We start from the raw sequence: 57,671 nt of genomic DNA on the forward strand, positions 1-57,671 counted from the left end.
CCTAAACCCTTTGCTTTTTTACCCGATTTAGTCGTGATAATCAAAGCACCATTAGCAGCACGATTTCCATAAAGTGCTGTTGCTCCAGCTCCTTTTAAAACCGTTACACTTTCTATGTCATCTAAGTTTAAATCTGAAATTCCATTTCCGTAGTCAATTGGGGAATCCTGTCCCATATAAGCACTTGTTGAACCAGCAGAAGTCATTTCAGTATTCATGGGCACACCATCAACAACAATAAGTGCATAATTCCCTTTTGGGTCTAATGAATTATTTCCTCTCAAAGTAATTTGTTGCGAATTTAAAGGTCCTGAACCCGTAGAAATTATATTTAATCCCGCTACTTTTCCTTTTAATCCCGAAGACCAATTATTAGGTGTAGTTTGTGCTAAACTTTCGGATTTTATAGTCTCTTGCTTAAAACCTAAACGTTTTTCTTCTCGCTTAATTCCTAGCGCGGTAACAACAACTTCATTGAGTTCTTTAGAATCCATTTTTAAGGTTACTTTCACCACTGCTAATCCAGCTGTTTTAATTTCCTTTGTTTCAAATCCAATGAAAGAAATCTCTAAAATTGCATTTGGATTAATAACAGATAAATTAAAATTTCCATCAATATCTGTTATACCACTATTTTTAGTGCCTTTCTCTATAATAGAAACTCCTGGCAAAGGCATTCCTTGCTCATCTACAACAGTTCCTTTAATTGTTTTTTGTTGCTGATTAGGCTTAATAACACTTATTGTATTGTTTATTTTTTTGAACTTGAATCCCGTTTTATTCGAGATTAATTTTAGCACATTATCAACAGTTTCTTCTTGTGTTTTAATCGAAATATGTTGAGAAGTATGTGTTATTTGCTCGTCAAAAACAAATGTCAATGTGCTTCTTTGTTCAATAGCATCGAAAACTTCTTTAATTGTGGCATTTTTAATGTCTAACGAAATTTTTATTTCCTTTAGAGAAGATATTGCTGTTGAAGCAAATAGAGGAGTTAAGATAAAGAAAGTGAAAAATAAATGGAAACACTTTTTCTTTAATAACTGATTTAAAAATTGTAATATTGTTATCATTAGTATGGGCTATAATTTTTTTGTAGTCATTTAATTAAAACCTGTTTCTGTTGCAACCAGAAACGGGTTTGTTTTTTTAATAATTCGTTGTATCTCTTCTTATAATAATTTGATTTTTAGTTAAATAATCGATTTTTAATTTCTTAACAAAAGCAATACTTGCTAATATATTTTCTAATTTTTCTTCGTTAAATTTTCCAGATATAATTAATTTTTCTAATTCATTATCTTCAAAATCAATCGTAACATTATAGCTGTTTTCTAAAATTTTTGCAATTTCGCCTAATGTTGTCTGCTCTAAAACTATATTATTTTTTGTCCAAGCTATTTTCTCTACGCTTTTTGCCTTTGTGACATGAAAAGCTGAATTAACAAAATCGGCATGTTGATTTTTAGTCAGCATTACACTTTTCCCTGAATTAGATTTAAGATTCACTATTCCTGTGAGCACACTTACTTTTGTTGGACTTTTAGCATACGAATTGATATTGAAAGAAGTCCCTAATACCTCTAAAGTCATATCCTGCATTGTCACGATAAATGGCTTTTTAGGATTCCTTTTGACTTTAAAATATGCTTCGCCAGTAAGTTTAATGCTTCTCGTATTTCCAAATTTTTCAGGATAAGAAAGAGTACTATTTCTATTTAAAACCACAATACTTCCATCTTGTAAAATGATTTCTTTCTTCTCTACACTATTTGTTATTTGGATAATTTCTTTTGGTGTAGCGAATTGTTTTATTAGAAAACTAATTCCTAAAAAAAGAACGGCAATAGCGGCAACTTGCAGTATTCTTAATCTAAAAGTTTTTTTAGTAGATTTAATTGTTTGAGCATCTATTGCACGGGATATTCTCTCCCTTTTCTTATTGGAAAGCAACACTACATCTGCACTTTGGCTTTTTTGCATTTCATTAAAAAATGCTTCTACAATACTTCTCTCCTGATCATTACACTGATTTTCGGAGTATTTCTTTGCAATGATTTTAAATTGTTCTTTGTTCAAAATAATATGATTTTAACTATAAGTCACATTTTATAGAACAAACAAGTAGTGGATTTTCTAGTCTTAACTTTTTCTTAAAACAAGAACTAATCTGATTACATTAAAGAAACATTTGGTGCAAATGAGAAGCAATTGTCGAACGAAGACTCTTTAAAGCATTACTAATATGCTTTTCGACAGTATGGATGGAAAGGTTCAGTTTTGTTGCAATTTCCTGATTGGAAAAATCTTCAAACCTACTCATCATAAATACTTCTTTGCATTTAGGAGAAAGTTCGTTTACGTGAGTCATGATTTCTTTTTCGAAATCTTTATACTCGATATCATTAACTGTAGTGGCGGAAGAACCTATATTATCTAAAACATCAATATGTTCTTTTGTAAATTTTAAATCTCGAATATGATTGGCTATTTTGTATTTAACGGCTCTAAAAAGGTAGGATTCTAAATTTAATATTGTTGCTGTTGCTATATTTTTCCATAAACTGATAAAGATTTCCTGAACTATATCTTCACAAACTTCCTCTTCTTTAAAAATATTATAGGCATAAGTATATAATCTTTTCCAATACCTATCAAAAATCACTTCAAAAGCAAATCTATTTCCCTTTTGAAGCAAGTTTTGTAGCTCTCCATCTGACATTGATTTAAAATCCATTTTCATAGCAACAAATGAAAACAATCTTTTGTGATGCCTCTAATTATTGATTTTAAGTTTCTGTTAACTCTGAATCATCTTATTACAGAAAAGTAATACGCATAATTAGTAAAGTAATTAATAGATTATTAAATTAAACCAAACTCCTCCTTATCGTTTCTTTATTTAAAATTCTCTAATTAATAAATTACAAAATCAAATGATATATTGAAAAATTAAGTGTCTCTAATATACTCTTTTCAACAGGAATAATATCTTCATTTGTAATTAGATAATCATACAAAACCATAAACAACTATAAAACAATTAATACCAAACCTAAATACAACATAGTTTAAACGGTAAATTTTAAATTTTATAGTCTTTTTCTTTTAATATTACCAATCATTTATTTTGAATTCGATCTTTTTTATTAAAATAATTTTAACTCTTCATACTAAATCCTTTAAATTATTTTTATTTAGAATAAGTAAAAATAATTTGTTTAAGAAAAAATTAGCATTTACATTTGTAAAATAATTCTAAATAAGGAAAAATGAAGATAATTTACCAACAGAAAATTTTATTAGCACTACTTTTTTTGGTTTCAATAAATATGATGAGCCAAGGTTTGGGAAAGATTAATGGAAAAATCACACTTAGTGATAATAGTCCTGCAGAGAGCATTGCCGTAGCTCTAAAAAACACAAAGTACAATACCATTACCAATTTTAGTGGTCAATATGAATTCAAAAATCTTAAACCTGGAAACTATATTTTAAGCATCAATGGTTTAGGGATTAAAGCAATTACAGAGACTATTACTGTAAGCAGTAATCAAACTCTTACTAGAAATTTCAGGCTTAAAGAGAATAAACAGGAATTGAATGAAGTTATTATAAAGAAAAGCAAATACAAACAAAACAATCCTTCGTTATCCTTGCGTTTGAATACTCCGGTATTAGAAATTCCACAAAACATTCAGATTATTAGTGGTCAAACATTAAAAGACCAACAAATTACCAGTATGAGTGATGGTGTAATTAGAAATGTGAGTGGCGCTGTGCGTTTAGAACACTGGGGCGATTTGTATACCAATATTACTATGAGAGGTTCCCAAATACAAGCTTTTCGTAATGGTTTTAATGTAGTGTCTTCTTTCTGGGGACCACTCACCGAAGATATGAGTTTTGTAGATCATATAGAATTTGTAAAAGGACCAGCTGGATTTATGCTTTCTAGTGGAGATCCAAGCGGACTTTACAATGTGGTAACTAAAAAACCAACGGGTATTACAAAAGGTGAAGTGAATGTAATAGGCGGAAGTTATGACTTTTACAGAGCCAGTATCGACTTAGACGGAAAACTGGATAAAAAAGGAAAATTATTGTATCGTTTTAATGCAATGGGACAAAACAAAGGTTCGCATCGTCATTTTGAACATAACGATCGTTACGTAATTGCACCTGTCATCTCCTATCAACTGGATGATAAAACAAAAATTACGGCTGAATACAACTATCAAAGAGCGAATATGACTGAAGTAGGTTCGTATTATATATTTGGTCCCGATAATCAAGGTTATGGTACTATGCCTATTGATTTTACGATGACTCAACCGGGTTTACCAGATACTAAAATCAATGATCACAGTGGGTATTTCTTGTTTGAACATAATTTTAATGACAATTGGAAACTGACAGCCCAAACTTCTTATTTTAATTATTTACAAGAAGGTTATAGTTCTTGGCCAACAGCGGTAGGACCAACAGCAGATTTAGCAACTGGCGAAATTATTCGAAATGTTGCTATTTGGGATGCTGAAAGCAATATGTATTTAGGACAACTATTTGTTAATGGAAAATTCAATACAGGAACAGTTTCTCATAAATTATTGGGAGGAATCGATTTAGGAAATAAAGATTATATGGCCGATTGGGGACAATCACATAATCTGGATACTTTTGATAATCCATTTAATATTTTCGCACCTAATTATGGAACTCCTGCTAACGGAATGCCTAATTTTGATCGTGAAACTCCACTAAAAGAAAGAGCCGGAGGATTAATGAGTTCAAAATATGCCGCGGGTTATATTCAGGATGAATTAGGATTTTTTGAAAATAAACTTAGAGTAACAGTTGCCGCTAGATATACTTGGTTAAGCCAGACAAATTGGGGACAAACCATAGAAGACAGTCATATTACACCTCGTGCGGGTGTAAGTTTTTCAATTACTCCAAGTACGGCTATTTATGGTTTATATGACCAGGCTTTTTCTCCTCAATCAGGAATTATTAAAAATGGAGATAAAGTAAAACCTTTAACGGGTAACAATGTTGAATTCGGAATCAAAAAAGACTGGTTTGACGGAGCATGGAGTACAACTGTATCTGTTTATAGCATCTTGAAGAAAAATGAACTAACATCAGACCCAACCAATACTGCAGGACAAAATTTCAGTGTAGTTCTAGGCGAAAAAAGAGCTCGCGGAACTGAGTTTGATATAAGAGGAAAAATTACTGAAGGTTTAAATCTTATCGCGAACTATGCTTTTACAGAAGCTATTGTAAATCAATCAAATGTACCTGTTATTATTGTGGGATCAACTGTCCCTGGTTTTGCTAAACACACTTCTAACGCTTGGTTAAATTATACTTTGACAAACGGAAAACTAAAAGGATTAGGAGCTTCTATTGGTGGAACGTATCTTGTTGGTCGTTTAACCGATAACTGGGGAACAGGTCTTGAAAAATTACCCAATTATTTCAAAATGGATGGTGGTGTATCGTATGAAACAGGAAATTTAAAATTCACTGCTAATATGTTTAATATCCTGAACGAATACTTATACAATGGTTCTTTCTATTCGTCTGGGAATGGCAACATCAATGCTTATTACTGGCAAACTGAAGCTCCTAGAAATGTAAGACTGGGTGTTACATATAAATTTTAAACCATTACGCTTAATGCTAAAAGGGCTTGTAAATCTTCTGATTACAAGCCTTTTTTTATAAATAATTTCTAAGCTATACGACTTCGCAAATTGGAAAATGCAAAATTGGGAAGTTACATGAATTCGCTATAAAACAAAGTTCGTTTGCTTTTGTGTGCAAATGTATAGCTTCCTCAATTTTTTCTTTCTCTTTGATGATTATCTTAGGATTTAATCGTATTTCTATAAAGCGTCCCGAACCATTTTCTAAAACTTCCAGAGTTCCTTCTGCATTATCTTGATAAGAAACTACCGTGATATCGTTTTGTAAGCAAACATACAAATACGACATCATGTGGCAAGAAACCACACTACTCAACAACAAATCTTCTGGATTGTACAAACCTGGATCACCTTTGAAAGCTTTAGCTGCCGAAACATTTAATATTGCTTTTCCATCAATAACAATTTGATGTGTTTTAGCGTAGCTTTTTGAATCCGTAGTTACTTCTTTAGAAATGGAATCCCAGTTTAATTTGGCTTTAAATAAATGCTTCATCCTTATTTTTACTTATTTATCAAGAATCAAATATAGGCAAATAACAGCAATCAATTAATTAGGAAAAATTGGGAAATTATAAACAACGAATGTGTAAATGCTTTTTTATCTTTGTAAAAGCAGTAAAGATTGGGAATTCTATTTTCAACTCCTACTACTAAAATTATTCCCAAATGTAATCTCCTATTAAATTCAAAAATGAAACACTTTCTCACTACAATTAGTTTGTTTTTTTTATCACTACTATTTATTTCTTGTTGCACCAGTAAAAAAACGACTTCAGAAAACACCATTTTTCCTAAAGAATCTACGCAAATAGTAGAAAAATATTGGAAATTAATCGAAATTAATGGTCAAAAAGTAACTGCTGAAAATTTTGCTTCTAAAGAACCGCATCTCATTTTAAAATCAGAAGAGAATAGAGTAACAGGAAATGGCGGCTGTAATTCTTTTTTTGGAACCTACAGTTTACAAACCGATGTCAACCGTATTTCTTTCTCTAAAATTGGGGCTACCAGAATGGCATGTTTACAACCAACTGTAGAATCTGATTTTTTTAATATTTTAGAAACAGTAGATAATTACACAGTAAAAAACGATACTTTACAATTAAACAAAGCCCGAATGGCGCCACTGGCAAAATTTGTAGCAGTCTATCTTAAATAAAATACTATGCTAAACTGGAACGACCTTATAAAATATGCCACACATGGCAATCCTACTCCTCCAAAACGAGTTGAAAAAACAGCTGCAGAATGGAAAGCTGAATTAACAGATGAAGAATTTTATGTAACTCGCCAAAAAGGTACTGAAAGAGCACACAGTTCCGAATTATGCAGTCTTTTTGAACCAGGAAAATATGCTTGCAAATGTTGTAAAACTCCTCTTTTCGACGCTACAACTAAATTTGAAAGCGGAACAGGTTGGCCGTCCTTTACGCAACCCTTAGTTATTGAAAATGTAGCTTACAATAAAGATGTTAGTTTTGGAATGATTCGTATCGAATGTGTTTGCAATATTTGCGATGCGCATTTAGGTCACACATTTCCTGATGGACCAGAACCAAGCGGTTTGCGCTATTGCATCAACGCAGTTTCTTTAGAAAAAATAAAAGAATAAAAAAAATTAAACCATTAAGAAATTTAGAAAAATTAAGAGTTAAAATTTCGAACATTAAAAAACAAAGCCGACAGTCTTTAAAAAACTTGTCGGCTTATTTATTTTTAAAGTAAGTTTAAAATAAAACTTAAATTACCTTAATTTCTTAATGGTTTCAACAAACAATTATTCCATCAAAAAAACGGTCAATCCTCTGGCACCATGCGCTCCAAGAACTAATGATTGCTCAATATCGGCAGTTTTAGAAGGTCCTGCTATAAAAGTTCCAAAACCATAATCTAGATTTCCAATGTGTTCATAGGCTTGCTGCATCGTAGCTACAATATCTTTTTTATTGACAATGATAGCCAAATATTGCGGAATAAATGGAGAAACTCTTTGTCCTAAAATAGCATCTGTTACCCAAAGTGCTGAATTTTCAGCAACACCAAAATGGGCTTTTATAACGGCTAACTCTACATTTTGCAAACTATGTGGATCATCATTTGTCCATTCAGTTTCAGCAATATCAGCTAATTCCGGAATGGTAGTAATCTTCCTTTTATCTGCTGGATAATGCGTAGCAATGTAGGCTTTTACATCGTCTAAACTACTCACTTCTTCACAAAATCCACCAATACCTTTTAGTACTGTTTTATAGGTTTCAATTGCATCAATTTTGTCTAATCCTAAAAAACTAAGACCAGGCAATTCGTTTACTGATGTAGGTTGGTTGTTTTTGATTTTGTTTAAAATACTATCTCTACTACTCATTATTTTTTGTCTTTAGATTCTTTTGCTTTTTTAGCATACCATTCTCTAAATGATTCTTCTGGAGGTGCTGGCATTTCTCTTTGATTATACCATGCGTTAAGATTATTGTTGACCATAAAAGGCAAATTCTTCATTACAAATCTTCCTGCTTTTCCAGCAATTTTAAATACCGTAGGATTTGCTAAAACAGCCGACATTCCTTTCATGGCAATCGTTTTAGAACTTGGCGTATAACCTTCCTTAACTAAAACCTGACGCCATTTATACAATTGGTCATGGATATCAATTTTTACCGGACATACATTAGTACAAGAACCACATAAGGTACTTGCAAAAGGTAAATCGGCATTCTTTTTCATGTCTAAATTAGGTGCTAAAATAGAACCGATAGGCCCAGCTACTGCATTGTGGTAACTGTGTCCACCACTTCTTCTGTACACTGGACACGTATTCATACAAGCACCACAACGAATACATTTTAGAGAATTTCTAAACTCTTCACGTCCTAATTGTGTGCTTCTACCATTATCCACAATAACAATGTGCATTTCCTGCCCTTCTCTAGGTTTTTTAAAATGACTAGAAAAAGTAGTAATGGGTTGTCCTGTAGCACTTCTGGCTAAAAGTCTCAGAAATACTCCAAGATGTTTACGCTGTGGAATTAATTTCTCAAATCCCATACAGGCAATGTGAACATCAGCGAGATGCGCTCCCATATCGGCATTTCCTTCATTGGTACAAACCACAAATTCACCTGTTTCAGCAACTGCAAAATTTACTCCGGTAAGTGCTACTTTTCGAGTTAAGAACGTATCTCTTAATTCTTTTCGAGCTGCTTCGGTTAAATATTGCGGATTGTTATTTCCTTTTTCTGTTCCAAGGTGTTCGTGAAAAGTATCACTTACATCTTCTTTTTTAAGGTGAATAGCAGGCAATACGATATGACTTGGCGGCTCTTTTCTTAATTGAACAATAAACTCCCCTAAATCGGAATCAATTACTTCAATTCCATTATCTGCTAGATATTCATTCAAATGGCATTCTTCTGTAAGCATTGATTTTGATTTTACCATTTGGGTAACACCATGCTTAGCAATAATTGAATGTACTATTTTATTGTGTTCGTCTCCATCAGCAGCCCAGTGCACAATAATTCCGTTTTCTTTAGCTTTAGCCTCAAACTCCTGCAAATAATGATGCATATTAGAAAGCACATTATTTTTAATATTCGAAGCAGTCTCACGAAGCGCTTCCCATTCTGGGATAGCATGAGCTGATTTATCTCTTTTTGAACGAACAAACCAAAGCGTTTGATCATGCCAGTTTACACGTTCTACATCTTTATTAAAAATAGCCGCTGCGTGACTATGATCTATTGAATTTTCTTTCATATTGAGTTTAAAATTTCTGCAATGTGAATTACTTTAATATTGCTTTTTTGCCTTCTTAGAATTCCTTCTAAATGCATTAAGCATGACATATCTCCTCCTGTAATATAATCTACGTTGTGTTCCTTATGATCTTCAATACGGTCTTGTCCCATTTTTACTGAAACTGCTTCTTCGGTAACACAAAAAGTACCTCCAAAACCACAACACTCATCTTTTCTGCTTAAAGAAACTAATTCTAAACCTTTAATAGAACTCAAAAGTTGATTGGGTTTAGAAAAAGGAGCGGCATTCAATTCACTCATTTGCGAAAGCTTCAATCCGCGTTGACCGTGACAACTTTGGTGCATTCCTACTTTATAAGGAAAATTTCCTTCTATCGTTTCTACTTTTAATATATCCGTTAGAAATTCTGTTAGTTCGTACACATTGTTTCTAATATGAGTAGCAGCAGCTTCATTCTCTTTAGAATGAAGGTGTTCCTTCACATGCATGGTACAACTTCCAGAAGGACAAACGACATAATCAAATTCAGAAAAATTATTCACAAAATTAGTATCACATCCTTTAGTCAAATGGGAGTAACCACTATTAGCCATTGGTTGGCCACAGCAAGTTTGATCCATTGGAAAACTTACTTCACATCCAAATTTTTCTAATAACTCTAAGCTTGCAATACCTATTTGTGGATAAAATTGATCCACATAACAAGGTATAAAAAGTCCAACTTTCATATGCTGATTTTTATTTTTTTTCAAAGGTCATATGTAATTTGCATAATAACTATTGGAACTTGCATCCAATTTAAGTTCATGCTCATTTCATAGGGTTTTATTTATTATTAAACACTTTAAGTAAAATTGCCTATCAATATTCTTTTTAAGTGGAATGGTGATAGGCATATTTTATATTAATGTTTGTAAAATTTTAAATCAATTAAATCATTTTGAATTGGTTTTGTATTCCAATTCTTATGAATGGCTAAGGCGGCTCCTAATGAACTGGCTTGTGCCATGGATGCCGCATAAACTTCCATTGTTGGGAAAGCTTCGGCTAATAAATTCATGTAAATTGAATTTTTACTAAAACCTCCGTCAACAAAGACTTTTTTTACTGGACTGTTGTGAATCACTAAATTAGTCGAAACAATTTGTTGTGCAATCAAATCTAACATTAACTGGTGGTAGGCTTCATCATAATTTTCAAAATTAGATAAATCTCTTTTATTAAAAGGACAATCTTTTAGAATTTTATGATCTCCTTTAGTATGTTGTTGAAATTTAGCTCTCAATTCAGTAATAATAGCTTTGTCATAAAGCACCTGTTTGTATGAATCAACAGCTACATCAAAATGTTTTGCCAATTTTAACGATTGAATTTCATGCTCATTTCCTGCAAATAAACGGGAAGCCTTAACGGGTTTTCCTTTGTATTGCAAGAAACACAAACAGTCATTTTGCAATTCCTCAAAATTAAGCTTTTTATCATTAAAAGGGTTCATTGTAATCACCCAAGTTCCTGTTGATAACAACACGAAAGGATCTTCAAAATTGATAATATAAGGAATCAAAGCGGATGAACTATCGTGTAAACCAATTCCAACTGCAATATCATTTTCGATAATAACAGCATCTTCAGAACTATGAATTGGAGCTAACTTCTCGGTTATGTTTTGCTTTCTAATCCATTTGTGGTATTTCATTTTATTGAAATTCCAAAGATTAGTATGACATCCAATACTTGTAATATCAGTAAAACCTTCTTTAGTTAAAAGAAAACTCATGTATTGTGGCAAATGCAAACAGTATTTTACCTTATCAAAAACCTCAGGATTTTCTTTTTTCAAGCGGTAAATTTGCATTCCAGAATTTAAACTCCCTAAAACCGGAGAAGCCGTTTTTACTGCAAAAACTTCTTCTCCCTGGTATTTAGTATAAAATTTATTTTTAAGCTTTTCAGGATAAGGTCTTAGATAATTGTACAAAGGCGTTAAAGGATTTCCATCTTCGTCAATGTAAACAAAACTAGCACCATAAGTACTAAAATTTACTGCTTTTAGATTGAATTGAGTTTGCGATTTCATTTGTTCCCAACAACTCAAAAACCAATCTTTTAGTGCTACAATATCTTCGCATGGAAATCCATCTTCATCAACTGTTTCTTCAAGATTTACTGAGTTTTCCCAGACAATTTGATAACTTTCATTAAATAAAAAGGCTTTTTTATTCGTTTTTCCAATATCGAAAATGGCTACTGCATTCATTAATTATGTGTTATGAGTTAGGCGTTATGAGTTAGGGGTTATTAGATAAGGGTAATGAATTCTTAGTTTTGGGTTATGAAGTATATTATTTGCATGAATAGTTCAATGGCTATAGGCTAAAATCTTTTTTACTTCAAACAGTCAACTTTATAACCCATAACTCACAACTTATAATTAAACTACAATCCTGTTGCTACAGTTTTCAATCCTCTTTCTCCAATTAAAGCATCACGTACTGCTAATTCGCGGTATAATCCAACCGGGTTAAGAGCAGCACCTGAACGTAAACGAGCTTCAGCTACTAAGGCACGAACATCTGTACGGAAAGCGTTTTGTAAAATTTCCTGAGCTTTAACAACGTCATTTTCATTTTGAGCAATTTCTAATGCTTTTCTATCAACAGAAAGTGCCTGTGCATAAGCGATCATGATAGCCTCAACAGATTGTAATAAATCTTCCATTGGATCTTTTACGTTGTGAGAAGCATCGATCATCCAACCTAAGTCAGTTGCATGGTTCATTCCTCTAGCATCCATTCCTTCAACTAATTCGTTGAAGATTAAGAATAATTGGTAAGGTTTCAATGCACCTGCAGTTAAATCGTCATCTCCGTATTTAGAATCATTGAAGTGGAAACCTCCTAATTTATCTTCCATTAATAATAAAGAAACAATTTGCTCGATATTAGCATTTGGAAGGTGGTGCCCTAAATCAACTAAAGTTTTTGCTTTGTCTCCTAATTTTTTCACATAAGAATATGATTGTCCCCAGTCAGCAACTGTAGTAGAATAGAAATTAGGCTCAGCACATTTGTACTCTAAGAATAATTTCCAGTTAGAAGGCAATGCTTCGTAAATTTCTTGCAAACTCTCTAATGTATTTTCGTAAGCTTTACGGAAATTTAATTGTCCAGGAAAACAAGATCCATCAGCTAACCAAACTGTTAATGACTCCGAACCTAAGGCAACACCTTGTTGAATTACGTCAATATTGTGTTGAACCGCTTGTTTACGGATAGCTTTGTTTACATTTTGTAATGAACCAAATTTATAAGAGTACTCACTATTCGCTTGGTCTTGGAATGTATTAGAGTTAACAGCATCAAATTTCAAATTGTGTTGTGCTGCTAAAGCTTTAATAGCATTGTGATCTGTTGCTGTATCCCATGGAATGTGTAATGATATCGCTCCAGAAGCATTGTTTAAAGCGTGTAACAAACCTACATCTTCGATTTTTTCTTCTAATGAACGAGGCTCTCCACCACCTGGAAAACGTCCAAAACGAGTTCCTCCCGTTCCCAATGCCCAAGATGGGATTGCAATTTGGAAATCGATTAATTTTTTAATAATATTTTCTGTTTCAGCAATTTCAGAAGCAGAGAAAACTAATTTATTTTTATGAGAAGTAAAAAGCCCATCATTGTGAGCTGCAATTTTATTAGAATCTAATATCATGATAATTGTAAATTTTTAAGGTAAATAAAAAACTTCTTTGAGTGAAACACTCACTGGAGAATTGTCTGGATTTGCATCCATAATATCGCCCATATATTTCCACCATTTTTGCATAACAGCATGTTTAGGGAGTTCGTCTAATCGACTAGGATCTTCAATTTTTAAAACACCAAAAAGGGCATGTGTATCTTCATCTAAAAAAATAGAGTAATCTTCTACTCCTACACTTTTTAATAAATCGGCTAATTCTGGCCACAGTTCATCATGTCTTTTTTGGTATTCTTGAACCTGACCTTGATGCAACTGCATTTTAAATGCTACTTTTTTCATAAAAAAAATGGAATTATAAGGTTTACTTAAACAATTCAAAACCCTAAACTGTTATGGATATTTTTATATAAAGAAGTGATAAAAAATAAATGAAGAATAGACTGATTAAGAAAAATCTAACGTCCGAAATGAATCGGACGTTAGATAAATCAATCTAAAAACTAACATCTAAAAACTATCTGTAAAAGCCCATAGATACTCCACCGTCAACATTCAAAGCATTTCCTGTAGATTTTCCTAGCAAACCTCCAACAAAAGCAAAACATGCGTTAGCAATATCATCTGGCAATATAATTTCGTTTAATAAAGTACGTTTAGCGTAGTAAGCTGGCAATTCAGCAACTGTAATACCATACGCTTTTGCACGTCCTTCAGCCCATCCACCTGACCAAATATTTGAATCAGAGATTACAGCATCAGGGTTAACTGTGTTCACACGGATTTTATCCGCTCCTACTTCAGCAGCCATCAAACGTGTTAAATGCGCTTGAGCCGCTTTAGCAGATCCATAACCAGGGTTGTTTGGTCCTGCAACAACTGCATTTTTAGATACGATATTAACGATATCTCCACCAAAACCTTGTTTACGCATTACTTCGATTCCAGCTTTAGAAACAATAAATTGTCCTTTAACTAAGATATCGTATAATCTATCCCACTCTTCTAATGAATGCTCAGCAATAGATTTAGAAATACTAATTCCAGCGTTGTTTACAATAATATCAGCTCCACCAAATGCTAAACAAGCAGCATCCAAAGCTAGAGCAGTACTCTTTTCGTCTGTAACATTTAATAAAGTACTAGAAACAGCATCTTTACCAAAAGTTTTGATAAAATCAGCAGTTGCACCTTCTAAACGCTCTTCGTTGATATCGTTTATTACAACACAAGCACCTTCTTCAGCAAATTTCTTAGCGATAGCCTTACCAATTCCACCAGCAGAACCGGTAATTACAGCAATTCTTCCAGATAATGCTTTTGGTTTTGGCATACGTGACAATTTAGCTTCTTCTAACAACCAATATTCGATATCAAAAGCTTCCTGACGTGGCAATGAAGTATATTCTGAAACTGCTTCAGCACCTTTCATTACGTTTACAGCATTGGTATAATATTCCGATGCCAAACGAGCCATAGTTTTGTCTTTTGCAAAAGTAAACATACCAACTCCCGGGTATAAAATAACCACTGGGTTTGGATCACGCATTGCTGGTGAGTTTGATTTTTTACAAGTATTATAATACTCAGAGTACATTTGACGGTATGCTTCAAAAGCTGGAGCTAACTTCGCTTTGATAGCATCAACATCTGATAAATCTTCGTTTGGAGCCAATTCAATTACCAAAGGACTAATTTTAGTTCTCAAGAAGTGATCCGGACAAGAAGTTCCAAGAGGAGCTAATTTTTCTAAATCATTAGAGTTGATGAATTCTAAAACTCTGGCATCATCAGTATAGTGACCAATCATTTTACGTTCTGAAGAACAGAAACCTCTCAAGATTGGAGCCAATTTAGCAGCTTGTACTTTACGAGCTTCAACAGCTACACTTTCAATTTTTTGACCTCCAAAAACGGGACGCGTTTTTCCGTAGTTAGACTCTAAATACTCCGCACATTTTTCAATTACTTCAAGCGTATTGATATAACTTTCGTATGAAGTATCTCCCCAAGTAAACAAACCGTGAGAGCCTAACATTACTCCTTTTAGTTTTTTCCCTTTAGCAGCAGCTTCTTCAAGGCATGCACGCATTTGCAAACCTAAATCGAAACCTGGACGTTGCCATCCAACCCATCCAATCTCTCCGTTGAATAATTCTTCAGTAATTTTTGCACCATCTTTTGCAGCAGCAATTGCAATAGCAGCATCTGGGTGCAAGTGATCGATATGAGCAAATGGTAAGAAACCGTGTAAAGGTGTATCAATTGAAGGTGCTTTTGAAGCTAAATCAAAAATACAGTGGTTGAATAATTCCACCATTTCGTCTTCATGCTCAATTCCTCTGTATACATTTTCTAAGTTACGAAGTCTTTCTAAGTAAAGAGCAGCACAACCTGATTTTGTTAATGTTCCAATATCTCCACCAGAACCTTTAATCCACATTACCTCAGTTGCAGCTCCTGTCAAAGGATCTTTATCCGTAATTTTAACAGAAGTATTTCCTCCTCCGTAGTTCGTTAATCTTAAATCCGCTCCCAATAAATTAGAACGGTAAATAAATAGTGCTACTTCATCTCCTGCTAATTCAGCAGCTTTAGCCTCATCCCAAAGGTAACTTACGTGTTTAAAAGTCATTGTATTTGTATTTGACATTGTTTATTAAATTTAAATTGTTATTCTATTATTAAATATATTATAATGAATTCCCTATTCCTACTAGAACAATTGACAATAGCATCAAAGAAATACCAAAAAGGAATACGTTGAATGTCTTTTTAGACACTCCAGACCATTCTTTTAAGTAAAATCCCCAAAAATTAGCCGTCAAAATAATTGTAGCCATGTGTAAAATCCAAGAACTTGCACCATTACCTAACTTACTTTCTCCCATTCCATAGAAAAAGAATTGTAAAAACCATACTGTTCCTGCAAGACCAGCAAACAAAACATTCTTAGTAATTGGAGTACTTTTATTAGTATAATCTCCAAAAGTTTTATTTTTAAAATTAAGGTACATACACCAAAGGAAATTAGTAGTCATCCCTCCCCAAAGCAATACTACATAAGTAACATTGTTTTGAAACAAAAATTCGCCTTGATTAGGATGCACTGCCTTCCAAGCTTCATTGGCCACATCAGCCATTGGTTTTCCAGCTTCGATTCCGAAATTAAAGAAAGAGCTTAAAATCCCTGAAATCACAGCAATGATAAGACCTTTTATCAAATTAAAATCTTTATCCTTATTTTCATGACCTACAGCAAAATCTTTTTCTTTAAGCAAACCTGCTTTTCCTAAAAATACAATTCCTAAAATACAAACTAATACTCCTAGCAAAACCATTTGTCCTCCAGAACTAGCAGCCATTTCACTAAACGATTCTTTACCTTCTGTAGGATTGAAATTATAATAAATAGGTGGTACTAATGCTCCAAAAGCAGAACAAAATCCTAGGGTAATTGAATTTCCTAATGACATTCCTAAATAACGTACACCTAAACCGTAAGTCAATCCTCCAATTCCCCAAATCAATCCCATGGAATACGTAAAAGCTTTTATCGTTGGAGTTGCTGCGCTAATAATACCAGCAAAATCAGGAATGGTTAAATAGGCCGCAATTGGCGGTACAATCAACCAAGAGAAAAAACCTCCCACAATCCAATAGCTTTCCCAAGCCCAACCTTTAACCTTTTTAAAAGGCATGTAAAAACTTCCAGAGGCGAAACCTCCTATTGAGTGAAAAAGAAGACCGAAAATTGATTCCATAAAATGATTTTAAGTTAAAGGTTAATTAAATAGAAATGTAAAATAAAAAAAAACAAAAATTAAAACTGTCCTGTACAATCCTTGTATTGGTCATATTTATAAGTATTTTAATTATTTACGACAGATTTTGTACTAATTGATAGGGAAAAATAAAATTTATCGCACAAAAAACAGCCAAAAATATCTATCTTAAAACTTTTAAATAACACTAAATAATAGCTATAATTGAATGTCGTTTTAATAAATCCGTAATTTCATTGACACAGATTTCACAAATTAGCACAGATTAATTTGTCCTCTTTCCATAGAAATCTTTTTGATCCTTCTAATCTATGGCTAAAACGTTTTTTTAATAATTTAGGAAAATACACTTCTTGCCATTTACATAATTGTCCGCGAAGCAGAATAAATACATAAACAGATACTGACCTGTCTGCCGACAGGCTGGTGACACTGTTGAGACCGATAAAAAGAGTTTTTTATAGCTTTTGTAAATCACATTCGGGAAAAATCCATTACAATCTGTTTTCCTGTGTCCCATTCTCAACGATTGGTATAAAAAAGGGATAGCTATATAATACTACAAAGATCCCCTAAGGATTAATTTAAAAGGATTTTCAAAATGGGTTTTGGCATTTTTCAACACTAAATTAGCTGCTGTAATTCCCATCGTTTTAAAATCGGTTGAAATGGTAGTTAATCCATTCATGATATAATTTTTAAGCGGAGTTTCATTATAAGAAATCAAACCTACCTGCTTTCCTACGGTTAGATTTAAGCTTATAATTTTGTCTAAAATTTTAACCAAATCTTCTTCCATCAAATTAATATATACTTCTCCTTCGCTTACTTTTTCATCATCAAGATTGTTGACTATTTTAAAATTAAACGCATAATTGTAGCAAAAATTCTCAAACCCTTTTACAATTTCTTTTGGAAAATAACTATTAACTGGAAAAATCAATTTTAAAGTATGGTATTTACTCAAGGGTTCTAAAGCCTCCGTTAAAGCATTGTAAATATCCTGCTCAAAATTTTCATAAACGGCAGCATAATCTCCTGTAATACCTTTTATTTTTTTTCCCACTAGAACCAATTTATCTTTAGGAAGTTCTTCTATCAACAACTGATACCCATCTGATTTTTCAATAAAATGGGGAATAATTACATAATGAGTATAATCAGTTTTTTGTTGATTTAATAGCTTTTTAAACAAAGCGTAGTCGTTATTGTAGATATAAAAATCAATCGCTGCTTTGTCTCCCAGTGTTTCCACAAAGGCATCATAAATTATTTTTTTGTGTGCACTTAGTTTATTGAACATCAAAAATATTTTGATATCCTGCGACACATCAGTATTAGCAATAAAATAGCCTTTGCCATGAAAAGCTTCTAGAATCCCCATTTTTCGAAGAATATTATATCCTTTTTCTATGGTAACTCTCGATATTTCATATTGAAAACTAAGTTCGTTTATAGAAGGCATGGCATCTCCTTTCTTCAAAACTCCTTTCTTAATGGCATTTAATATCGCATTCACCAACTGCCGGTATTTTGGCGTAGCCGAAAATTCATCAATAGTAAGGCTAGCTATTTTTGAAGTTTTTTTCATTTTTTGTGCTGAAATTATAATTAAACAAATCTAATACTTTGATTATAGAATTATTCATATAATCAAATCAAAACATAGATTTTTAAATAAAAACACTATTTTCTACCTTCCTAAAATTCATAGAAATTTTGTTTTTAACACCCCTGTTTATTTACCTATCTTTCTTAACTCTAAATTCAAAATTATCAAATCCCAACAGACCCTCTCCACTCACACTTTCAATATTCCCTAAAAACAAGGAATTAATATCAGAGCAATAAAATTCTATATTAGCTTCACCATTAGTATCTGTTATAATATCGGGTTTCCAGAATAAAGTATTGCGATAATCTGGAGTGGAATCAGTTATTGTCACTTCATCATACATTGCTTCATAAAATACTTTTTTGCCATAATATCCTTCAATCATGGCAATATTAAACATTTCTAAAAGTTGCGTTTCCGTTAGCTTAGGATAATGATAAGTAATTTCATTACAATGTCCACATATAAAACAACCTCCACATGGACCACTACCTTTAAGCCATTTACAACCATCACATGTTGTGTATTTCTCCCCTTCAATTGGTCTTTTACGATCCCCTGGACAACCTTGATGAAGTTCACAGTTTAAAATGTTTTCATGACATAAAAAATCAGCTGTAGGATTTTGTGCTTTATACAAACTATCTAATTTCCCAATATACTTGTCTCTAAATAGTATTCCTTTCTTTTTAGAGATAATTGTAACTTCTTTTAATTTGTTGATGGATTCCCGTCCTATAAAAGGAGAAACCACTTTAGTATTACTTTTTTCTATCTCCGCCAAAGGATATAGTAAAGTTTTAGTAATGCGCTTATTATCAATAGTTTCAAACGAAAATTCTTTGATGTTCATAGTATATTTTGGCTTTGGCGGAGTCATTAATTTGATATAGGTATAACCTCCTTCTCCTTTTTTCAAATCATTGGGAATAATAGTAAAAACACCCGTTGTATCAGTCAGCATAAAATCACTTCCTTTGCTTTCGTCAGCTGAAAAAACTGTAATTCCTTTTTCCTTAATGACTGTTGTTACTTTTTTATCAGGATTTTGTAAACGAACTTTTCCTTTGATTTCTTCCAAAATAATCGGTTTGAAAGCAGTTCCTAACTCTTTTAAATTAGCTTCATTCCAAACATAGGAGCGCCATCCTTGAGTTAGCATCAATAAATCTAATGCTTGATTGCGATTTTTATTTTGTTCATTAAAATAATAAACAGGATTGTAGATGTTCCCTTTTAATTGAGTGGATAGTAAATAGTGTGTTTGTATGTTTTTTACGTCTTGCTTGTTTTGATAAATTCCGTCATAGATGCTTAATCCCAAATGCGCTACAATGGGATGTCCGTTTTGGTCGGTTACTTTTATTTTTAACTTGGCTTTTTCCCTAGTGGTGTAACTGCTTTTGTCCAATTCAGTTTGAATCGTTAATTGCTGTTCCTGATTTACATACACCAATCGCTCGGCAATTGGCAACGCATTTTCATTAAACAAAGTGACTTCGGCAATACCTTGAGGCACTTCTTTTAATGGAATTTTAATTGTCAATTCTTTTTTTAAAAGTCCTGTTGCAATACTATACACAATACCTCGTATTTGTAATCGCAGATATACTCTTTCTTCCTTAAGTCCGTCACTTTGTGTAATTTTAAAAGTCAATATTTCTTTAGTGTTGCTTAGCAAGCGTAATACTTTACCACTGGAAGCTACAGGGGCAATAGCATAAATTTTATCTGATGTTGGTTCACTAAGTTGAATGTGGTATTTTTTGCTGTTATCGGGAGTAAAAGTAAGTAATCCCATACCTGCATGACTGCTTTTAAAATGAATCAAAGGAGTAGTATTTTCAAATAAAGTACCTGAAACAGTTACAGGCAATCCTTTTGAATTTACCGCTTTAAAAGCTAAATTACTATTGATTCCTGAAACAAGTTGACCACCTTCGGGGAAACTTGTGAAATGGATAATACTATCTTTTTCAACAGAAACTACAGTCGGATTTTGATTAATCGTTTGTACAACTTTTATTTTTTTTAGTGCATAAAATTCTCTAGGCTCTTTAGTAAAGGAATAAGAACTGTAGGCTGATAAAGTATAGTTTCCTTCTATCAGTGTACTCTCTAAAAAAAGATGTCCGTTTACAAAACCATTTTCAATCTCGTATTTTTTTTGCCATACCACTTTATCACTTGCATCTTCTACTAACTGAACAAATAGTGTCTTACTTCGATTAGAAGGAATAAAACTTTGCGCATCTAATACATAGCCTTTAAACCAAAGGTCTTCCTCAGTTTCATAAATACTTTTGTTGGTTTGTAAGTACACTAAATCAGCAGCATTGTTTTTGGAAACACTATGTATTTGCTCAGCTAATTGGTCTGTAACGACACTATTATTTTGAGCACCGATAGGGAGTATCAATATCCACGACAAAAGAAATAAATGTAAAAATTTCAAAAAAAAGCATTTTATTTTTCTCATTCTTTTTCAATGTTTATTTACCTATCTTTCTTAACTCTAAATTCAAAATTATCAAATCCCAACAGACCCTCTCCACTCACTCCCTCAATTATTCCTGTAAAATTAGTATTGATATCAGAACAATAAAAATCTACACTAGCTTCACCATTAGTATCTGTTATAATATTGGGTTTCCAAAAAAGGGTATTTCTATAATCAGGCAACGGATCAGTTATGGTTACTTCATCATATACCGCTTGATAAAACTCTCGTTTACCATAGTATCCTTTCATCATTTTTAGATTAAATTTTCTTAGCAGTTCTGCTTCTGTTAAATTTTGATTTGAATCTTTATAAATAATCTCTCTGGTTCCATAATAAGCTTGTTGAGGGTAATCTGTTCCCAATATCTCTTTGTTTTTACCGAGTAAGACAACGACCATCTCTCCATCTTTTGGAGTTCTCGTATTACCATCATGGTGATTTCTCATAAAACAATTCAGAATAGGACGTTTAGGACCTCCTGCCAGACATACAAAATCCATATTACCACTATCCAATCTTGCTAAACTATCCAGAGTACCTAAGTATTTATCTCTAAAAACCTTTTTTTTATTAGATGTAATAACAACTTCGTCTAATTTTTGAATATCATTGAGTCGCATCCATGTTTCTCGCATATTATCAACAGCTTTATCTTGTAATTTTGATAACGGATAGTTTATAGTTACTTCCTTTCTAGCAGAATTGATGTTTGCAAAAGGATTATCTTTAATGTTGATTACATGCTTAGGTTTTTCTGCTGCCATCGGTTTTAGATATAAATATCCTCTTTCACCTATTTTTAAATGAGTGGAATTAATACTAAATACTCCATTAGAATCAGTAGTGAAAATATCTTTTTCTTTTAAAGGATCGGCTGTAAAAACCATTACAACTTTTGATGTTAGTTCGACTGTTTTTTTATTTGGATTCTCTAATCCTAGAAGTCCTACAATACTATCTGATAGAAATGTTTGAAAATGTGCATTGCGTTCTGTTAAATTGTGTTCATTCCAAACATATCGCCTCCAACCTTGGGTAAGTAACAATAAGTCGAGTGCTTGATGTCTGTCAGTATTTTTTTCATTAAAATAATAGCCAGGATCATAAATAGTACCATTTAGCGCTGTAGAAAGATAATAATGAGTTAGGATATTTTTTGAATCCAACTTATTTTGATACAATTGATCAAATACACCCAGACCTAAATGAGCAACAACTGGTTGATTTTTTTGGTCAGTTACCTTAATCTTTAAGCTAACTTTTTCTCTTATTTGATAATCGCTTTTATCAACTATTGCTAATACATTTAACTTTTTTTGTTGATTAACATAAATTAAACGTTCTGCTATGGGTTCTATATTTCCATTAAAAAGGGTGACTTCGGCAATGCCCTGAGGAACATCTTTTAAAGGGATTTTAACAGTTAATTTTTCATCTAAAACCCCCATTGCTATACTATACACTATACCTCTGGATTGTAATCTCAAATAAATATTCTCTTTGTTAATGCTTTTAGTTTTTACTACTTTAAAAGTTGCAAAGTCGTTGTCATTGCTTACTAATTGCAGTACTGTACCCTGAGGATGAATTTGTGGTAATTGATGTTTAACGTTTTTATAATCTGTAAGCTCTATATGGTATTTATGATTGGAATTGGGTTTAAAGATAAGACTACCCATTCCAGCATGCGTACTTTTAAAGTCTAATATGGGTATATCATTTTCATACAGCTTCCCAGTAATAGTTACAGGCAATCCTTTTGCGTTTAAAGCCTTAAAAGCGATTCTATTTTGAATACCCGAAACCATATTTCCTCCTTCAGTAAAGACTTCAAAACTCGCAATGTCCTCTTTTTTAGCAGTTGGAATAACTACCTTAGTGTTATCATCTATATTTTTTAAAATCTGTAATTTACGTAGGGCATTAAAGTTTTTGATTCCTTTATAAAAAGAAGTAGCACTATAGGCTGCTAATGTATAGGAACCCGATTTTAAAGAATCATTCAGATATAGATGACCATCAACAAAACCATTTTCAATCTCGTACTTTTCTTCCCATACCACTTTATCACTTTCATCTTCTATTAACTGAACAAATAATATTTTACTTCGATTAGAAGGAATTAAACTTTGCGCATCTAATACATAGCCCTTAAACCAAAGATCTTCTTTGGTTTCATAAATGCCTTTACTGGTTTGAAGATAAACGTTATCTAAGTTCTGATTTCGGGTTAATACTTGGACTTTTTCTGCTATAGCATCAGCAATACCTTCACTAGTTTGCGAGTAAGTTACAGCTGTAAACAGACAGAACAGTAATTGAATAAACCTTAATACTATTTTTGAAACAGAATGTTTTGATTGCATCTTTAACTATTTTAAATAAATTAAAATTATTTTATATAAAGATTTAGCTTACAATATAGATAAAATTCTTTAATACTAATCATAATCATCAATACTTTCTTTGCAACCATTCTTCTGGTACTGGAATAATACAAATATTCATACTCCGATTATCTTCACTCAACATAGCCGACTGTATTTGAATTTTAGTTCCATCAGGACTCATCGTAGGATGTGGATGATCTGATGCCGTTTGTTTATGACCTGTAGAAAGCAACATCATTTCATTGGTATGGCGATCAATCAGGTAAATGCTACGTGAAAAATCATCACCTACCGCCCAGCGACCATCGGGAGAACCGCTAACATGCCATAAACCACTGCCAGAATCTGTTTGACCTGCTATTTTCATTTCTCTTGTTCTTAAATTAACTATAGCTAATCCCGTGGGTTTTTCTCTAGTTCCCGAAACTCCCCAAGCCGCTTCCTGACCCGGATTTGCTCCGCTTACCGCCGTTCCTGTAGTATCTTGACTCTGAATTTTTCGATGCCCCATAATAGCCATTGCCACTTCGTCTTTACTAATTACCGCTTCATGGGTTACCCATTCGTATTCTGATTCTGGATATAAAGGTCGAAGTCCTGTTCCGTCACTTAGTACTGTCCAGGTTCGTTGCGGTGATTTCCCTCCTGTTTCCCAACAAAAAACAATTTCGCCCGCAACCCAAGGATTCGTTTGGATGTGTCCAATTTGAAAAGGAACTGATATTACATATTTAATTGCTCCAGTATGTACATTCATCGCTGCAATTCCGGATGGTCCTGCTCCCATTTTTCTGGGACCATAATTTTCTTCCAGTTTGGTACCAGAAGGCAAATATTTAGCTGCATATTCTTTTCCTACTCGAAAATAAGCCCAATTTTCATCACCGTCCAAAGCCAAGTCGCCACCAGCTCCCATTTCGGGTTGAGTAAGACCACAAACTCGCTGATAATAATCGGCTTTTTTAAGTTTTCCAATTTTACTATCAGCGAATAATTTTGCCAAATCTACTTCTACAATCTGCATTGAAACAGACTCACGTTTTCTATTTTTTAATTTATCATTTTGCTTAGCAATACTATCCTGTGGTTTTCGCATAAAATAAAGTTTCATACTGTTTCGAGCTACATTTAGCATTCCCACATAACCGCCTTCAGTGACCTGAACCATTTCACCCGTTTTTTCATGTACAGCCATGGCTTCTCCTTCTACTCTATTCGAACGAAAAATAAGCCATTCGCCATCAGAAGTCCACTGATTGTGTGTCTGATAAATTTTATTATCACCCATTGCTGTACTTGTCAAAAAAGTTAACATTGTACCCGTTACAGGATCTTTAACCACTTTTCGTTCTGAAGGAAAGCGTTTGCCAATCTGAGCATTTGTACTTTGTATTAAAAGTAGAAAGCTAACCAAAACGATACTATTAAAAAACTGTTTCATATTTTATTTTTTTTAATTCAGAACCTATTTAAAATTCATCAAAATTAATTTCCCCAACCCTAAAAGGTACAATTTTGATGAATTTTAAAGAAATTTTTCACCCTTTAGGGTTGGGGAAAAGAAAATTTATTTTTGTGATTTTAAACAGAATCTAATAACTCTTTGACTGTATTTTTTTATCATCCTTATCTCTTAAGGGTGCGCTATCTTTTATCGATAATTCGCTCACATCTTTCATTACTAGCGTTCTGGAATCGGCTCCTTTAGCGGTAGTTACATTTCGTAGTTTTATTCCTTTTACATCCGTTAATATCATAGCTGGACGGGTTTCATTGCCTATCAAATGAAGATTAACATTACTCAATTCTATATTTTTTACATGACGAATGAAAAAGCCATAAGCAGGAATTATTCCGAATTTTTGCGGTTCTGGATAATCCTTTTCATATTCTGGAACTTCTTGTTGGATAGTTTTTTTTGAAATTGAATCCAATGGACGATACCAAATGCTAATATTACTTAATCGAATATCTTCAATATCATGCCCAGGAATCCCACTGATGAGTGAAGCAAAACGAGAATCGGCATTGTATACATTGATGTTACTGATATTAATACGTCGCAAAGCACCAACTGCAGTACCTTCTGGCGCACGCATTCGACCTCCAAGACGTAAAAAAATAGGCGAATTAATGATGTCCCGCATTGTAATATTAGTGATAGTCACATCTTCTAATAAACCACCATCAACAGTTTCGAGTGCTAATCCGCGACAATATTCAAAAACACAATTACTGATTGTAATGTTTTTAAAACCACCATTCGATTCTGTTCCAAATTTTATCCTTCCTGTAGGTCCTTCTTTATCAGGCACCAAATGAGCTTCATTACGCAAGTAAGTTCCGTTGTAAAAAGTACCTCGATCAAAACCACTAACACTGCAATTGGTAATAGTTACATTTTCGGTTGGTCGGGCATAACCCAGCGCAAAGGAACTTTTAAGACAAATAGCATCATCCCATGGCGAATTAACGGTACAATTTGAAATTCGAACATTTTTGCAACAGTCGATATCCATTCCATCACGATTAGTATCAATTTTCAAATTATCAATAGTTAAATTGTCTACTCCAGTTGCTAATATTCCAAAATGTCCACCGTATAATATAGTGAAATCTTTTAGCGTTACATTACGACAAAGCTTCAAAGCAATGGCTTTATTTCCAATGGGAGCTCGATAAGGACCGCTTCTGGACAATCCTTTTCCATGAATTATTCCTGGACCAAGAATAGAAATATCCTCTAAATTTTCGCCCCAGATTAGGCTGTTTTGCCAATGGCTATGCCCAAAATCCTGAAAAGTATCATTAATCGCAGTTTCGGGAGCATCATAACCCATTTTATCAGAAGGCGTTGCTGCCAAAATAGTAGCACCCTGATCTAAATAAAGTGAAATATGACTTTTCAATCGGATAGAAAAACTAAGATAAGTTCCCGCTGGAAAATAAACTGTACCACCACCTGCCTTGGCAGCCGCTTCAATAGTATTATTGATGGCCTGTGTGTCTAGTGTACTACTATCTCCTTTAGCACCAAAAGTCTTTACGTTGAAAACGGTATCTGGTGCAGCCTGAATGGTATTTAATCCTAAAAACAAAAAACACCAGCAAAGTGTATGCTGAAATAAAAATGACTTAAAAAAACCAATATATTTTTTCATCTAATGAATATAAATTGAAGTAATGGACTAGCAATTTACAAATAGAGAACGAACACTTCATCCTGTAGCATCCTGCATTTTAAAATTCAAAAATCAAAAACACAAAAAAAACCAGTAAACATCATTGTTTACTGGTTTTGAATTCTATTGGAAAAACTAAATTTTTAAAATTTCACCAACTTCTTTTCTCCATTTGCTAAAGACACATCTACTGTATTTTCTTTCGAAGAAAAACCAATCTTTTTAACTGCTAACAATTCTTTATTACTCCATTTCTCTCCTGATTTTTTCCACAACATTAATGTAGCATAAACAGTGGATTGTTCTTTTTGAGGAACATAATTATTCGAAAGATTAATAACAGAACTTTCTTTGGCTTCAGGATGCAAACCTTTAGCCTGAACTACTTCTGATTTATCCCAACCTAAAAGCGGAATCATTGCTAATTGGTATTTTCCGTTATCAACAATCGTTACTTCGTGGTTTTTTATTTTTCGAACAGTAGTTTTAATTTCACCATCTAATTTTGGTAAGGCATAATGTCCCAATCGCATTTCAAATGCTGTTGCACTATTATTCTTGTCTACTCTTAAAATTCCGTTTGCCAAAGGAATATCAGCCAAATTAAATTTCACATTCGCATCGGTTTCTAAAACTACATCTCGGTAATAAATTCCGTCTTCAAATTTTTTGAAAGTATACAATCGAAAGGCTTCCCATTTATCCGATTTATTTTTGATGACGTAATTCATAGCTACTTCGCCATTTTCGCCATCTGCTTGCCAAGGAAAAGCACTGTTATACGATAATCGATTGTAATTTTCTGTCGATCTGAATTTTTGCCAATCGTCTTTTACTTTGGCATTACACCAGGCTCTCACTTCCGAAGCGCCAATATTAGGATAATCAGTAATTAGAATTTCAGAAACGCCCTGGTATTTATTGTAAACCTTATTTTTCTTGAATTGGGTTTCCCAAGCACCATTATTTTCTTTGGCAGTCCAAAACGGGCTATCATCAGGAACTAATAACCCAAAAAAGATTTTTCCCATCCAATACACACTTCCACGACAACTATAAACTTGCACCGCAGGTTCGAAAGGGCCATAAACGCCAAGCGTAGGAACATTATCTTTCATAAAATCAGGATGAGTGAAAAATTGCTTAATCACTCCCGAAGCGATTCTTCGCATCCATCCATAATTAATTGATGAATCATTTTGAAAACCCATCAGTGGAAACGGAACAACTGCTCCCACTCTATAACTCATGCTTCTGCCCCACACAATCATATCGCCATTTTGACTAAATAAATACGGGTAATTATTATTTAAATCGGCAAAGTTCTTTTCAAACTTTGCAGCATATTCTGGATAATATTTTTTTCCAAAATATTCTGACCACATCATCCCATACATCTGAAAAGCCCACATACTGTAATAATCATAAGCAGGACTGTCATTATACCAGCCATTCCCTCTGTAATCTTTTAGCGATTTATCTAAATATTCGACCAATAATTTTTCATTCACCGCGTATCCTTTATCCTTAAAGAAACTCAATACAAAAATGTTGAAGAATTTCCAGTTCGAATCTACTGTTGGTCCATCCCCATAGCTTAACATACTTTTTGCCAAAGCATCTTTTTGTTCCTGAGTTAAAGGATCCCACAACACCTCAGGATTCACTAATAACGAAATGGACAAAGCGCCAAATTCAACCAAATTCTGACTTGCCCCACCATTTTTAGAACGGGGAACAATATAAGAAGTACTTTTAGGATTGGTTAATTGGGTGATTTGGTATCTGTAATAATCTGCAACGTTGATATTATTGATAACCAAAGAAGGATTTTCTTTTAAAAGCGGAGCAGCCACAAATAAAGTTCTACACAAACCTTCCAGTTTTTCGGTCGGTACTCTGGACTCGTCCTGAGGATAACTTTTTCCTTCTTGTTTGGGGAATTTCATTGGATCATCAAGAGAATGGATGTAACCAAAAGCGCCTTCCAAAAGATACATGGCGGCATCTTTCCAATGTTGTTTGGTCATTCCTGTTTCAGTACTTAGTTTAAAATCAGGATTTTTAATTTCGAAAACCGAATTACTATTTGTTTTTTCAAGTACTTTTTTATTTTCTGATTGTTGCGCCCAAGCGGGTAAACCCAACAGTAATAACAGAACTAGGAATTGGTGGTTTTTCATAATGATTATAAAATTTAAATGTTCTTTCTAAAAGAATATTTATGTTGTGTACAACCCATTAGTGCAACAAACTTAATATTTATGTACACATGGACAGGTCGCTCCTCTGGAGCTTCTTTTTGACAATACTCTTTTTCTATAAACAGAACGTCCCGATGGGACTAAAAACAGCTCCGTTAGGAGCGAAATGTTTGTAGAAAAAATTTTTTTTTTAATAAAGCTCCAGAGGAGCGGGCTATTAATTATTCATCAAATTTAATTGGACAACAATAAATAAATATTTTAAAAATGGTAATTGGTTATAGTTGTTACCAAAGATAAAAAGTCAATCCAATAAATGGAACTACACCCTACCAGTTTGTTGATTCTATAAAAAAAAGGAAAGTCACTTTATTAAATAGTGCTTTCCTTTTTAAGGGCAAAAAATTTATTTTTAATTCTTCTTCAGAGGATGAATCCCTGCATGCGTAGGAACAACTTGTTTGATAGTTCCATCAGCATTGAATTCTAATTTATCAATAGCCACTTCACGGTGAAAACCAGCTGCATCTCCCATACTAATTCCGGTAGGATATGAAAAACGGTGATACACAATATACCATTCGTCTTTTTTAGGTACTTTGACAACTGAATTGTGTCCTGTTGCATAAATTCCTTCTTGCTTGTTTCCCTGAATGACAATATTATCCTTTGGCATTTCAATTGGTCCCAATGGCGAATTTGAAATACCATATCTCACTTTGTAATTTGGACTTCTGGTATCGTCTTCACTCCACATAAAGTAATATTTATCATTTCGATAAAATACATAAGTTCCTTCACGATAACTATCATTTACGGCAATGACCTTTGTAGTTCCTGGTTTTAACGAAACCATATCAGGATTTAACTCAGCCACTCCCATATACATGTTTCCCCAATACAAATAACTTTTACCCGTTTTTGGATCTGTAAAAACGTCCGGGTCAATTTCCTGACCGTCTTTAATCCCTTCAGGTCTGGTGCTTACCAATGCTTTTCCACTATCTTTAAAAGGACCTGTAGGATTGTCTGAAACCGCTACTCCTACTTTTTGTGCTCCTGTATAATAATAGAAATACTGGTATTTTCCTTTTATTTTTTTCTCTACAATACAAGGTGCCCAAGCGTTTCTTCCCGCCCAAGAGACATCTTTTTTAAGATCTAAAATAACTCCTTCTGGTTTCCAATCTACTAGATTATCTGACGAAAAAGCTTTAAAATAATATCCGCCCCAGCCATCAAATCCATCACTGGTTGGATAAATATAATATTTTCCTGTTTTCTCAGCATACAAAACTTCAGGATCAGCATGATAGCCTTCAAGAGCAGGATTATTATTTATTTGAGGATAAGCTGCTGGTTTTCCCCATTTAGCAATCAATCCTTTCAATTCAGAACGTGTAATGGGCAAAATCGTGCCGTGACGCGGATGAAAATCCATTGCAATATCATTATCAATTACTGTAAAGTGTTCTAAATCTTTGGTTTTAGTAAACTGATATTTTCCTTTCATGTACATATCATACATGAGAATATATTCGTCAGTATGATTCAATTTGAAAACACTTGCTCCCTCAACAGCTTCTTTAGTTTGTTGTAAATAATTGTCATTTTCTGTCCAATTCCCAGAGGTCAAATCAGTTGTGGTAGCCACTTTAATTCCTGGAGTTTTGGTTTCAGTTTTGTAAAAAAGATGATAAACACCGTCTTTTTCGATAATATCACCATCAATACAAGCATTTTTTGCCTTTGGAACAAACAACACTTTTGGCTCCGATTCTAAAGCTGTAAAATCCTTATTGGCATAAGCATAATAAATAATATCAGGACCACCAGCGTGTTGCATACTGAAATAAATCATGTATTTACCCGCTTTGGCATCATAGATAGTTTGCGGAGCCCAAACACGTTTTAAGTTTTCGTTTCCGGGAAAAGTGTTTTGGATATTGACTACGTTGCTTTTCCAGTTGACCAAATCGGTGCTTTTTAGTAATACCATCGCACGATTAGAATCCCAACCTTTAGAGGAAGTCATATCAGTCAAAACCATATAAAATGTTTTGCCGTCGTCTCCTCTTAAAATATGGGGATCACGAACGCCACCAGTTGAACTAATTAATTTACTGTCAATAACGGGTTTGTTATCGTTTAAATGATAATAATGGTAGCCATCAGCGCTAATTGCATAACGCACTGCTTCCTCTTCGACTGCATTTCCTGTAAAATAAACAAACAGGTAAGCGGTCAAATCTTTTTCGGCAATAACTGGCGGAACACCTTTTTTATTTTGAGCTTTTGAAAAACTAGTTACTACTAAAAATAGAATTAAACTGAATTGTATTTTGCGCATTATTTTTTTGAATTTAATTTATATAAAACGGAAGCATGTTTTTTTACTTAAACAACAACTTCACCTTTAATCGGACTGCAAATTTCAATCCTATTTTATGAATTTACTCCGATAATGGTTTAAAAACTTTTGCATTTCACGTATGGAAATCTATTCAATACTCGAAAATATCTTCCGTATTAAACCATTACATAACTTGGATTTTATAATTGTAGCCTCCAGATTTATCCTACTCTACAAGCTACTTAATATCTACTACAATGTGTTCCCAACCCGATTTTTTTAAAGAAATTTATGGTAGAAAAGCCGCTTATTTTACATTGATAGTAACTTCCACTGCTTTTAACCATGGACTTGAAAACTGAACTTTAATCGGTTCGTTCGTTCCATTTGCCTGAATATAAGCTAAAATACGTCCGTGGAAAACACGTTGAACATTATCTGTATAATCAGTCATATCCGAATTATTTCCCGCTTCTAATCCTAATAAATTGGCTGAACCACTTAGAATTTTACAAGTAATTTCGTTATCAGCAATTTGTACTGGAATTCCGTTTTCGTCTACAATTTGCAACATAATTTCGGCAACTCCTTTGTCTTTGTTGATAACTGCATCTGCATTTTTAACAACAATAGCATGTGGCTGTTTTGAAGAAGTAATAGCATAACGACTCACTTCTTTATTATTCTTATCCAATCCTACAGCCTCTAGTTTTCCAGATTGAAACGGAATATCCCATGAAATAATTCCGGTTTCCTGATCGTAATCTTTTACTTCACCCACTACTTTTCCGTCTAATTCCAGACGTGCTTTGGCAGCATTGGTATAACAAACTACTTTAATGGTTTGGTTTTCGTTGTAATTCCATAAAGACCAAGCGTCCATTGAAAGATCTTTACGGTTTGAATTTCTCGAAAGATAAGTTCCAATATAAATCATTGGTGTATCTGACCAAAGCGATTGACGGAAGTAACCTCTAGGCTTAATATTTCCAGCAAAATCAACTAATCCTGAATAGAATCCTCTTGATGGCCATCTTCCTGATTCGCCTAAATAATCAATCCCAGTCCATAAGAATTGCCCAAAAATATGCTCGTTATTTTTAACCGCTAACCAGGCTTCATAATCATGACGGTTTTCACTACCAAAAATTACTCGTTTAGGATATTTTTTATGATCGGACTGGTATTTACTTTCAGTGTAATTGTATCCTGTAATATCCAAAGCTCCAGGATATTCGGTTTCATTAGACATTGCTACTCCAGCTAAACCAGCAGTTGTAGGACGCGATTTGTCGTATTTTTTAACTGCAGCAACTAGACGTTTTGCAATTGCTCCCAAACGCATCGCATCTGGAGCATCTTTTTTATAACCTCCGTAAGCTGCTTGTGAGAATCCTGAATCTCCTCCACCATCTAAAACGGGATGAGAATACGGATCATTTGGATAATCTACCTCGTTACCAATGCTCCAAGCAAAAACAGAAAGGTGATTTCTATCACGACGTACAAAATCTTCCAAATCTTTCTCAGCCCAATCCGCAAAAATGTCAAATGAACCTTCAAATCCTGGTGTCCCAACATTCCAGCCTTCTAACCATTTGCGTTTTGGGAATTCCCATTCGTCATAAGCTTCGTTTAAAACTAATAGACCTAACTGATCACAAAGCTCATAAAAATGGGGTGCTTGTGGATTATGACTTGTACGTATCGCGTTTACTCCTATTTCTTTCAATGTTTTCAATCTGCCTTCCCAAACTTCACGAGGAACTGCTGAACCTAAAACTCCCGCATCATGGTGTAAACAAACTCCTTTTATTTTCATCCAATTGCCATTTAAAGTAAATCCTTTATTAGCATCAAAAGTAAAATTTCTAAAACCTGTTTGCGTTGTAGAATGATCAATTACTTGTCCGTCTTTTAACACGGTGGTTTTTAATTGGTACAAATTCGGATGTTGCAAATCCCATAATTTCGGATTATTTACTTCTATTTTTGTTGCAATTTTACCCGATTGATTGGCTGCAATAGCTACTTTATTAGTGCTCTTTGCAACTGTTTTACCATCGTTTGCAATCAATTCGTTTACCACAGTTACCGTGCTTTTTTCTGCCGAACCATTTTCTACACCCACTTCAACATTCAACGTTCCTGTTTTTTTGTTCACTTCTGGGTACGCATAAACGCCCCATTGCTCAATATGTACTGGATTAGCATAAACTACCCAAACATCTCTGTAAATTCCTGAACCGGTATACCAACGAGAATCGGCACTTTTGCTGTGATCTACACGAACTGAGATCGTGTTTTCAGCTCCGTATTTAATATAAGGAGTAGCATCATAAGCAAATGAAATGTAACCATTAGGACGTTTTCCTAAAGAATGTCCGTTGATAAAAACTTCACTTCTGTTATAAACGCCTTCAAAATACAAGTATACTTTTTGACCTTTTTTTGCTGATGGAATATCCATCGTTTTTCTATACCAAGCAATTCCTCCTGGTAAAAATCCTGTAGCACTGGCTAAAGTAGGACTCAATTGTCCTTTGATACTCCAATCATGAGGAAGCGAAACAGCTTGCCATTTGCTGTCATCATAACTTGCTTTTTGGAAATCCTGATTGTCTTGTAGAATAAACTTCCATTGGTTATTAATTTTTTGGGAATCTCCAAATGCAATCTGACTAAAAACAGATACATAAGAAAGCATAAGAAATGCCAGTGCAATTTTTTTTGTTGTTAACATAAATTGTATTTTTTATAAATAAGTGGGCTATCTAATTCAGAAATTCCATAAAGACAGCCATTTATAGAAGCAAAGAAATGATTAAATAACTATAACTAAGAGGGGTAAATTCGCAAATAATGAGGTTAAATTCGTAAAAAAAGCCTGTTTGATAAAAAAGACTCATATAATTTCGTAATACATAAACAATCATTCTTTTTAACCTAGAATGACATGTTCATTACTATTTCAAAATTAATGTAAAACAAAACAACTATTTAATAATATTCAAATCTTTGTTAAATGAATCTTTGTATTTTTTAACATATAAGGAAGGAGTCATCCCAAATAGTTTTACAAATTGTTGCCTGAAATATTTTTGATCTTCAAATCCTACTTCGGCACTAGCCTGAGCAATATTCATGTTTTCGGTAAGTAATAACATGGCAGCTCTTCTTAAACGAATGGAACGCATAAAAGCATTTAAAGTTTCTCCAGAAATGATCTTTATCTTTTTATACAGACTACTGTGACTCATTCCCATTTCGAAAGCAAAATTCTTAATCGAAAAATCCCGATTTCCCAGATTTGCTTCAATAATATCAATACATCTTTTTAAGAAATCCTGATATTCCGTTGGGACTTTTTGTGCGTTTTCTTTTAAGGTAATACTGTCTAAGAAGTATTTTCTCAAATTGCTTCTGTTTTTTAATAAAGTATCTACACGAGCTACAAGAATATCATCATCAAATGGTTTGGTTATATAATCATCGGCACCATCTGTTATTCCTTGTAAATGGGTTTCAGGATTATTTGAAGCCGTCAACAATATCACTGGAATATGAGACAAATCCTCACTTTCTTTGATTTTTTTGCACAATTCCAGTCCGTCCATTACTTCCATGGCAACATCCGAAATTACAATATCAGGCATTTGTTTTTTAGTTAATTTCAAACCTTCAAATCCATTAATTGCACTGTAAACCAAATGCGTTTTAGAAAACAACTGCACTAAATAATTTCGAATTTCAGCATTATCATCGATTATTAAAACTGATTTTCTATCGGTAAGCAATTCTTTATTGAGTTCATCGTCAAAATTATTTGCGTTTGAATCGTTATTTTCATCCAAATCAGCAACCAAAAGTTCTTCTGTTAATTCGCTCATTTTAGGAACATTGGTACTAATTGGTAAATCGGCAAAATGTTCTTGTCCTTTTAAAAATTGCAATGTAAACGCACTTCCTTTTCCTATTTCGCTTTCGCAAGAAACCATTCCTTTGTGTTTGTCTACAAAATATTTCACAATGTAAAGTCCAATACCAAAACCAGTACTAATAGAAACATTCGAATCCAATTGTTTAAATTTTTCAAAAATAGCCTCAATATTTTTTGGAGCAATTCCTGTTCCTGTATCCGAAACCACAACCGAAACTTCTTTTTCAGTTTCGCTTAACTTCACCACAATTTTCCCTCCTGCCACGGTATATTTGAAAGCATTTGAAACCAAATTAAACAACGAAATTTCAATCTTTTCATAATCACCAATTATGGAAACGGATTGCTGAGGAACTTCAATTGTATATGCTATCTTTTTGTCCTTGGCTTGAGTTACAAAACATTGGTACACTTCCTCAGCTAAATGATTCATATTTATTTCGGACAATCTTAATACGTCGGCATCATTTTCAGCTTTTCGAAAAAGTAACAATTGATCCACCAGACTTAAAAGTCGTCTTGCATTTCTATAAGCAATTTGTAAATCGCCTTTGGATGAATCATTTTGAACGGTTTCTTTCTTAATTACTTTTTTCAAAGGATTTATAATTAGCGAAAGCGGCGTGCGGAATTCATGAGAAATATAAGTAAACATCGACGATTGTTTATCGGCAATTTCTTTCTCTTTTTCTCTTTTTAATTCTGCTATTCGAACCTTATACTTTAATCGTTCTTTGTATTTACTGTATCGAATGTAATTGTAAATAATGGTTACAACAATAACAAAATACAAAAGATACGCCCACCAACTGCGATACCAAGGCGGCAAAACCACAATTCGAATCAGTGTTTCTGCTTTGCTGAATTTATCTTGAAAATTGGAATTTTTCACCTTAAAATGATACGTTCCTTCTGAAAGATGTGGATAATTAGCTTGTCGATTTTGCCCCACATTACTCCACTGATTATCCCAACCTTCTAAGAAATAGGCATAATTAATCCTATTTGCATTCGAATAATCTAAAGCGACAAATGTTATTGCCAATGTAGTTTGATTGTATGGCAATCGAATTTCTTTGATTTGATTTTTCTTATTCCATTCCGAAATCAATTCGGGTTTAGTCTCAATGGGTTCATTATTTACAGTTATGCCCGAAAGAAGAATTTTAGTATTCGAAACTGATTCTTTTATCGATTCAGGATAAAACAAATTAAAACCATTGATTCCTCCAAATAAAAATTCACCTGAATCCAATTTCAAAGCGGCATTAAAACTAAATTGATTGCTTTGCAAACCATCATTTACAGAAAAATTCCGAAAGGTTTTTGTTTTTATATTCAGCCTACTTAAACCATTATAAGTACTCATCCATAAATTGCCTTTTTTATCTTCTAATATTCTCAAAATAGTATTAGAAGACAAACCATCAGCAGTCGTAAATCTTTTATAAGTATTTGTTTTTCGATTAAAAAGCAGCAATCCACCTTCTTGTGTAGCCACCCAAAGTTGCTTGTTTTTATCTTCATGTATAGCACGAACTGGATAACCTATATTTATTTCTCCCTTTTTTTTACTGTCTTTATCGATCCAAATAATCGAAGTATAATTTCCACCCCACAGCTTTCCATCGCTGGTTTGAGTTAAACATTGTAGGTTGTTAATGGTTTTATCATAAAGCAAAAACGAATTTTTATTTCGATCAAAAAGATACAAACAACCCTCGTTAGTAGCACTTGCCCAAAGATTTTTCTGAGCATCTTCATAAACCAACCAAATATTTTTCTCTACTTGTTTTGTAAACGGATTGTAACAAGAATAAAGAGTTATCGAATTAGTTTTTGGATTAATTCGATTGACTCCTCCAGCCCAAGTAGATAACCATATTTCATTATTACTATCGGAAATAACATTGGTAATAAAATTACTGGTAATGTAGTTTGACGAATTGGGATTATTATTATAAATAGTATAACTATTATTTTTCCGATTCCAAAAACGCAATCCTGCTCCATCGGTTCCAATCCATAAATTTTGGTTTTCATCTTCACAACCCGACAAAATAAAATTTTGAGCTAAATTATAGTCTTTGGCATTGTATTTTATAGTTCTAAAATTTTTGGGAGCAGCATTTATCATACTAATTCCGCCACGAAGCGTTCCGAACCAAATATTTCCAAAATAATCTTCATACACACTCCAAACCGAACTGCTTTTAATAATTTGCTGTGGATTATCTTTTCGGTACGAAATTGCCACATTATTAATCTTATCTACAGTATACAGCCCACAACCATCGGTAGCAATCCAAAGTTGATTTTTTTTATCGCTAAGAATATTCGAAACAATGCATTTATTAGAAAAATAATTTTTTGAAACGGAAAAAGTAGTTGTGTTAAAAAGAAAAAGTCCTTCATCTGTTCCTATCCAAAGATTTCCGTTGCTATCACTCTCCATGCACTTTACATCCATAAGCAATGGCGCAATCAACTTGATTTTTTTAGAACTATAGTTGTAATTACAAATCCCTAAATTTCTAACATAAACCCAAGAACTAATGCCTTTTTTATCTTTTTGGATTCCCAGAACTTCATAATTATAAGGATTCTTTAATTGGGTTAGCGGAATCGTTTTTCCAATAAAAGAACCTTCTTCAAAAGCTAATAATCCTGAGTTTTGCGAAGCCAATAGTACCAAATCATCAGAAACAGATTTAATTTGATGTACCACATTTTTTAAAGTTTTTGTGGTTCCAGTCGCTCCTTCTTTGTACTTAACGGGATAAAACAAAGCTTTTGACTTATTATAAACACTTGCTCCTTTATTTCCTCCTATCCAAATTTGTCTTTTCGAATCTCCTTCTAAACAATAAACAGTATTATTGGATAATGAATTTTCTTTATTAATCTCATTCCTAAAAACCTTAAAAGTATAGCCATCATATCGATTCAAGCCATCATAAGTACCAAACCACATATAGCCGTCCTTATCCTGATAAATAGTAGTGACCGAATTGTTTGACAATCCATCTAATATGTCCAGAAATCGCACCGAATATTCCTGTGAGAAACTTATAAAAGGTAAAAAGACAAGTGTTAATAATAAGACTAAATGTTTCAAAATGTAGGGTTTAAATATTCGGCGAATGTATTTATATAACAGTACAAGATATAATAAAATTAGTTAATCTAATAAAAACTTCAAAGTGTTGTTTGATAAATTCAGCATAGACTTAGAATAAAAAAAGTGCGAACTAATAAAAATTAATTCGCACTTTTTTAGAAGTATAATTTGCTATTTCTTACCAGAACTTCACATACAAAGCAGCGATAATTAATAATGTAATGATAATTAATACTGTAGTTTGAGGTTTTACCTTAAACATTTCAGTATCCAATTCGAATGCTTTTGGATTTACTTTTGGTCCAGCAAAACTGATTCCAATCATCAATAGCATTGTAAATACAAATGACAATCCCATACAAATGTGGAATGGAATTTCGAAACCACCTTTTCCATTTGGCCAAGCTGTGTACAATAACGTTTCGTTTCCAAACATCGCTGGTGCAAACTCGTTAAATAAAACCGATAATAAGAAACCTGCAATTACACCCACAATAGCAGCTGTTCCAGTAGTTCTTTTCCAGAACATCCCTAAAAAGAACATAGCAAAAACTCCCGGGCTAATAAATCCTGTGTATTTTTGGATATAAGTAAATCCTCCAACGCCACCAATTCCTAGAACATCATTCCATGTAAACAATACAGCAAGAACCATAGAAGCAAAAACCGCATATCTTCCGATATTTACCTGAGCGCTGTCTGAAGCATTTTTTTGAATGTATTTTTTATGAACGTCTAAAGTATAAATTGTAGAAATACTATTTACTTTACCAGCTAACGAAGCCACAATAGCAGCAGTCAAAGCCGCAACTGATAATCCTTTTAATCCTGTTGGCAAGAAAGTCAACATTGCTGAATAAGCGCCGTCTTTTCCTCCTACTAATTGAGGTAAGTGTCCTCCTTCGTATAAAACATAAGCAGCAATACCAGGTAACATTACAATTACAGGCATTAATAATTTCAATATACCTGCAAACAAAATCCCTGTACGAGCCGTTTGTAAATCAGCTCCTAAAGCTCTTTGCGTGATGTATTGGTTACATCCCCAATAGTTCAAATTGATAATCCAGATACCTGCTAAATATGACATCATCCCAGGGAAAGTAAGGTATTTATCAATTTCTAATTGAGTAGAAGTTGCTGTTGGTCTTGGAATAATCATTTTGAAATGCTCTGGTGCTTTTTCCATCAAGACATTAAATCCAGCGATAGCGTCCTTACCTACTCCAAAATATTCTCCCACTGTAGTCAAAGCGATATAAGAAGTTACTAAACCTCCAATAATCAATACCGCCACCTGAATAACATCAGTATAAGCCACAACTTTCATTCCTCCAAGAGAGATAATCAAAGCAAAAACAGCCAATCCTAACATAATAACATGAAGGTATTCTCCTCCTGCTAATCCGTTAATAGCAACTGCTCCTAAATATAAAATGGAAGTTAGGTTTACAAAAACATACAAAAACAACCAGAAAACAGCCATAATCAAAGCCGTTGAATCGTTGTAACGTGTTTTTAAGAACTGAGGCATGGTGTAAATCTTGTTTTTCAAATAAACAGGAATAAACCAAACTGCCACGATAATTAAAGCAATTGCAGCAATCCACTCATAAGCAGCAACCGCAATTCCTAAGAAGAATCCTTCTCCACTCATTCCAATAAACTGCTCAGCAGAAATGTTTGAAGCGATAAGTGAAGCTCCAATAGCCCACCAGGTTAAAGTTCCTTCGGCTAAGAAGTACGCCTTAGCATCGTGTTCGTTTTTTTCGCGTTTGCGATAGATAATATATCCGTAAATGGAAACTACTAAAAAGTAGACAATGAATACTGCATAATCTGCAAATTCGAGACTTGAGCTCATAAGAAAATGGTTGTTTAGTTAATTAATACGTTTTTAGATTTGATAATTTTCTCCAAAATTCAATCATTTAGATACCGTCTTTAATACTCTAAGAATACTCTAAAATTAAGATTTATGGCTTCTGAATTTCGCTAAAATTTTCATGATAAAATAGTACATCCATTTTATTCAGATCAATTTTTTACGAAAAACGAAATCCAAAAGTAAAATAAAAATACTTATTTACATCATTTTTTTAAATGTAAATACAACATTTCTAATAAACAACCGTCATAACAAATTACATAACAATGAATTAAGCACTATTATAGTAGTATATTTTTTTAAAAAAATAGAAAAAAAATGGATAAAAGCTCTAAAATTAAACTTCTATAATTCAAAAATCACTTTTTTTAACGCAAAAAGTGGTTTTCAATACAGCATTAAAATTTCTTTCAAACCATATTGAACAACAGTATCATTTTCTAACAGAAGAATCAGTTTTCCGTTGTTAGAAACTCCTTTTATAATTCCCATGAAAGGTTTACCATTATTAATAGAAAACGGCATTGGAACCTCTTTTTTAAAAAGAAATTCCATGTAATTATCCCATAAAATTTGAGAATTAGAAGCTAGAAGTTCAAAATTCACTTTTAATCTTTCAACAATCAAAAAAACTAATTGGTCTTTATCAAAATTAGAATTTGCAACCACTGCCATCGAAGAAGCTTTAGGCAAATTATCAAAATTAGTTTGGTTTACATTCAAACCAATTCCAATAATTGTTGTAATAGTTCTGTCACTTTTAAAATTGTTTTCAATCAAAATGCCAGCGAGTTTAAAATTAGCTGACATAATGTCGTTAGGCCATTTAATACTTAAATTCTGAATATCAAAAGTTTTTAGCACTTGAATTACAGCTAATGCCGTAGCAACATTCAGTTGGTAAATCTCATCTACACCCACTAACAAATCCTTAACAAAAACACTCATTATTAGATTCTTAGACTTTTCAGAATCCCAAACAGCCCCCATCTGCCCTTTTCCTTTTGTTTGATTTTCAGCAGTTACCACAGTATAGTTTTCTAGCTCCTGAGTATTCGACAGGCCTTTAAGAAAATCATTAGTAGAATCTATGGCATCGAGTTTGATTAGTTTCATTAGCGATTATTTTTGTAACATATTTTAATATTATGTTAAGGTTCAAAAATAATGACAAAAAATGGTAACTTTACACACTTATTATAAAAATAATTCATGGCAAAAAAGACTGTAAATAATGATGACCTATTGGCAAACATTATCAAAGGAATAGAAGAAGTAAAAGGAAATGACATAGATATTCTCGATCTTAGAGAAATTGATACCGCAGTTTGCGACTATTTTGTTATCTGCAACGGAAATTCAAACACCCAGGTTAACGCAATTGTTAACTCCATTCAAAAAATTGTTTCTAAAGAAATCAAAGACAAACCTTGGCATGTTGAGGGAACTGACAACGCCGAATGGGTACTTATGGACTATGTTAATATTGTAGTTCACGTTTTCCAAAAACAAATTAGAGAATATTACAATATTGAAAGTTTGTGGGGAGATGCAAAAATTACTACAATTGCAAACAAATATTAAAGAAAGATAAAAAATAATGGCAAAAGATAACAATTCAAATCCTAATAAATTTAGAGTAAGTCCATGGTTAGTATACACAGCCATATTACTTATTTTCTTGTTTATAAGCTTTGTAACTGGAAGTTCCAGTTTACAAGAACCGGCTCAATTAAAATCGTCAAACATTGACAGTATGTTGACTAAAGGCGAAATTAAAAATGTTATTATTTTTAATAACAAAGATGCTGAAATCTACCTTTCTGATGCAGGATTAAAAGATCCAGCCAATAAAAAAGTAGCAAAAGACATGTTTGACAGACCTAATAAAGGTCCACACTACACTACAAAATTTGGTGATTTAAAATCTTTTCAAGAAAAATTAGACAGTGCTAAAGCAGAAAAAAAATTAGTTGATTATGATTTTAAGGAAGCAAGTAATTGGTCTGACATTATTATTAGTTTACTTCCAATAATCATAATCATTGGAGTATGGATTTTTATCATGCGTAAAATGTCTGGTGGTGGTGCTGGTGGTGGAGGACAAATCTTCAACATTGGAAAATCTAAAGCAAAACTTTTTGATGAAAAAAATGATGTAAAAACTACTTTTAAAGATGTTGCTGGATTAGAAGGTGCTAAAGAAGAAATACAAGAAATTGTAGAATTCTTGAAAAACCCTGAAAAATACACCAATTTAGGTGGTAAAATCCCAAAAGGAGCCTTACTTGTAGGACCTCCGGGAACTGGAAAAACCTTGTTAGCTAAGGCAGTAGCTGGAGAAGCTCAAGTTCCTTTTTTCTCTTTATCAGGTTCTGATTTTGTGGAAATGTTTGTAGGTGTTGGTGCTTCAAGAGTACGTGATTTATTCAAACAAGCCAAAGAAAAATCGCCAGCTATTATTTTTATTGACGAAATTGATGCTGTAGGTAGAGCCAGAGGTAAAAACAATATGTCAGGCGGAAACGACGAACGTGAAAATACTTTAAACCAATTGCTAACAGAAATGGATGGTTTTGGAACAAATACAAATGTAATTGTACTTGCTGCAACAAATAGAGCCGATGTTCTTGACAAAGCTTTAATGCGTGCAGGACGTTTTGACAGACAAATTTTTGTTGACTTACCAGACGTTCGTGAACGTGCTGAAATTTTCAAAGTACACCTTGCTCCTTTGAAAAAAGTAGAAGGTTTAGATTTAGACTTTTTAGCAAAACAAACTCCAGGTTTCTCTGGTGCTGATATTGCCAATGTATGTAACGAAGCGGCGCTAATTGCTGCTAGATATAACAAAACTGCTGTTGACAAACAAGATTTCCTTGATGCTGTTGATAGAATTGTGGGTGGATTAGAAAAGAAGAACAAAATCATTACTCCAGAGGAGAAAAAAGCAATTGCAATTCACGAAGCAGGTCATGCTACAGTGAGCTGGATGCTGGAACATGCTGCACCACTAATTAAAGTAACTATTGTTCCTCGTGGGCAAAGTTTAGGAGCGGCTTGGTATTTACCTGAAGAACGTCAAATTGTACGTCCTGACCAGATGCTAGATGAAATGTGTGCAACTATGGGAGGAAGAGCTGCTGAAAAAGTAACTTTTAACCGTATTTCAACTGGTGCATTAAGCGATTTAGAAAAAGTAACTAAACAAGCCCGTGCTATGGTTACTATCTATGGTTTGAATGATAAAATAGGAAATGTTACTTATTATGATTCATCAGGTCAAAGCGAATATAGTTTTTCTAAACCGTATTCTGATGAGACTGCCAAAGTGATAGACGCTGAAATATCTTCACTTATAGAAAGTCAGTACCAGCGAGCTATTCAAATCTTAGAGGAAAACAAAGACAAATTGAATCAACTTGCTGATATACTTATCGAAAAAGAAGTTATTTTTAAAGACGATTTAGAAACTATTTTTGGAAAAAGAAGCTTTGACAAGAACTTAGAGGAAACAGTCTCTTAATAAGGTATTTAATATAATTTATTTAAAATCTTAATTCAAAACGTCGTTTTGAATTAAGATTTTTTTATCTTTGGACGGTTACATATAATATATCAAGTACCCTACAAAATATGAGTCTTTTTAGAAAACTTTTTGGATCTAGTAATTCGGCATCAGATGAAGAAAAAGAAAGTCAAAACAACAATTTCTTTCCTGAAAACAACATCTCTGTAGACGAACGATTTATCTTCAATTTTAAAAAAAATGGAGGTAAATTTTTATACTGCGAAAATGCTCAAGAAGTAAAAGATCATTTCGAAAATATCTTAGAAGAAAACGACTGGTTTGAAAGCGAAGTGCTTTGCTACGATTCTAATCTTTTTGGACTTTTAGACGAAAACAGGCTGACTTATACCAAAACTTTAAATCCTGTTTTTTTACTATCTAGCTGTGAAAATTTAATTGCCGAAGAAGGTTCAATCCTTTTCTCATCTAAACAAATCAAGCAACTTAAACCAAACGAATTACCAACTAACATTGTAGTTCTAGCAACAACAAGCCAAATTCTTGCTATGAAAAGCGATGGTTTAAGCGCTATAAAAAAGAAATACGAAAGAGATTATCCAACTAATATTACAGCTATAAAATATTTTGAAAAAGCAAAAGAAGAGGATTTTACCCAATACGGAAGTTCTGCTAAAAATCTTTATTTATTGCTTTTAGAAGATCTTTAAAATGAATGAAACTTTAAAAAGATCAATATCAGGTGCTATTTATATCCTTTTATTGTTAACTTCTATATTATTTTCAACCGAAAGTTTTTTTATACTCTTTGGTGTATTTTTAGTCATTGCCATATATGAATTCTGTAATCTAACCCAAGTAACTAAAACAATACCTATAATTGCAGGAACAGTGCTGTATAGCACCATAACACTAATTAGTCATTACAACAAAATAACTACCGATACCATCAATCAATATTTTGATACAAATATTGAAATTACAGTTAATATCCAACAACTGAATATTGTACTATTAGCAATAACCTTAGTCGTCTCATTTAAATGTATTCTTTTTCTTTTTTATGATAACATTCAAAAAATAAGTACTTCGTCCAAATACTTATACTTATTTGGATACATTATACTTCCTTTTGTATTTATCACTAAAATTTCATTTGGTATAAAAGATTACAATCCTAAAATTATAATTGGATTATTTCTTCTTATTTGGACCAATGACACCTTTGCTTATATCGTTGGGAAATCCATTGGAAAACACAAACTTTTTGAACGAATTTCGCCTAAAAAAACAATCGAAGGGTTCGTAGGAGGACTTCTTTTTGCAATTTTAGCAGGTTATTTAATATCTAAATATTACATTAGACCAAAACCTGAGTTCAGCGAACAATCCATTTTAATATGGACGTCAATTGCTGCAATTGTTGGGATTTTTGGTACTATTGGCGATTTAATAGAGTCCAAATTTAAACGAATTGCTGGAGTAAAAGACAGCGGAAATATCATGCCAGGACATGGAGGTGTGTTAGATAGACTAGATAGTGTTATATTTGTAGCACCATTTATATTTTTATTTTACCAAATTTTAAATTATGTTTCATAAAGAAGGAGCTCCATCAATTTCATTAGGTATAGTTTTTACTGTTGCCGTACTATTACTTGCTGACAAATTTATCGATATCAATTGGCTGAGAATGTTGGTTCAAATATTTGCAGTTTTGATATTAATTATCATTTTGCAATTCTTTAGAAATCCTAAAAGAGTAGTAATTATTGATGAAAATCAAATCCTTGCTCCTGTTGATGGGAAAGTTGTAGTTATCGAAGAAGTGTACGAAGGAGAATATTTTAAAGACAAACGTTTACAAGTTTCTATTTTTATGTCGCCCATAAACGTACACGTTACGCGATATGCTATGAATGGAGTAGTAAAATTCAGCAAATACCATCCAGGTAAATTCTTAGTCGCTTGGCACCCAAAAGCCAGTGAAGAAAATGAAAGAACAACAGTTGTACTGGAAAACAACACTTTTGGTGCTATTTTATACCGCCAAATTGCCGGAGCATTGGCACGCCGAATTGTAAATTATGCACAAGAAGGAATGCAAGTCGTTCAAGGAACTGATGCTGGTTTTATCAAATTTGGTTCAAGAGTAGATTTATTTTTACCTTTAGGCACACCAATAAATGTGGTTTTAAACCAAAAAGCAATTGGAGGAAAAACAATCATTGCAACAAAAAAATAATGACTGAAAAAGATTTAGATACTAGGTTTAATGCAGCTGTTGAAAAAGCTGCAAAAATGACTCAAGCATCTTTACCTCAAGATGTTCAACTGAGACTCTACGCTTATTATAAACAAGCAACCATGGGTACTGTGGAAATTAGACAAACTACTAATTTCCATTTAAGAGATGCCTTTAAAACAAATGCTTGGATGCAAATTAGTCACATTTCATCTGATGAAGCTAAAGAAAACTATATTGAAATTATCAATTCGTTATAAAAGTAGAATTACAATGAAAAAGTTTTTTTATACAATTGCAAACTTACTTATTTTTAGTTTTTTAGTTTCCTGCAACGATAAAAAACTAATCGAAGTTGTAGAAGTTCCACTTCCTACGGCTCAAGAAAAAATAACTATTGGATTTCCAGACGATGTAAAAGCCGACCCAGGTTCTTTTTTACTGGAAAAACTGCCTTATCCTTATGATGCTTTAGCACCTACTATTTCACCTCTAACTTTAGAGGTACACTATTCTAAACATTATTTGACCTATACTAACAATTTAAACACAGCAATTGCAGGAACAGAATACGAGAATATGTCTATTGAGAACATTTTGGCTAAACTCGACATTAACGATACAGAATTAAGAAACAATGCCGGTGGATATTACAACCATTCGTTGTATTGGAAATCTATGGGGCCAAATACTGGTGGAACTCCAACAGATACTATTGCCTCAGTTATCGATAGAGACTTCGGTTCTTTTAATGATTTTAAAATTGCCTTTAAGGCTGAAGCTACAAAACAATTTGGTTCTGCTTGGGTTTGGTTAATTGTAGACAAAGCAGGAAAACTTAAAATTACTAGTTCTCAAAACCAAGACAATCCTTTAATGAAAAATGCTGCAATTCCTGGTATTCCTATTTTAGCTTTAGACCTTTGGGAACATGCATATTATCTAGGACATCAATACCGTCGTGCGAGCTATATCGAATCGTTCTTTAATGTAATCAATTGGGGAAAAATCAACGAGAATTATCAAAACACTTTTATAAAGAAATACTAAATTCTTTTTATCAAACTATCAAAAGCTGACGCATTACTACTATGAATGTATCAGCTTTTTTTATTAGAACTAAAAAACACAATTCACAACAAGAATGAACGTTTCTAAATCATAAATAAATAGTAATATTTATCAGGATTGTTTCCTTTTTTATAAATTTGACAAAAATATATACCCTTGAACAAATCGCTATTTTTCATCTGTTTTAGTTTGTTTTTAATTACTTCGATAAAAGTAAGCGCACAAAAAACACCTAAAAAAATAATTGTTGAACATTCTGATTTTGCTGATGTCAATCAGACCGAAATGCCCGATGCATTTTTACTAACGGGAAACGTAGTAGTAAATCATGATGGTGTAGTGCTTACTTGTAACAAAGCCTATTTTTTTCAGAAAGAAAATTACATTAAAGCCTTTGGAAACGTACAATTAGTCCAAGGCGACACCCTTTATTTGAACAGTAAATATGCTGAATACAACGGAAATGTAAAAAAAGCATTTGCAACAGGAGATGCTGTCATGACTTCTCCCGATGCTACTTTAGCAACCGACACAATCAATTTTGACCGAAACGTCCAAGAAGTTTTTTACAATACTAAAGGAACAATCATAAATAAAGAAAATACTTTAGTGAGTAAATCCGGTAGGTATTTTGTAGCTGAAAAAAAATTCAAATTTTTAACCGAAGTTGTTGTAACAAATCCAAAATATGTCATGAAATCCAATCATTTGGATTATTATAGTAATTCTGGACATTCTTATCTTTTTGGTCCATCAACTATAACTAGTGCGACCAACTTTATTTATACCGAAAAAGGATTTTATGACTCCAAGAAAAATCTGGCTCATTTTCTTCGGAAATCATATATAAAATACGACAACCGACTTATAGAAGGAGACAGTTTGTATTATGACAGGAATAAAGAATTTGCTTCGGCAACACGAAATGTAAAAATTACCGATTCCATAAATAGAGGAATTGTAAAAGGGCATTATGCCGAAGTTTTCCAACAAAAAGATTCAATGTTTGTAACCAAAAGAGCTGTCGCTGTCAATTTTGTCGAAAATGATTCGGTTTATATTCATGGGAAAAAAATCATGGTAACAGGTAAAGAAGACAATCGAATTGTTCGAGCATTTAATAATGTACGCTTTTTCAAAATTGATATGAGTGGAAAATGTGATTCGATTCATTCAAGTGCTAAAACTTCCTTGACTAAACTCATTGGCAATCCTATTCTTTGGAATGGTGAAAGCCAAATTACCGGTGATTTAATGCATCTTATTGGGAATAGTAAAACCCAAAAACTAGACTCTCTCAAAGTCCTCAACAACACCTTTATTATTTCCAAAGATACCTTAGGCACGGGTTACAATCAAATAAAAGGATTAAATCTCTATGGAAAATTTGAAGAAGGGAAACTACATGATGTTGATATTGTAAAAAATGCCGAAGTAATTTATTACATGCGAAATGACGAACAAGAACTCATTGGTATCAATAAAAATGTGAGTAGTAAAATCAGTATTCTTTTTGATAAAAACACCATAGAGACCATTACTTTTTTCCAACAAGTAGATGGTGACATTTATCCCGAAGAAGAACTGGAAGAAAATGATCGGAAATTTAGAGGCTTCAAATGGCGAGCAGACGAAAGAATCAAATCCAAAGATGACATTTTTACCGAAGAAGAAAATGAGTACAATGATAAGATGGTAAAAGAAGGAAAAAAAGAAGAAACCAAGGAAAATGTTCCAATGAAAATTAGAAAAGAAACTTTGGATTACGATAAAAAGAAGAAAAAGAAGTAATCAGTGTTCAGTTTATAGTAGACAGTTTTCAGTACGCATTAATAACTAAAAAAACTCCGTGACTTTGCGAAAATCTTTGCGAACTTTGCGGTAAAAAAAACGTGAATAACGATTTTATAAAATACCAAGCACAAACTTCACCTTATCCATTAGGAATGGAAGTTTCGCACGCCATAGGTTCTTATATCTACGACACTAATAATAAAAAATATTTGGATTTTGTTGCAGGAGTTTCGGCCTGTACCTTAGGACATCAACCACCAAGAGTCAATCAAGCAATAAAAGACCAATTGGATAAATATTCGCACGTAATGGTGTATGGCGAATATTCGCAAAGTCCTGCAGTAGCGTATTGCAAACTGATGGCTTCACTCCTACCCGCTCCACTAGATAAAACCTACTTAGTCAATTCGGGCACCGAAGCCATTGAAGGATCTTTAAAACTAGCACGAAGAGTTACCGGCAGAAGCCAATTAATTTCTTGTCATAATGCCTATCACGGAAATACCATGGGTTCTATGAGCGTTATGGGATTTGAAGAACGCAAACAAGCTTTTCGCCCATTGATTCCAGATGTGGAATTCATCACTTTCAACAATGAAGCCGATTTAGAAAAAATAACCACTAAAACTGCCGGAATTTTATTAGAAACCATTCAAGGAGGCGCGGGATTTATACAACCTGAGAATGATTTCTTAAAAAAAGTACGTGCCAGATGTACCGAAATGGGTGCTATGATGATTTTGGACGAAATTCAACCCGGTTTTGGACGAACAGGAACATTATTTGGTTTCCAAAATTATGATGTAGTTCCTGATATTGTTGCCATGGGAAAAGGTATGGGTGGCGGAATGCCTGTAGGCGCCTTCACTGCTTCATCAGCAATGATGGATTTATTAACCGAAAATCCTAAATTAGGTCACATCACTACCTTTGGCGGACATCCTGTCATTGCGGCAGCTTGCTTGGCCACTTTGAAAGAAATAACCGAAACTAACCTCATGAGCGAAGCTTTAGAAAAAGAAAAACTTTTCAGATCGCTTTTGGTACATCCTTTGATTAAAGAAGTTAGAGGAAAAGGATTGATGCTTGCAGCCATGACAGCAAATGCTTCCATTACTAATGAAGTTATTTTAAAATGTCAAGACAAAGGACTCATATTATTCTGGCTACTCTTTGAAGGATGTGCCATCAGAATTACTCCCCCTTTAACCATTTCTAACGAAGAAATACGCGAAGGATGCGCAATAATACTCGAAGTAATGGACGAAATATCGATTTAAGATTTCCGAATACCAATTTTTGATTTCAGATTAATTATTGAAATTGCCATATATTATTGATATTGCCATTTAAAATCTTGTTAATTAAATTGTTCACAATAATTCATTTTTTTCTTCAAAAATAACACTAAGGATGCCTAATTTTAAACTAGGCCAAATTCTAAAAACAGAAAGTATGCAACTAAGCAACGAAGAAGAAGATTATAACTTATCTCTATCCAAATTTGAGTCGATGTTGAAAACCAACAAAGTCCTCTTTTTTGACTCTGAAGAATTTGAAGAAATCATACTTCATTATCTTGATACAGGTAAGGCCGCTTTAGCTAAAAAAGCGCTTAAACTAGCATTAGAACAACACCCTAAGTCTACGGGCTTGAAGCTGGTACAAGTTGAAATGCTGGTTTATGATGACAAATTGGATATAGCCGAGAAATTACTCAACGAGCTGTATGCCATCGAACCCAATAATGAAGAAATTTATATTCAAAAGGCAAACATCTACTCAAAAAGAGACCAACATGAAAAAGCAGTTGAATTACTAAAAATTGCTTTACAATATACCGATGATTATGCTGATGTGTATAATTTAATAGGCATGGAATATCTTTTTATGGACAATTTGGAATTAGCCAAAGAAAGTTTTATAAAATGCCTCGAAGAAGATATCGAAGACCAATCTGCCTTGTACAATGTAGTCTATTGCTTTGAGTTTTTAGATCAAAACGAAGATGCTATCACATACTTAGAAAACTATATTGAGAAAAATCCATATAGCGAAATTGCCTGGCATCAAAAAGGCAGATTGCATTACGGTTTAAAACATTATGAAAAAGCCATACGTGCTTTTGACTATGCGACACTTATAGACGATGAATTTTTAGGTGCTTTTATGGAAAAAGCCAAAGCCCTGGAACGTTTAGGGCAATTTGACGAAGCAATTGAAAGCTACAGCAGAACCATTGAATTAGACGATGCCACTTCGTATGCCTTGCTTCGAATAGGTAAATGCCATGAGAAATTAGGCAATAAAATTTTAGCACTTAAGTTTTATAACGAAACCGTACACGAAGATCCCCTTTTAGACAAAGGATGGATTGCTATTACTGATTTCTATTTACGTGAACAAAACTTTCAAAAAGCTTTGTTTTATGTAAATAAAGCTTTAGCCATTGACAATCAAAATCGTTTGTACTGGAAAAGATACGCTTCTATCAACAAACAAATGAACTTTTTTGAAGAAGCCGAATTTGGTTATAGAAAAGCAGTTGAATTTGGCGATACGGAATTAGACACTTGGTTATTCTGGGTTGATATTTTACAGTTTCTTGGCGAATTTGAAAGTGCTATTCACACTTTATTACAAGCAGCGGATTATTTCCCTGAAGCAAACGAAATAGAATACCGATTAGCGGGTCTTTATTTTATGATTCAAGACAATAGAAAAGCCAAATTTCATTTAAGCAACGGACTTCGATTGAATTTTGACAACTACATCCTGATCGAAGACTTATTTCCTGTAGTTTGGACAAAAAAAATGGTACAAAATTATATTGAAAAACATAAAAAACAATAATGACCCAAAATTCTAAAAAGCGCTTCGGGCTACTGGGGCGCAATATCAGTTATTCCTTCTCTAAAGGACATTTTACAACTAAATTCGAAAAAGAAAAATACCAAGGTTACACTTACGAGAATTTTGACATTCAAGAAATCAATATGTTTCCTGAAATAATTAAAAACACCGAGCATTTAAAAGGATTAAATGTTACTATTCCATACAAAGAAGAAGTCATTCCTTTTTTAGACAAATTATCTAAAAAAGCAACCAAAATTGCTGCTGTAAACACCATTAAAATTACAAAAAAGGGCAAACTAAAAGGTTACAATACCGATTATTTTGGATTTTTAAAATCCTTAAAACCTTTGTTGAAAACCCATCATAAAAAAGCATTAATTCTAGGAACAGGTGGCGCGTCTAAAGGTGTTGCTTTCGCATTACAAGAATTAGGTATTGAATATACATTTGTTTCGAGAAAAGCATCTGAAAACGCTATTGATTACAGTCAAATTAATCCCGAAACATTTCAGGAATATCAAATTATAATCAATTCAACACCTATTGGAACAAGCCCAAATACAGAAGCTTGCCCTGACATTCCTTATGAATGGCTTACTGAGCAACACATCGCTTATGATTTGATTTACAATCCAGCAGAAACACAATTCTTAAAAAACGCAAAAGAACGTGGTGCACAAATAAAAAACGGACTCGATATGCTTATTTTTCAAGCCGAAAAAGCTTGGGAAATTTGGAATAAATAATAGTAAAAACGCATTATTTACTGCACAAAAACATTAAAACTCTCATTTTGAACAACTGTTCGAAATGAGAGTTTTTTTTGCAAAATGAAAAAAGCGATGCAATTACAAGAACTGCACCGCTTTAAATGTTTTCACAACGGAATAATCCTTATTGTGAATTGCTTCAAAATTGTACTGCAATATTACAATAAAAATTTTAATGTTTGAATGTGAAAAACCGTAAAGCAGTTAATTTTATTTTAATTATATTTCCCACAAATTAAAGTTACAAAGAAAAATCATTATAAAATATAGTTTGAAATGAAGAAGATATTAGGGTTGGATTTGGGGACGAATAGTATTGGGTGGGCATTAACAAATAATGACTTTGACAATAAATTGGGTAATATTGAAGGGCTAGGAAGTAGAATAATACCGATGAGTCAAGATGTTTTGGGCAAATTTGACAGTGGAGTTTCTATTTCGCAAACTGCCGAAAGAACAAAATACAGAGGAACAAGAAGATTAGTTCAACGCTTTTTATTAAGAAGAGAACGACTGCACAGAATTTTAAATATTCTTGATTTTTTACCTAAACATTATGCTGATGCAATCGATTTTGATAAAAAGTTTGGGCAATTTAAACCTGGAAGAGAAGAAAAATTATCATTTTATAAAAATGAAAGTGATAAAAATCAATTTTTATTTTTGGATAGCCATCAAGAAATGCTTGGTGAGTTTAAATTAACAAATCCTGATGTAAAACAAGTTCCTTATGATTGGACCATTTACTATTTAAGAAAAAAAGCATTAACCAAAAAAATATCCAAAGAAGAATTGGCTTGGATATTTTTGAATTTTAATCAAAAAAGAGGCTATTATCAATTGCGTGGCGAGGAAGAAGAGGTAAATAAAAATAAATTAGAAGAATTTCACACCCTTGCCGTTGTTGATGTAATTGAAAGAGAAAAAGGAAAATCAGGAATCTGGTATAATGTAATTCTTGAAAACGGTTGGGTTTACAAACGTGAAAGCAAAATTGCATTATTTGACTGGATTGGAAAGCAAAAGAATTTTATCGTAACAACTGAATTAAATGATGATGGAACCGTAAAAATAAACAAAGACAATGAAGAAAAGAGAAGTTTTAGATCTCCAAAAGAAGACGATTGGGGATTAAGAAAAATCAAAAGTGAACAAACAATTAATCAAAGTGGTAAATCAGTTGGTACTTATATTTACGATGAACTTTTGAAAAACCCAAATCAAAAAATAAAAGGCGAGTTGGTAAGAACCATCGAAAGAAAATTTTATAAGGATGAATTATCAAAAATTCTAAAAGCCCAAATTGCATTTCATAATGAAATTTTTGGAGACAGAAATCTTTATAAAAAATGTATTGATGAATTGTACAAACACAACGATTCACATAAAAACAACATCAAAGACAAAAGTTTTGAGTACTTATTTTTAGAAGATATTATTTTTTATCAGCGTCCGCTTAAAAGTAAGACCTCATTGATTAGTGATTGCAGTTTAGAATTTGTTCCTATCAAAGACAAAAATGGTATTTTAGTAAAAGATGACAATGGCAAACAAGTTGTAAAACCTTTGAAATGTATTGCAAAATCAAATCCTATTTTTCAGGAATTTAGATTGTTGCAATTTGTAAAAAACCTTAAAATTTACAAAAAAGAAATTGTAAATGAAGTTGATGTAACCCATGATTTTCTAAAATCCGAAGAAGATTTAGTCGAACTTTTCAATTTTTTAAATGATAGGAAAGAAATAGATCAAATTTCATTCATCAAACATTTATTGAAGCCTTTAAAATTAAAAGGAAAATTATTAGACGCGGAAGTTGCAAAATACAGATGGAATTTTGTAGAAGATAAAATTTATCCTTGTAATGAAACTAGAAATCAATTTTTGAACGCCGTTGCAAAAATCGATGTAGATAAATCTTTTTTTGATACCAAAAACACCCAAGATTTATGGCATATTTTATATTCGGTTACTGATAAAATAGAAATTACAAAAGCAATAACCACTTTTGCCAAAAGACATAATTTATTAGATGAATTTATAACCAATTTTTCTAAACTAAAACCTTATAAAAAAGAGTATGGATCGTTTTCTGAAAAAGCCATAAAAAAATTATTGACTTTAATGAGAAGAGGTTCAACTTGGAATCAAGATGCCATTTCTGATAAAATTACAACTAAAATAAACAATATTAAAGAAAGACTGGAATCTATAAATTATGATGTATCAATTCTTGAAAAAGTATCTGACAGTGATATTCCGAAACAAGTTTTAAAAAGTTTTGCAAATTGTACTGAATTTAATAAAGGCTTAAATACTTATCAGGCTTCCTATTTAATATATGACAGACACAGTGAAGCAAGTGATGTTTCAAAATGTAAATCTCCCGCAGATATTGAGCATTTTTTAAAATACGACTTCAAACAACACTCACTCCGCAATCCAATTGTGGAACAAGTAATTACTGAAACTTTACGCGTTGTAAAAGATATTTGGCAACATTATGGAGAGGGAAAAGAAAATTTCTTTAATGAAATTCATATTGAATTAGGTCGAGAAATGAAGAATGACAAAGCCACTCGTGAAAGAATGACTAAAAAAATATCAGAAAACGAAAATACAAACCTACGCATCAAAGCCATTTTAACAGAATTGAAAAATGATGGTGCTAATGATATACGTCCCTATTCGCCAAGCCAACAAGAGATCCTAAAAATTTATGAAGAAGGGGTTTATAGTAGTGAAATTAAAAAAGAAAAGTTAGAGGAAATTGATAAAATTAGAAAGAATGCAAAACCAACACCTTCTGAAATAATCAAATACAAACTTTGGTTAGAGCAAGGCTATATTTCGCCTTATACTGGAAAGCTAATTCCATTAAGCGATTTGTTTACAACGAAATACCAAATTGAACATATTATCCCGCAATCACGATTATTTGATGATTCATTATCCAATAAAGTGATTTGTGAATCTGAAGTGAATGAATTAAAAGGCAATATGACAGCCTTGGAATTCATTCTGAAAAATGAAGATCGAATTGTAACCTTAACTGGAGGAAAAACAGTTAAAATTTTCACTAAAGATGCCTATAACCAACACATAACTGCTTATTACAACAAAAATAAAAACAAGCAAAAACGATTACTGAGCGAAGAAATTCCTGAAAAATTTATTGAAAGACAATTAAACGACACCAAATACATAAGTAAAATCATAAAAAATCTTTTGAGCAAAATAGTTCGAGAAGATGATGAGCAGGAAGTAACCTCAAAACATATTGTTTCCTTAAATGGTTCCATCACATCAAGAATGAAACAAGATTGGGGCTTGAATGATGTTTGGAACAACATCATTACGCCACGTTTTGAACGTTTGAATGCGCTAACAAACTCTAGCGATTTTGGGAAAATAGAACTCAAAAAAGATGAATTTGGAAACAAAGGCAAACAAGTTTTTCAAACTACAGTACCCGATGCTCTTGCCAAAGGTTTTACTAAAAAAAGAATTGACCACCGCCATCACGCATTGGATGCTTTGGTAATTGCTTGTGTTACTAGAACACACATCAACTATTTGAATAATCTAAATGCAAAAAATGACGATGACAAAACTATCAAAAACAAATTGAGAAATAAGCTTTGTTTGAAAACAAAAACAGATGCAAACGGAAATTACAAATGGGAATTCAAAAAACCTTGGGAGAATTTTACGAAAAATACTGAAGATGTATTAAATCAAACCATTATTAGCTTTAAACAAAACACTAGAGTTATCAATAAAACGGTAAACAAATACCAAGTTTGGAAAGAAGAAGATGGCGCAATGAAAAAAATTGTCGTCAAACAAACTAAAGGAGACAATTGGGCAATTAGAAAACCAATGCACGCAGAAACCGTAAGCGGAAAAGTGTTTTTAAAACGAATTAAACAAAGCCATATTGCTATAGCAAATGCAATTGAACAAATAGAATTGATTGTTGATAAGGAAGTTAAAAAACAATTGGCGACAAAAATTAAAAAATATCCAAATAATTTGGTAGGCTTGAAAAAACACCTCAAAGCTTTTCCGGTAATGATTGATGGCAAAGCAATTGACAAAGTTCAGGTTTATGAAACTATAGAAGCCACAGCCACAAGAAAAACACTTGACAATTCTTTTGATGAAAAGAAAATTGAAAAAATAACGGATACAGGAATACAAAAAATTCTATTAAACCATTTGAACCAAAAAATATATCAAAATGCGATTGATGAAAATGGCAAAAAAATCCCCGCACACGAAGTTGCTTTTTCTGAAAATGGTTTAGATGAATTAAATAAAAACTTGACAACTTTAAATAATGGTAAAAATCATCAACCAATAAAAAAGGTTAGAGTTTTTGAAGAAGGTGGAAAATTTAGTCTCGGACAAACAGGAAATAAAATTGACAAATATGTTGAAGCTGCCAAAGGAACAAACTTATTTTTTGCAATTTATCAGGATGAAAAAGGGAAACGAAATTATAAAACGATTCCATTCAACGAGGTAATAGAAAGACAAAAACAAGGCCTAAATGCTGCTTTTGAAACTGATGAAAACGAAAATCGCCTTTTATTCACGCTATCCCCAAATGATCTAGTTTATATCCCAACTGAAGATGAAAGAGAAAACTTAACAACAATCAACTTTAATAATTTATCTAAAGATCAAGTACAAAGAGTCTTTAAAATGGTAAGCTTTACTGGTACACAAGCTTTTTTTATTTCAAACAATATAGCTACATCAATTGTAGATAAAATGGAATTTTCAGCTTTAAACAAAATGGAAAAATCTATTGATGGGTTGATGATAAAGTCTTTATGCCTAAAAATAGAAGTTGATAGACTTGGGAAAATTAAAAGAATTATTCGATAATAAATAATAAAATCAATAGGAATGGGTTTTAACCCATTCTATAATATAAAACAATCCAAATAAGGCTTTAGCCAAACATATTTTGGCTAAAGCCTATTCAAGATAAATTATTATATCCCCTCCAGCTAAAGCTGGAGGCAATTCAAAAGCTGGAGGCAATTCAAAAGCTGGAGGCAATTCAAAAGCTGGAGGCAATTCAAAAGCTGGAGGCAATTCAAAAGCTGGAGGCAATTCAAAAGCTGGAGGCAATTCAAAGGCTGGAGGAAATTCAAAAGCTGGAGGAAATTCAAAAGCTGGAGGCAATGCAAAAGCTGGAGGCAATTCAAAAGCTGGAGGTAATTCAAATGCTGGAGG

The 57,671-nt window shown here is 32.9% G+C and carries 40 protein-coding genes (2 of these 40 cut by a window edge); 16 read left to right on the top strand and 24 right to left on the bottom strand.

The window, feature by feature from the left end:
* From AAGV28_RS07775 to AAGV28_RS07785, 3 genes are all read right to left on the bottom strand, one after another.
* A protein-coding gene (locus AAGV28_RS07775; RefSeq protein WP_373406254.1) for a SusC/RagA family TonB-linked outer membrane protein crosses the window boundary here: on the bottom strand, positions 1-1,073 show its start. Its footprint begins 2,374 nt before the window's first position; the window shows 1,073 of its 3,447 coding nt (coding positions 1-1,073); it begins with the start codon at positions 1,071-1,073; its stop codon lies beyond the left edge, outside the window.
* A gap of 76 nt (positions 1,074-1,149) precedes the next feature.
* Positions 1,150-2,079, bottom strand: a complete 930-nt coding sequence (locus AAGV28_RS07780) for a FecR family protein (RefSeq protein WP_373406255.1) — start codon at positions 2,077-2,079, stop codon at positions 1,150-1,152.
* Between the two features lie 100 nt (positions 2,080-2,179).
* Positions 2,180-2,737, bottom strand: a complete 558-nt coding sequence (locus AAGV28_RS07785; RefSeq protein WP_373406256.1) for an RNA polymerase sigma-70 factor — start codon at positions 2,735-2,737, stop codon at positions 2,180-2,182.
* 535 nt (positions 2,738-3,272) lie between these two features.
* Here AAGV28_RS07785 and AAGV28_RS07790 point away from each other — a divergent pair.
* On the top strand, positions 3,273-5,672 hold the full coding sequence (locus AAGV28_RS07790; RefSeq protein ID WP_373406257.1) for a TonB-dependent siderophore receptor: 2,400 nt from the start codon (positions 3,273-3,275) through the stop codon (positions 5,670-5,672).
* Between the two features lie 73 nt (positions 5,673-5,745).
* Here the strand turns inward: AAGV28_RS07790 and AAGV28_RS07795 are convergent, their stop codons facing one another.
* The gene (locus AAGV28_RS07795; RefSeq protein WP_373406258.1) at positions 5,746-6,210 is read right to left on the bottom strand and encodes an OsmC family protein; all 465 of its coding nucleotides are present in this window, start codon (positions 6,208-6,210) and stop codon (positions 5,746-5,748) included.
* Positions 6,211-6,408: 198 nt separating this feature from the next.
* Between AAGV28_RS07795 and AAGV28_RS07800 the strand changes: the two genes are divergently transcribed.
* The gene (locus tag AAGV28_RS07800; protein WP_373406259.1) at positions 6,409-6,876 is read left to right on the top strand and encodes an META domain-containing protein; all 468 of its coding nucleotides are present in this window, start codon (positions 6,409-6,411) and stop codon (positions 6,874-6,876) included.
* Between the two features lie 6 nt (positions 6,877-6,882).
* Positions 6,883-7,329: a peptide-methionine (R)-S-oxide reductase MsrB gene (msrB, locus tag AAGV28_RS07805; protein WP_373406260.1), complete on the top strand. Its 447-nt coding sequence runs from the start codon at positions 6,883-6,885 to the stop codon at positions 7,327-7,329.
* Positions 7,330-7,494: 165 nt separating this feature from the next.
* Here msrB and AAGV28_RS07810 read toward each other — a convergent pair whose 3' ends face one another.
* From AAGV28_RS07810 to AAGV28_RS07900, 19 genes are all read right to left on the bottom strand, one after another.
* Positions 7,495-8,082 (bottom strand): LutC/YkgG family protein, encoded by a 588-nt coding sequence (locus tag AAGV28_RS07810; protein WP_373406261.1) that lies wholly within the window; start codon positions 8,080-8,082, stop codon positions 7,495-7,497.
* Positions 8,082-9,473: a lactate utilization protein B gene (locus tag AAGV28_RS07815; RefSeq protein WP_373406262.1), complete on the bottom strand. Its 1,392-nt coding sequence runs from the start codon at positions 9,471-9,473 to the stop codon at positions 8,082-8,084. The genes AAGV28_RS07810 and AAGV28_RS07815 overlap by 1 nt, the downstream gene beginning before the upstream one ends.
* Complete coding sequence (locus tag AAGV28_RS07820) at positions 9,470-10,204, bottom strand: (Fe-S)-binding protein (RefSeq protein ID WP_373406263.1); 735 nt, start codon at positions 10,202-10,204, stop codon at positions 9,470-9,472. Before AAGV28_RS07820 ends, AAGV28_RS07815 begins: the two co-directional genes overlap by 4 nt.
* A 176-nt stretch (positions 10,205-10,380) precedes the next feature.
* Entirely contained in the window at positions 10,381-11,733 is a 1,353-nt protein-coding gene (locus AAGV28_RS07825) for an FGGY-family carbohydrate kinase (RefSeq protein WP_373406264.1), read from the bottom strand.
* A gap of 179 nt (positions 11,734-11,912) precedes the next feature.
* The gene (locus tag AAGV28_RS07830; RefSeq protein WP_373406265.1) at positions 11,913-13,187 is read right to left on the bottom strand and encodes a TIM barrel protein; all 1,275 of its coding nucleotides are present in this window, start codon (positions 13,185-13,187) and stop codon (positions 11,913-11,915) included.
* Between the two features lie 15 nt (positions 13,188-13,202).
* Positions 13,203-13,517, bottom strand: a complete 315-nt coding sequence (rhaM, locus tag AAGV28_RS07835) for an L-rhamnose mutarotase (protein WP_373406266.1) — start codon at positions 13,515-13,517, stop codon at positions 13,203-13,205.
* Positions 13,518-13,692: 175 nt separating this feature from the next.
* A complete protein-coding gene (locus AAGV28_RS07840; RefSeq protein ID WP_373406267.1) occupies positions 13,693-15,828 on the bottom strand; it encodes a bifunctional aldolase/short-chain dehydrogenase in 2,136 nt (711 codons plus the stop codon).
* A gap of 40 nt (positions 15,829-15,868) precedes the next feature.
* On the bottom strand, positions 15,869-16,939 hold the full coding sequence (gene rhaT, locus AAGV28_RS07845) for an L-rhamnose/proton symporter RhaT (protein WP_373406268.1): 1,071 nt from the start codon (positions 16,937-16,939) through the stop codon (positions 15,869-15,871).
* Between the two features lie 580 nt (positions 16,940-17,519).
* Positions 17,520-18,551, bottom strand: a complete 1,032-nt coding sequence (locus AAGV28_RS07850) for a GntR family transcriptional regulator (RefSeq protein WP_373406269.1) — start codon at positions 18,549-18,551, stop codon at positions 17,520-17,522.
* Positions 18,552-18,702: 151 nt separating this feature from the next.
* Entirely contained in the window at positions 18,703-21,030 is a 2,328-nt protein-coding gene (locus AAGV28_RS07855; RefSeq protein ID WP_373406270.1) for a hypothetical protein, read from the bottom strand.
* A gap of 41 nt (positions 21,031-21,071) precedes the next feature.
* Positions 21,072-23,444 (bottom strand): hypothetical protein, encoded by a 2,373-nt coding sequence (locus tag AAGV28_RS07860; RefSeq protein WP_373406271.1) that lies wholly within the window; start codon positions 23,442-23,444, stop codon positions 21,072-21,074.
* An 88-nt stretch (positions 23,445-23,532) separates the two neighbouring features.
* Positions 23,533-24,909 (bottom strand): TolB-like translocation protein, encoded by a 1,377-nt coding sequence (locus tag AAGV28_RS07865; protein ID WP_373406272.1) that lies wholly within the window; start codon positions 24,907-24,909, stop codon positions 23,533-23,535.
* Positions 24,910-25,060: 151 nt separating this feature from the next.
* Positions 25,061-26,629 carry a rhamnogalacturonidase gene (locus tag AAGV28_RS07870; protein ID WP_373406273.1) on the bottom strand — a complete coding sequence of 523 codons (1,569 nt, stop codon included), beginning with the start codon at positions 26,627-26,629 and terminating at the stop codon, positions 25,061-25,063.
* 164 nt (positions 26,630-26,793) lie between these two features.
* The gene (locus tag AAGV28_RS07875; protein WP_373406274.1) at positions 26,794-28,833 is read right to left on the bottom strand and encodes a DUF2264 domain-containing protein; all 2,040 of its coding nucleotides are present in this window, start codon (positions 28,831-28,833) and stop codon (positions 26,794-26,796) included.
* 433 nt (positions 28,834-29,266) lie between these two features.
* Positions 29,267-31,204, bottom strand: a complete 1,938-nt coding sequence (locus AAGV28_RS07880) for a family 43 glycosylhydrolase (protein ID WP_373406275.1) — start codon at positions 31,202-31,204, stop codon at positions 29,267-29,269.
* A gap of 310 nt (positions 31,205-31,514) precedes the next feature.
* Positions 31,515-33,950 carry a sugar-binding domain-containing protein gene (locus tag AAGV28_RS07885; RefSeq protein ID WP_373406276.1) on the bottom strand — a complete coding sequence of 812 codons (2,436 nt, stop codon included), beginning with the start codon at positions 33,948-33,950 and terminating at the stop codon, positions 31,515-31,517.
* 253 nt (positions 33,951-34,203) lie between these two features.
* A complete protein-coding gene (locus AAGV28_RS07890; RefSeq protein ID WP_373406277.1) occupies positions 34,204-38,265 on the bottom strand; it encodes a hybrid sensor histidine kinase/response regulator transcription factor in 4,062 nt (1,353 codons plus the stop codon).
* A 181-nt stretch (positions 38,266-38,446) separates the two neighbouring features.
* Positions 38,447-40,132, bottom strand: coding sequence for a sodium/sugar symporter (locus tag AAGV28_RS07895; RefSeq protein WP_373406278.1), 1,686 nt, complete (start codon positions 40,130-40,132; stop codon positions 38,447-38,449).
* Positions 40,133-40,543: 411 nt separating this feature from the next.
* A complete protein-coding gene (locus AAGV28_RS07900) occupies positions 40,544-41,272 on the bottom strand; it encodes a biotin--[acetyl-CoA-carboxylase] ligase (RefSeq protein WP_373406279.1) in 729 nt (242 codons plus the stop codon).
* A 96-nt stretch (positions 41,273-41,368) separates the two neighbouring features.
* Between AAGV28_RS07900 and rsfS the strand changes: the two genes are divergently transcribed.
* The 12 genes from rsfS to cas9 all read left to right on the top strand — a co-directional run bounded on the left by rsfS (position 41,369) and on the right by cas9 (position 57,317).
* Positions 41,369-41,740, top strand: coding sequence for a ribosome silencing factor (gene rsfS / locus AAGV28_RS07905; RefSeq protein WP_071185350.1), 372 nt, complete (start codon positions 41,369-41,371; stop codon positions 41,738-41,740).
* A 16-nt stretch (positions 41,741-41,756) separates the two neighbouring features.
* Positions 41,757-43,682: an ATP-dependent zinc metalloprotease FtsH gene (gene ftsH, locus AAGV28_RS07910; RefSeq protein ID WP_373406280.1), complete on the top strand. Its 1,926-nt coding sequence runs from the start codon at positions 41,757-41,759 to the stop codon at positions 43,680-43,682.
* A gap of 110 nt (positions 43,683-43,792) precedes the next feature.
* Positions 43,793-44,395, top strand: coding sequence for a lactate utilization protein B/C (locus AAGV28_RS07915; RefSeq protein WP_373406281.1), 603 nt, complete (start codon positions 43,793-43,795; stop codon positions 44,393-44,395).
* Between the two features lies 1 nt (position 44,396).
* Positions 44,397-45,287, top strand: a complete 891-nt coding sequence (locus AAGV28_RS07920; protein WP_373406282.1) for a phosphatidate cytidylyltransferase — start codon at positions 44,397-44,399, stop codon at positions 45,285-45,287.
* On the top strand, positions 45,277-45,930 hold the full coding sequence (locus AAGV28_RS07925) for a phosphatidylserine decarboxylase family protein (RefSeq protein ID WP_373406283.1): 654 nt from the start codon (positions 45,277-45,279) through the stop codon (positions 45,928-45,930). The genes AAGV28_RS07920 and AAGV28_RS07925 overlap by 11 nt, the downstream gene beginning before the upstream one ends.
* On the top strand, positions 45,930-46,190 hold the full coding sequence (locus AAGV28_RS07930; protein WP_373406284.1) for an acyl-CoA-binding protein: 261 nt from the start codon (positions 45,930-45,932) through the stop codon (positions 46,188-46,190). The genes AAGV28_RS07925 and AAGV28_RS07930 overlap by 1 nt, the downstream gene beginning before the upstream one ends.
* A gap of 13 nt (positions 46,191-46,203) precedes the next feature.
* On the top strand, positions 46,204-46,980 hold the full coding sequence (locus AAGV28_RS07935) for a superoxide dismutase (RefSeq protein WP_373406285.1): 777 nt from the start codon (positions 46,204-46,206) through the stop codon (positions 46,978-46,980).
* A 177-nt stretch (positions 46,981-47,157) separates the two neighbouring features.
* The gene (locus tag AAGV28_RS07940; RefSeq protein WP_373406286.1) at positions 47,158-48,792 is read left to right on the top strand and encodes an OstA-like protein; all 1,635 of its coding nucleotides are present in this window, start codon (positions 47,158-47,160) and stop codon (positions 48,790-48,792) included.
* Between the two features lie 101 nt (positions 48,793-48,893).
* Positions 48,894-50,075: an aspartate aminotransferase family protein gene (locus AAGV28_RS07945; RefSeq protein ID WP_373406287.1), complete on the top strand. Its 1,182-nt coding sequence runs from the start codon at positions 48,894-48,896 to the stop codon at positions 50,073-50,075.
* Between the two features lie 175 nt (positions 50,076-50,250).
* Positions 50,251-51,648, top strand: a complete 1,398-nt coding sequence (locus AAGV28_RS07950; protein WP_373406288.1) for a tetratricopeptide repeat protein — start codon at positions 50,251-50,253, stop codon at positions 51,646-51,648.
* A complete protein-coding gene (locus AAGV28_RS07955; RefSeq protein ID WP_373406289.1) occupies positions 51,648-52,397 on the top strand; it encodes a shikimate dehydrogenase family protein in 750 nt (249 codons plus the stop codon). Before AAGV28_RS07950 ends, AAGV28_RS07955 begins: the two co-directional genes overlap by 1 nt.
* A 300-nt stretch (positions 52,398-52,697) precedes the next feature.
* The gene (gene cas9 / locus AAGV28_RS07960; protein ID WP_373406290.1) at positions 52,698-57,317 is read left to right on the top strand and encodes a type II CRISPR RNA-guided endonuclease Cas9; all 4,620 of its coding nucleotides are present in this window, start codon (positions 52,698-52,700) and stop codon (positions 57,315-57,317) included.
* 93 nt (positions 57,318-57,410) lie between these two features.
* On the opposite strand, the gene AAGV28_RS07965 is transcribed toward cas9, so the two are convergent.
* On the bottom strand, positions 57,411-57,638 hold the full coding sequence (locus AAGV28_RS07965) for a hypothetical protein (protein ID WP_373406291.1): 228 nt from the start codon (positions 57,636-57,638) through the stop codon (positions 57,411-57,413).
* On the opposite strand from AAGV28_RS07965, the gene AAGV28_RS07970 reads away from it, so the two are divergent.
* On the top strand, positions 57,620-57,671 hold the 5' end (the start) of the coding sequence (locus AAGV28_RS07970; RefSeq protein ID WP_373406292.1) for a hypothetical protein. The gene runs 260 nt beyond the window's last position; 52 of the gene's 312 nt are visible here — the first part of the coding sequence; its start codon is at positions 57,620-57,622; the stop codon falls past the right edge of the window. The genes AAGV28_RS07965 and AAGV28_RS07970 overlap by 19 nt on opposite strands.

This window comes from Flavobacterium zubiriense (assembly GCF_041729725.1).
GTDB lineage: Bacteria > Bacteroidota > Bacteroidia > Flavobacteriales > Flavobacteriaceae > Flavobacterium > Flavobacterium zubiriense.

Excerpts from the sequence above, each read along its gene's own strand:
- AAGV28_RS07785 (WP_373406256.1), bottom strand. The coding sequence starts at position 2,737 with ATGGATTTTAAATCAATGTCAGATGGAGAGCTACAAAACTTGCTTCAA.
- AAGV28_RS07790 (WP_373406257.1), top strand. The coding sequence starts at position 3,273 with ATGAAGATAATTTACCAACAGAAAATTTTATTAGCACTACTTTTTTTG.
- AAGV28_RS07795 (WP_373406258.1), bottom strand. The coding sequence starts at position 6,210 with ATGAAGCATTTATTTAAAGCCAAATTAAACTGGGATTCCATTTCTAAA.
- AAGV28_RS07800 (WP_373406259.1), top strand. The coding sequence starts at position 6,409 with ATGAAACACTTTCTCACTACAATTAGTTTGTTTTTTTTATCACTACTA.
- msrB (WP_373406260.1), top strand. The coding sequence starts at position 6,883 with ATGCTAAACTGGAACGACCTTATAAAATATGCCACACATGGCAATCCT.
- AAGV28_RS07810 (WP_373406261.1), bottom strand. The coding sequence starts at position 8,082 with ATGAGTAGTAGAGATAGTATTTTAAACAAAATCAAAAACAACCAACCT.
- AAGV28_RS07815 (WP_373406262.1), bottom strand. The coding sequence starts at position 9,473 with ATGAAAGAAAATTCAATAGATCATAGTCACGCAGCGGCTATTTTTAAT.
- AAGV28_RS07820 (WP_373406263.1), bottom strand. The coding sequence starts at position 10,204 with ATGAAAGTTGGACTTTTTATACCTTGTTATGTGGATCAATTTTATCCA.
- AAGV28_RS07825 (WP_373406264.1), bottom strand. The coding sequence starts at position 11,733 with ATGAATGCAGTAGCCATTTTCGATATTGGAAAAACGAATAAAAAAGCC.
- AAGV28_RS07830 (WP_373406265.1), bottom strand. The coding sequence starts at position 13,187 with ATGATATTAGATTCTAATAAAATTGCAGCTCACAATGATGGGCTTTTT.
- rhaM (WP_373406266.1), bottom strand. The coding sequence starts at position 13,517 with ATGAAAAAAGTAGCATTTAAAATGCAGTTGCATCAAGGTCAGGTTCAA.
- AAGV28_RS07840 (WP_373406267.1), bottom strand. The coding sequence starts at position 15,828 with ATGTCAAATACAAATACAATGACTTTTAAACACGTAAGTTACCTTTGG.
- rhaT (WP_373406268.1), bottom strand. The coding sequence starts at position 16,939 with ATGGAATCAATTTTCGGTCTTCTTTTTCACTCAATAGGAGGTTTCGCC.
- AAGV28_RS07850 (WP_373406269.1), bottom strand. The coding sequence starts at position 18,551 with ATGAAAAAAACTTCAAAAATAGCTAGCCTTACTATTGATGAATTTTCG.
- AAGV28_RS07860 (WP_373406271.1), bottom strand. The coding sequence starts at position 23,444 with ATGCAATCAAAACATTCTGTTTCAAAAATAGTATTAAGGTTTATTCAA.
- AAGV28_RS07865 (WP_373406272.1), bottom strand. The coding sequence starts at position 24,909 with ATGAAACAGTTTTTTAATAGTATCGTTTTGGTTAGCTTTCTACTTTTA.
- AAGV28_RS07870 (WP_373406273.1), bottom strand. The coding sequence starts at position 26,629 with ATGAAAAAATATATTGGTTTTTTTAAGTCATTTTTATTTCAGCATACA.
- AAGV28_RS07875 (WP_373406274.1), bottom strand. The coding sequence starts at position 28,833 with ATGAAAAACCACCAATTCCTAGTTCTGTTATTACTGTTGGGTTTACCC.
- AAGV28_RS07880 (WP_373406275.1), bottom strand. The coding sequence starts at position 31,204 with ATGCGCAAAATACAATTCAGTTTAATTCTATTTTTAGTAGTAACTAGT.
- AAGV28_RS07885 (WP_373406276.1), bottom strand. The coding sequence starts at position 33,950 with ATGTTAACAACAAAAAAAATTGCACTGGCATTTCTTATGCTTTCTTAT.
- AAGV28_RS07895 (WP_373406278.1), bottom strand. The coding sequence starts at position 40,132 with ATGAGCTCAAGTCTCGAATTTGCAGATTATGCAGTATTCATTGTCTAC.
- AAGV28_RS07900 (WP_373406279.1), bottom strand. The coding sequence starts at position 41,272 with ATGAAACTAATCAAACTCGATGCCATAGATTCTACTAATGATTTTCTT.
- rsfS (WP_071185350.1), top strand. The coding sequence starts at position 41,369 with ATGGCAAAAAAGACTGTAAATAATGATGACCTATTGGCAAACATTATC.
- ftsH (WP_373406280.1), top strand. The coding sequence starts at position 41,757 with ATGGCAAAAGATAACAATTCAAATCCTAATAAATTTAGAGTAAGTCCA.
- AAGV28_RS07915 (WP_373406281.1), top strand. The coding sequence starts at position 43,793 with ATGAGTCTTTTTAGAAAACTTTTTGGATCTAGTAATTCGGCATCAGAT.
- AAGV28_RS07920 (WP_373406282.1), top strand. The coding sequence starts at position 44,397 with ATGAATGAAACTTTAAAAAGATCAATATCAGGTGCTATTTATATCCTT.
- AAGV28_RS07925 (WP_373406283.1), top strand. The coding sequence starts at position 45,277 with ATGTTTCATAAAGAAGGAGCTCCATCAATTTCATTAGGTATAGTTTTT.
- AAGV28_RS07930 (WP_373406284.1), top strand. The coding sequence starts at position 45,930 with ATGACTGAAAAAGATTTAGATACTAGGTTTAATGCAGCTGTTGAAAAA.
- AAGV28_RS07935 (WP_373406285.1), top strand. The coding sequence starts at position 46,204 with ATGAAAAAGTTTTTTTATACAATTGCAAACTTACTTATTTTTAGTTTT.
- AAGV28_RS07950 (WP_373406288.1), top strand. The coding sequence starts at position 50,251 with ATGCAACTAAGCAACGAAGAAGAAGATTATAACTTATCTCTATCCAAA.
- AAGV28_RS07955 (WP_373406289.1), top strand. The coding sequence starts at position 51,648 with ATGACCCAAAATTCTAAAAAGCGCTTCGGGCTACTGGGGCGCAATATC.
- cas9 (WP_373406290.1), top strand. The coding sequence starts at position 52,698 with ATGAAGAAGATATTAGGGTTGGATTTGGGGACGAATAGTATTGGGTGG.